Raw genomic sequence first — 48885 nt, 5'->3', positions numbered from 1 at the left:
GGTTTTTATGCAAGATATATTTTTATCAAAAGAGAAAAAGAAATATTATGAGTTATTGAGTCGTCAATTTCCAACCATACAGGATGTTAGCCGTGAGATTATTAATCTTGAGGCCATTACAAATTTGCCAAAAGGTACCGAACATTTTTTGTCAGATGTTCATGGTGAACATGAGGCTTTTGTTCATATCCTAAAGAATGGTTCAGGCGTGGTACGACGTAAAGTTGAAGAAATCTTTGGTGATGCATTAACTGAAGAAGAGAAAAAGAAATTTGCCAGTCTGATTTATTATCCTAAAGAAACTTTATTTCATATGAAGCAAAGTAAGAACAAAGTGGACGACGTTTGGTACCATCAAACATTGAAACAGTTGGTTAGTGTGTGCAGAGAGGCATCTTCTAAATACACAAGATCAAAAGTCAGAAAAGCCCTTCCCAAAGGCTTTGAATATATACTTGAAGAACTTTTGCATGAACAGGAGAATGTGGAAAACAAACAAGCTTATTATGACAGTATTTTAAGCACCATAATAGAAGTCGGCCAAGTAGAGCCATTTATTATTGCTATTAGTGAATTGATTCAAAGATTTGCCATTGACCATCTTCATATAATAGGAGATATTTATGACAGGGGCCCTGGTGCTCACATTATTCTAGATACATTGATGAAGTACCATTCAATCGATATGCAGTGGGGAAACCACGACATTGTGTGGATGGGTGCCTATGCAGGATCCTTACCCTGTATCGCCAATGTTATAAGGGTAAGTATGCGTTATGGCAATCATGAATTACTAGAAGAGAATTATGGTATCAACTTGTTGCCTTTGGCCAAGTTTGCCATGCAAACCTATAAATATGTTGAACCGTCGTTTATGCCTAAGGTAATTAGTGAGTTAAATCAAAAAGACGCTCTGTTAATTGGACAGATGCATAAAGCAATATCCATCATCATGTTCAAATTAGAAGGTCATTTTATAATGCGACATCCAGAGTATAATATTCAGAATCGATTGCTACTTAACTTCATTGATTATGATAATGACACCATCAATCTAGATGGAGAAACTTATAAACTTGACTGGTTTGGTTCTTCAACCATAGACCCTAAGCATCCTTATGAGTTGTCGAATGAAGAAATGGAAATTGTACTTAAGTTAAAAACATCCTTTATGACAAATGAAAAACTAAAATCACATATTGATTTTATGATGTTAAAAGGCAGTATCTACTTGAATTATAATAATAATTTGCTTTTTCATGGTTGTATTCCAACGGATGAAGATGGTAAATTTTCAAGAGTAACTTTAGATGGTGGTACCTACTCAGGAAAAGCCCTGTTGGATCATTATGAAAAAATGTTAAGAAGTAGTTATGCAAGAAGGTTTGAAGCGGTGGACGATTATGATATCGACATTTTTTACTACTTGTGGATGGGGCAGTACTCATCTCTATTTGGTAAAAGTGTGATGAAAACTTTTGAGAGATATTTTATTAAAGACAGCATAACGCATAAAGAGTATAAAAATCCCTATTATAAACATTATTTCAGTCCGGTGTATTGTGATAGAGTTTTTGATGAATTTAGGATGAATAAAAAAGTATCAAGAATTGTGAATGGCCATGTTCCGGTTCAAGTTGGAAAAGGCGAGTCGCCGGTTAAAGCAGATGGTAAACTTATTGTCATAGACGGTGGGTTATCAAAAGCCTATCAACCTGTTACTAATATAGCCGGTTATACCTTAATCTATAATTCTCACGGTCTTTTATTAGCAACCCATGAGCCCTTTGATTCCGCAAAAGAAGCTATTGACCATAATGTTGACCTAATATCTGAGATTAGCATTATACATAAAGCTGACCATAGGGTATTGGTTGGCGAAACAGATATAGGAAAAAAACTAAAAGAGGACATCAACAACCTTAAGATATTACTCAGAATGTATCAAAAGGGCATACTATAAAAACAACAAGTAACCAAACTGTCATTTCTAAGGGAAACTTCTTGACAGTTTGGTCACTTAATTCTTGACAGCTAGGTCAAATATGTTACAATATAGTCAATTGTAAAAGCGATGACGGTGTTTGGAACCTTTACTTTTGGTTCTTAGTAGATGATCGGTTTCCTTTAGAGAGTAGGTGTCTTAGGCTGTGAGCACCTATAGGTTCGGCCGATGATTGAATTTCCCACTTGAGCTGCATGACTGAAGCAAGTAAGCCATGCCGGTAACGCACGTTAAGCGTCCAAAGTGCCTGCTATTGCAGGAATTAGGGTGGTACCGCCGATAGAATCGGTCCCTTGTTAGGGATGGATTTTTTTTATTGTGAAAAATCATATACGGAAAAACGAAAGGAGTCCTAATGAAAGAACAGCTGGAAGCAATTAAAATCAAAGTTGTAAAAAGTCTAAGTAACGTAGCTGACTTAAAGGCACTTGAAGAGGTTCGCATTAACATTCTAGGGAAAAAAGGAGAATTGACATCTATACTTAAAGGAATGAAAGATGTTGAACCCAAAGATCGTCCTATGATTGGAGCCTTGGTGAATGAAGTGAGAGCGGATATTGAGGCGGCCATTGAAACCGCTAAAAACAGTCTAGTGTCAAAAGCTAGAGAGCAACAACTTAAGGAGGAAGTTATTGACGTTACCATGCCTTCAAACAAAAAGGTCCTAGGCCATCGTCACCCTATGCATATTGTCCTTGAAGATTTGAAAAACATCTTTATAGGTATGGGCTATCAGATAGCAAAGGGTCCGGAAGTTGAAGAAGACTATTATAATTTTAAAGCTTTAAATATACCAGAAGATCATCCTGCTAGAGATGAACAAGATACCTTCTATATAGATAAAAATTTTGTACTTAGAACATCAACATCACCGACACAGGTGCATGTTATGGAACATGAAAAACCACCTATTCGTGTCATTGCTCCGGGTAGAGTATACCGTTCAGATGAGGTAGATGCAACTCATTCCCCTATGTTTCATCAGGTAGAAGGTTTGGTTATTGACGAGCACATTACCATGGCAGATCTTAAGGGCGCCTTAGCGGAATTCGTCAAAGAATTATATGGAGAAGATGCAAAAGTACGGTTTAGACCTCATTATTTTCCTTTTACTGAACCCAGTGCTGAGGTGGATGTATCCTGTTTCAAATGTGGCGGTACAGGCTGTAACATATGTAAAGGATCGGGATGGATAGAAATCCTGGGTTGTGGTATGGTACATCCTAAAGTCCTTGAGATGTCCGGCATTGATTCAACTAAATATAGTGGGTTTGCTTTTGGTATGGGACTTGAGCGTATAACCATGTTAAGGTACGGTATTGAGGATCTGAGACTTTTTTATGAAAATGATATTCGATTTTTAAAGCAGTTTTAATGAGGTGGACAGGAAGGAGTAGCGGATTATGAATGTATCAATGAATTGGTTAAAAGAATATGTAACAATAGATTGTGATGTACAGACATTCGCGGACAAGATGACCATGTCCGGCTCGAATGTAGATCGTATAGAAAAAAAGGGAGAAGCCATAACGGATGTGGTTGTTGGTAAGGTGCTTGAAATCATAAAGCATCCGGATGCAGATAAGTTGGTTGTAACCCAAGTGGATGTGGGAGAAAAAACCATTCAGATTGTGACAGGTGCACAAAACATGAAGGTTGGTGATTTGGTGCCGGTTGCTCTTCCGGGAGCAAATCTAGCAGAAGGCTTGAAAATCAAGGAAGGCAAGCTTAGAGGTATAGCCTCCAACGGTATGATGTGCTCAGTAGAAGAACTGGGTTTGGACCCGGAACATTTTCCGGATGCACCGGAACACGGCATCTATGTTATTAAAGGCGACTATCCATTGGGTAGTGATGCAAAACCCATATTTGGACTGGGTGATGCCATTGTTGAGTTTGAGATTACTTCGAACCGTCCAGACTGTTTTAGTTTACTTGGCATAGCAAGAGAAGCAGCAGCAACCATAAATACAGATTTTCATTATCCCAAAATACAGTATAACGAAGTGGCAGGTGATATGAATCAGCATGCTTCTGTTGAAGTTATAGCCACCGACCTATGCCCTAGATTTGTTGCAAAAATCTTAGTAGATGTGGATATAAAGCCTTCTCCAAAATGGATGCAAGACAGGTTAAGGTCTGTAGGAATTCGACCCATCAACAATCTAGTGGACATAACCAACTTTGTCATGGTTGAGATGGGCCAACCGATGCATGCTTATGACCTAGAAGAGCTCACACATGGGAAAATTATTGTAAGGCGCGCAAATGACAAAGAAAAAATGATGACACTTGACGGTGAAGAAAGAGAATTAGATAACACCATGTTGGTCATAGCCGGTGAAGAAGAAGTAATTGGTGTGGCTGGCGTTATGGGTGGCGAAGGTTCTAAGGTTAAAGACCATACAGGTATGATTCTGCTTGAAGCAGCCAACTTTGATCCGGCCAGTATTAGAAAAACTTCGAAAAAAATCGGACTAAGAACGGATGCGTCCACGAAATTCGAAAAACACCTAGATCCGAATACGGCATTGATAGCTATGGAACGTGCTTGTCAATTGGCAGAAATGATAGGTGCCGGTCGTGTTATGGCAGGCATTATAGATGTTAATAAGAGTGAAAGAAAGCCAAACAAAGTGGCATATAACGTTGGAAACATAAATAGACTACTGGGTACGGATATTTCTGAAAAAGAAATGGTAGGCTATTTCAAACGTTTGGAGTTTGTGGTTGACGAAGATCAAAAAGAAATCTTAGCACCTACATTTAGAGCCGATATCGAATGTGAGGCGGACTTGGCTGAGGAAGTAGCAAGGCTTTATGGTTATGACCGTCTACCAACAACCCTCGCAACCGGAACACCAACAGTCGGCAAAAAAAGTTTCACTCAAAGAATGGAAGACCTAACAAGGCAAATCATGGAAGACTGCAGCCTTAATGAAGCCATGACTTATTCTTTTGAGTCGCCGAAAGTATATGAAAAGCTAAATCTTGGTCCGGATAGCCATCTTAGGTTGGCGGTGAAGATTGATAACCCTCTTGGAGAAGATTTTAGCATCATGCGTACTACAACGGTTAATGGTATGTTACAAGCTTTATCTAATAATTATGCCAAACGAAACGAAAAGGTTGGTTTATATGAAATCGGCACCATCTATGAACCAAAAGCCATACCTCTTAAAGAATTGCCAAAAGAGTCACAGAAGTTGACAATTGGTATGTATGGTGATTGTGATTTCTTCAAACTAAAAGGAATTCTGGAGACCTTATTTGAAGCCTTCAATTGTCTTAACCATGCAAAATGGGACCCCAATATTGAGGTTTCTTACCTTCACCCCGGACGTAAAGCCAAAGTCATAATGAAAAACAAAGAAATAGGTTATATTGGTGAGGTGCATCCGGATGTATTAGATGCTTATGATATTCATGAAAAAGCATATATTGCTGTCATTGATATGAAAGATCTAATAGATGAAGCATCACTAGATCATAAATACACGCCGGTACCTAGATATCCGGCGGTAAACAGGGATGTGGCCATGCTGGTAAAAGAAGAAATATTGGTTGGTGCCATTGAAGAAGTCATAAGAGCACGCTCAGGAAAAATGCTTGAAAAATTAGAATTATTTGATGTCTACAAAGGCAAGCAGATTGAAGCTGGCTATAAATCAGTGGCTTATGCCTTGTCCTTTAGAGCGGCTGATCGTACCCTACAAGAAAAGGAAATCAGCAAAACCATGGAAAAGATTTTGAAAGGTCTTGAGAATGAACTAGGTGCCACTTTAAGAAAATAGGCTTATATTGACTAGCTTTTTTAAGTAAACCCCTTTATAATAATGAGAGATATCATTATTATAAAGGGGTTTCTTATGATTAGAAAAAAGCATTTGGTTAAAGAGAAAATAAAAAAGCTTATGAGAAAAAGTCATATTATGGTTTTGATTTCTTTTTTGATGATTTTTATGAGTATTATAGATATGAGCGCAAATGAAAAAGAAACAGATTTTGACACATTAAGGGTCGGTCTGGTGACTCAGTTTAAAGACCAGGATAATATACAAGTATTTAATAAATCGATTGTCCCTGGATTCTATAAGAATGGCACTTGGATGCCGGAAGCCACGATTTTTTCAGTAGGTCAGATGTTTACTTATAGGCCTTCAACAGCGACCTATCTAATGTCAGATGAGGATTATAAGGATTACGAGAAGGCTAAAGCTATGGCAGATCAACTAAAGGCAGATGGATTCACCGTTTATCCCTCTTTATTGAATGTCAATACATGGAAAGTTTATGTTGAAACAGTGGACGTTCAAATGACATTGAATCAAATAAATACAGTATATGATACTAACTTCTTAGAGGCACCTTATAATAAAGAACGGATAATCATGACCTATGACCAGGTTGAAGGAATAGTTTTTGATAACAGTTTGGATAAGGTGGTTATTGGCACCAAGGACAAGATTGGTGATACATCTGTTCTTAATCTTGGTAAAGGGACTTACCGAGGCAAGATAGAGATTGGCCGTTATGGTAAAGATAAACTGTTGGCAGTCAATATCGTTGATATAGAAGACTACCTCTATAGTGTTGTCGTTTCGGAAATCTATGCATCATGGCCGCTAGAAAGCATTAAGGCTCAAGCAGTTGCAGCACGTACCTTTGCAATCTATTATGTTACAGTTGCAAAAAAATTCCCCAATGAACCTTATGATTTAGATGATACAGTGAACTCACAAGTGTATAAAGGCTATGGCGTTGAGGATAAAAGGGTATCGGTCGCAGTGGATGGCACAAGAGGAAAAATGATCTATTATGATGGATCTGTCATACCTGCATACTTTTTCTCGACAAGTGGTGGACGTACAGAAGCCAGTGAGCATGTATGGTCGGCATCTGTACCATATTTAAAAAGTATGCCGGATCTTTATGAAACAGAACCGGCAAGAGCACCTTGGATTAAGACCTACACACCTGCAGAAATCGAGAGTGCCTTGATGAAAAGAGATATAACAATAGGTACAGTCCTAGATCTTGAGGTGATGGGGTATACAGATGCCGGAAGGGTCCTTGAGTTAAAAGTGATAGGTAGTGGTGGCACATATATTCTGAAAAAAGAAACCATGCGCCAGTGGCTGGGCATGGATAGTCGTAAATTCACCTTAATAAAGCCTATGGGTCTACCTTTTCTAAAACACTCGGTTATTTCTGGGAAGGATTATATTGGTGTGGTGGACTACAATAATGCTTATGTTATGAATGGTAGTGGAAAATCCGAAAAAATCCTTGGACAGAAGCAACAAGTTATTGTTATGAGTGCATATAATATCATCAATCAACCCATGATTTCGGGGGAAACCGGCAAATTTATCCTAGCCGGAGTTGGTTATGGGCATGGTGTCGGTATGAGTCAGTCCGGGGCAAAAGGGATGGCACTGGCAGGTTACACTTATAAGGATATATTGGAATATTATTATAAAGGTGCCAAAGTGAAATAAAGGTGTTATGAAAAATAACGCTCTGACTTTGGTTCTAGGCTATAATCGTAGAGGTAACACATAGACTGTGGAAGGGTTTTCATGGAACCTACTATAATGCAAAAAAATCTGACTCAAATAGAAATTTAATCTGAGTCAGCCTTTTGTATTTCTTTTTTTTAGTTTTATTTTTAAGTTTACTTCGCACTTCGCATTCTATACTGCTTAGGTGTTATACCTGTGAATTTTCTAAAAATGGTTGTAAAATAATTCTGATTGTTGTAGCCGACTGAAATGGCAATATCTAAAATAGAGTAGTTGGTCGTTTCAAGTAAATACTGACTCTCTTTGACCCGAGTCTGATTAACATAGTCAGCAAAGGAAAGATTCATTTCTCTCTTGAATAAGGATGAAAAATAATTAGGTGAGAGATTGACATAATTAGCCACATCATTGAGTCTTATAGGTTCTGAAAGATGTAGGTGGACAAATTTTGAAGCATTTTTGATGACGCTCACATGGTTTATATTGGATAATTGTAAGACACTGTTGGTATATTTGATGATCATACGTTCGATGATATCGATGAGTTCTTCAAAATTATGAGAATGTTCTATTTTTTGAGCATAGTATTCAGCTAGAGACAAGGATTTTTCAGCTTCAACCCCACCAGTTATAATGGTTCTTGAAAGTAAAGTCGAAAAAGCAATAGCTTTGTTCTTTGAATTTCTAAGATGATTTGGTGAAGTTTGACTAAAGTATTGAGCCTTGATATGCTCATTATATAAATCAATGACTTTTTCAATGTCACCGATTTGAACTTTAGTTAGAAAAAGAACCTCAAGAGCATGATTGTGATCACTTTTTTCAATTTCAATAGTATGATTAAAAGTATCGGCCATCTCTTCTGTTAGTTCGGTAAGATGTGCCTCAGGGTATAAATCAACCACATGTGGGTTGGTAACAATAGCGGCCACCAACTGCTGAATGTAATAGTTTCGCGAAGAGCTGAGAATAGGTATTAGATTGAAAAGATCTTTGAGCTGTTCGCGTTTGGACATGGAAAAGTTCTGTTCGTGCATGACTTCGTTTATTAAGTGTTCGTTAACTTCCTTATTTAGGAATGGACCGAGTAATATTGAACCGTAATAGCTGGATGAATCTGCAACAACAGTAACAAGATAAGATAAGGCATAATCAGAGTCATAGGTGTAGACGCCGTTACCATGATTTTTAATGGTATCCTTTACAAATCCAACAAAAGGGTGAAAGATATCTTCCAGAAAATCATCCACATGGGCATTTGGACCATGAGAGAAAACCTTATTGTGGCTTTGATCTATAACCGTTAACGACAGTCCTGTACCGTAATACAATGTCTTTGCGAGAGATTCGATGAGTGGTAGATCTAATATTTTCTGTTTAATGAGATGGGACAATTGATACATTCATGATCAACTCCGTTTCTATGAAAATCTAAAATAAATGAAATGCTATCCTTGATTAAATTTTATTGCATGTAGTAGAGGTAAACAGTAATAATAATACCACGGTCACAAAGAACTCAACTTTGCCTAATGAGATTCTACAGGTGGGAAGTTGAGTAATAAGTATATATTGATATTTTACTACAAACTTAGATATAATGTAAGGGTATTCTTATTATTTCTATATTAAAAATTTATAAAACTTAGTTTTCTTAAATAAATCCTCTTAAAATCTAATTCAGTTGACGCCTTAAGTCTTTTTTTATATAATGAGAGGCAGTGTGAAAATGATGCATTAAAATTAAGGAGTATATGATGAAGTTAAGTGACTTTACTTTTAAATTACCACAAGAATTAATTGCACAAGAACCTTTAGAAGATCGATCAGGTTCAAAACTCATGGTACTGGACCGAAAACATCATTCTATAGAACATAAAAAATTTACGGACCTATTAGATGAACTTCATTCGGGAGATTGTTTGGTGCTTAATAATACAAGGGTCATGCCGGCTAGATTGATTGGAGAAAAACCTGACACCCATGGTAAAGTGGAATTTTTACTTTTAAGTAGACAAAAGCAGAATCAGTGGGAAGTTATGGTGAAGCCGGGGAAAAAGGCAAAAGTAGGTGATCTTATAGAGTTTGGAAACGGTATGATTAAAGCAGAAGTGCTGGAAATCATGGATGGTGGCAATAGATTGGTATCTATGACATACGAAGGTATTTTCGAGGAAGTCCTAGATCAACTTGGCCAAATGCCACTTCCCCCTTATATTACAAAACAGTTAGAGGATAAAGAAAGATATCAAACCGTCTATTCTAAGCATAGCGGTTCAGCAGCGGCACCTACTGCAGGGTTACATTTCACTTATGATTTGATGAAGAAAATTGAAGAAAAGGGTGTGGCAATAGCCTATATTACCTTGCATGTGGGGCTGGGGACGTTTAGACCGGTAAAAGTTGAGAATGTACTGGAACATGACATGCATTCGGAATATTATTTTATTGAAGAGGAAGAAGCAGAGAAAATTAATTCGGCTAAGAAAAAGGGTGGTAGAATCATTGCAGTAGGTACGACGAGTTCCAGAACCTTGGAATCGGTGGCCAATGAGGATGGAATTATTAGAAAAAGCAGTGGTTGGACAGATATATTTATTTACCCCGGTTATTCATTTAAAATTGTTGACGCATTAATAACGAACTTTCATTTGCCGGAGTCGACTCTAATCATGCTTGTTAGTGCTTTGGCGGGCCGAGACTTTATTCTTGAAGCATATGAAGCGGCCATAAAATCTTCTTATAGATTCTTTAGTTTTGGGGATGCGATGCTGATTAAGTAGGAAGGAAAAGCATATGAAAAATAAAATTGTAATAGAGATTATTGATTACTTAAAGCTCCTGTTTTTTGTTTTGGTGATTACCACGTTACTAAATACATTGGTCTTTACATTTTCTACGGTTAAGCAAAGCTCAATGGAAACCACTTTGATGGAAAACGATGTTCTAGTCATCGAAAAAATCAGCATGATTTTTGAAGCACCAAAGCAAGGGGATATCGTCGTATTTGTTGAAAATGAGTATGTCACAGACAACTTTTTTAAGAAGATTAACGTGCTTTATGAAGATATGATTGCAAAATTTACCGGCAATTCAAAGCGAATGCGTTTGGTTAAGCGTGTCGTTGGTATTCCGGGAGATAGTATTGACATTAAGGATGGGTATGTCTACGTTAATGGCGCCCTATTAGACGAAAGCTATACCGAGGACTTAACATTTCCAAGCATCATTCAGTATCCACTTACTCTATCCGAAGGCTATTATTTCCTATTGGGAGACAACAGAGATGTTAGCCGAGACAGTCGTCATTTTGGTTTAGTTTCAGCACGACAAATCGAAGGGAAAGCTTTGTTTAGAATCGCACCATTAAAGAAGATTGGTGGCATATAATTCTGAGACGGGTAGGTGATTTTTTGAGTAAAATAAAGACAAAGTGTTCAAAGCAAGATGAAAAAGAATTAGTCAGACACCACATAATAGGATGGGTACTATTTATCTTTTGTAGTCTATTTTTTTTGATGGCAGGTATTAGGGCACGTGATATATATACGACACTAGGTTCATTGTTGTTTTTTATGGCTTGTTTTTTCTTTTTGGTTCCGATATTAAAAAAACGTTGATATAAAGTTATAGAATTAATCATATTGTGGCCTATGTAAGGATATGAAATCATTGGGTGTCCTTTTTTCATGCTTTTTAAACAAGGCACTGAAATAGCTAGGGCTTTCTATTCCCACTTCTTTTGCAATTTGGGCAATGCTTTTGTGAGGCTGAGTTAGCATCATTTCTTTGGCTTTATTAATTCTAAGGTGGTTTAGATAGACAGATGGTCTAGTGTTAAAGACTTTTTTGAATAAAGTGCAAAGGTATTGAGGGCTTACATGAATCAGGTCTGCTAAAGTTTCAAGAACAATAGGTTGTGAGTAATGAACTTCAAGATATAGTAGAATAGGTTGTAACTTGTCATACTGATTTGACCTAGAAGTCTTATGTAAGGGTTTTACATTTTTTATCAGTTCAATAAGGAAACTATAAAGAAAGGATGACATATCTAGTGAGCTATATTGATTAGTTGAAGTAGCCAATCGATAGCCTTCTCTTAAATGCATTTTAAACTGATTAAGGTGTTCCAATTGATAAACACCACTTGAATGAAAACCAATGGCGTCTACGAGCTGTGCAATATCTTTGCCGTCAAAGCTTAACCACTCTGTGGTCCATTGCGCTGATTTAGGGTAATAAGTATGAGGAACATTCGGATACAAGAACATTCCATGTCCAACGGGCAGGCTATATAATCTTCCATGTAAAGAAAGCTCACCTTCACCATTAGTGGTATGTACCCATTGATAACGTCCAAAACCATCAGGTCTATGCATGTGTCCTTCTATATAGTCATACCCTAAACTGGATAAATAAATAGGTAATGAACTGGATGTCATGTCTTGTAAAGGGAAATATGTGGTTTGCATAGATACAGCCTCCATTCATAAACAATTACTTTAAGTATAGCTTATCATATGTTAAGAATAAAGCGATAACTTATATTTTAAACTTTGTTTAAATGTGGGTATTATAGGAATAAAACACGTATATGTCTTGTAATATGATTGTGTCTAGCGTAAAATAATGAGTAGTAGTTAATATTGAATCATTATGTGTGGTAAAGGCATCAAAAACGATACAGTTGAACGTTCATATACCATATATGTGAAATTAGTGAAACTTAGTTTTGATCTTGGAACCATGTCTTAGACTGGGAGGTATCGTATGTATTCAGTGGGGATTATAACAGCAAGTGACAAAGGCGCCAAAGGTGAACGTATAGATCTTAGTGGTAAGTTGATAGAAGAAATCATGACTGAAGCAGGTTATAAGGTATTAAAATACATTATGTTACCGGATGATGCAATCGGGTTATCCAATGAGATGGTTTTTATGGCGGATGAGTTAAAAATAAATTTAATCTTAACGACAGGTGGGACCGGATTCAGTCAACGGGATGTGACGCCGGAAGCTACGATGAATATTATTGAGAAAGAAGCACCGGGTATTGCAGAGGCTATTCGCCATAACAGCTTGAACATAACACCAAAAGCCATGCTTTCAAGAGGTGTTTCAGGTATTCGCGGCAATACACTCATTGTTAACCTACCGGGAAGCCCCAAAGCTGTCAAAGAATCCTTAACTTTTATCTTAGAACCCTTGCATCATGGTTTACAAATTCTAGTAGGAGACACATCCGAATGTGGTGAAAACCCAAAATAAAAAGAAAAGAGATGGCTATGGATTTTTTTAATGCGATATCTGTGAACGAAGCGGTTCGAATTATAAAAGAGTTAGCAAATAACTATGAAATGAAAACAGAAATGGTAGCACTTGTAGACGCCATTGATCGTATTGTTGCTATAGATTATAAGGCCATAGTTGATTTACCACAATTTAATCGCTCAACGGTTGATGGTTATGCAGTTAGGATAGAAGATATCATGACTGCGACTGAAGATGAACCAAGACTACTTAAGTTGGTTTGTGAAGTCATGATGGGTGAAGTTGTAACAGAGGTGTTAACAAAAGGTCAGACGGTTTATGTACCTACAGGTGGTATGATACCAGAAAAAGCCGAAGGCATGGTCATGGTCGAATATACCAGAAAGCTTGACAGTGAAACCGTACTTGTCAACAAATCTATACAACAAGGTGAAAATATAAGTTATACCGGTGATGATCTATCCAAAGATGAAACCTATATTAAAGCAGGTAAGAGAATAACTGCATATGACTTAGGGCTTTTTGCTTCAATGGGTGTTGAACAAATCGAAGTTTATACTAAGCCTGTGTTTTCTATTATTTCTACAGGCGATGAAATTATAGATCTTCATGAAAAACAGTCATTAGGGCAAATAAGAGAAGTTAACAGTTATGCTCTAGGTGGATTGATTAGGCAACTGGGTGGTGAAGTTAAAGAACGTTTGATAGTAAAAGATAATGTTGAACTGATCAGAAAAGCTCTTAAAGAATGTATGCAGATAAGTGACATAGTATTAATATCCGGTGGTAGTTCTGTAGGAAGCAAGGATTATACAAGACAGGTTATAGAATCTTTTGAACACAGTCGTATTTGGGTACATGGTATAGCCATAAAACCCGGTAGACCGACGATTTTTGGACAAATAGACGGTAAACTTATAGTTGGGCTTCCGGGTCATCCAGCATCAGCATTGGTCACATTTAGTCTGTTTGTTAAAAAATATTTATTGACCATTCAAAAGAACCATCAAGAGGTGGTTCGGATTCAGGCTGTACTTACCGATAATGTTTACGCCGCACCAAGTAGAGAAACATACCAAATGGTTCGATTAAGCAGAGAAAACGCCTTATGGAAGGCCCTACCGCTTAACGGAAAATCCGGCATGATGACTTTATTATCAAAAGCCAGTGGTTATATTAAAATACCTGTTGAAAAAGGAAGTTTTGAAAAAGGAACCCTTGTAGATGTTTATCTCTTAAAAGACTTAACTTTGTAAGATGAAAAGAATGGTAATTTAATCATGTTATGTTCAAATGAATGCAGGCAATGGAAAAGACTTTAGGCAGACTAAATGCTTTAACCCAAAATGCTCTATAAAATAGGCAATAGATGACAAAATTTAAGAGGTGCACAATTGGAAAAAAAACTGGATCATGTACATAAAAAGTTGCTGAATCATCAGGAAATTACCCATATATCCAAAAAAGAGTATAACCCTTGGAGGATTACCCTTGTTTATACAATAATTGGTGTGTTATGGATTCTTTTTTCAGACGGTATCCTTGGTATGTTGGTTCAAGACCATCAGGTTTATCAAGAGATGCAGCTTTATAAAGGATGGTTCTATGTAGCAATGACCAGCATATTGTTTTATTATTTTGCGTCCCTTAATAATAATAGAGTGTTTCAATTGAATCAAAAAATACAAGATAAAAATGAAGAGTTGTTGGCTACTTCAGAAGAACTTATAGCCATTGATGATGAGTTGGTAGAAAAAGTTAAAAGCTTGGATAAAATGAATCTAGAGCTTCAGAAACAAAAAAAATATTTCGACTTATTATATAACAATAGTAATGCGGCTATTATGATCTGGAGAACCACTGGAGAAGTTGTAGATCTAAACAAACATTATTATGAAGTATTAGGCTATGATGAGAGCTTTGTTGGAGAAAATTGGATTGAGTATACAAGAACAAGCATAGAGGACTTTGACCTATCAACATTTATAGACCGACTTTATAAAAAGAAGCAATTAATTAATTATGAGACACGAATGCGAGCAAAAGACGGAAGTGTAAGGGATATGATTTGGAACGATGTCTTAATGGAAACTAAAAACGAAGAGCCCCTAATTGTATCCTTTGGCATCGATGTGACAGATGAACATAAACAACAACAAAAATTGATTGAGATGGCCACAAAAGACCCTGTTACAGGGCTGGATAACCGTGTGGTTTTTGATACAAAAATTGAAGCGCTCATAGAAGAGCAAAAGCCATATACTGTGTATTATATAAATATTGATTATTTTAAAGACTTAAATGATATTCATGGCCATGATTACGGTGACCTATTCTTAGTCGCGTTATCCAAAACACTTAAATTTTTGGAGTTATCCCATGCTTACAGGTGGCAAGGCGATGGTTTTTTGATTATTCAAGAAACTGTAGATGAAGAAAAGATTCAAAAAATGCTGGAGTATATTTTGAATTTATCCAATCGTAAATGGGAACTTGTAGATGTAGAGTACCAGATGACATTAAGCGTTGGTGTTGTAACCAGCCTTATGAGTCAAAAAAATGTATCAGAAGTATTAAAGCAACTTGATATTGCCTTGTATAAGGCAAAAGCCAATGGTAGAGGTCGTTATGAATTCTACAGCCAAGAACTATTAGAAGAAGTATTTTTTCGTGCAGGCCTTGAAAAGAAAATCAACAATGCCTTGTTAGAAAATGCGTTTGAGTTATATTATCAACCTATATTCAATTTAAGAGAAAGAACTTTTAATGCCTGTGAGGTATTACTTAGGTGGCAGGATACCACTCATAAAGATATGAACATTGGTAGGCTCATTGAATTTGCAGAACAAACAGGGCAAATACTAAGAATTGATCGATGGGTCATTGAAAAGGCTTTTTTGCGTATATCTGCGGAACATGAGATTTTTAGTAATCTTAATGTTTCTATCAACATATCAACTCAAACTTTTAACTCATCAAAATTTATACCATATCTTGTAGAAATGGTCGATCTCTATAAGATTAATACGAAACGAATTTCTTTTGAAATAACAGAGCATTCAATTATAAAAAATATGACGAAGGCCAAAGAAGTCATGTCACAACTAAAAGCAATTGGTTTTTCTGTGTCCTTAGATGATTTTGGTACGAGGTACTCCTCTCTAAATTACTTGAGTATGTTTCCTTTTGATGTGTTAAAAATAGATAAATCATATATTGATGATATACTGGATAAAGACAAAGGCTATATTATTGTGAAGCAATTACTAAGTTTGACAGAAGCATTGGGTATTGTAACAGTGGCAGAAGGTATTGAACATGAAGCACAAAGCGTTTTACTCCATGACATGGGTTGTCAGTTTGGACAAGGGTATCATTTTGCAAAGCCCATGCCCTATTCAGAGTTGGAAAAACAAATAGCATTGAAAGAGTGATTTTGAAAGCAGCAAAGGATTTGACAAAACAAAATACCTGAGGTATAATGATACAAAAATAGAGACAATCTTATTAAATAATAAAGTTGTCTCTTTTTATGAAGATGATTATAAAGTTATAAGGAAGGTGAGCCATGGCAAAAAGAAACTCTACACCGATTTATATGCAAGTAGCTGTGGACGTTGCTGCTCGAATCAGTCGTGAAGATATAAAAAAACAGGCAAAAATCAGTGGAAGATCCACACTGGCAGGAGAATACAATGTATCGCCTGAAACCATTAGAAAGGCGATGCGACTTTTATCGGATATGGATATCGTTGAGGTAAAACATGGAAATGGCATATATGTAGCATCTGTTGACAGGGCCTTAGAGTTTATTGAGAGATATAGAATTCGTTCTTCGGTTAATGAATTAAAAGATGAATTAATAGAATTAATGCAAAAACGAGAAGTGATAGAAGACAAAATGAATGAAACAATGAATGCAATCATAGATTATACAAGTCGATTCAATCATAGTGAGCATATAACTGTTCATGAGTATAGCATTAATATGGCTTCAGAAGTCATTGGAAAAAGCATACAAGAACTTGATTTTTGGACAAATACAGGCGCTACGATTGTAGGCATAAAAAGAGATGGAAATATTTTATTATCACCGCCAAGCAATGAAAAGATTTATAAAGATGATAAGCTACTTTATGTTGGAGAAGCAGCCATCAGTGTTAGGCTTGGAGAATATATTAGACATTATAAGCAAAAATAAGGTGTATGAAAACAAGAATTAGAACTGGGGCTTGGTTGGACGATGGTCATGACCTAAACTGTTGATAAAACCAGTGGGTAATATGAGCGAGAGCGATGTAAAAGCACTCTAACTCTTTTGGGTTATGGTGCTTTTGTCAATATTATTCACTGAAAAAGTAAGGATAAATTGTGGCCCGCTTAGTTACCAATCATTTAAGAAAAGTGAAAAGAAAACAAAGGAGATAAGATTGTGAAAGAACAAGAAAAAATAGTTGTAATGGGTAGGAGTAAAGTTCAACATGGACAACACAATGATAGGATTTTTGTAGATGACTACAAACATGCCTTGGACCCCTATCTTATTAATAAATTGGATTTATTGATTGAAGACCATGAGTATGGTAAAATCATTGCAAAAACCCCAAAAGCAGCGAAAATCAAATTTATTAGACATGGTTTCGATCAAGAGGCAAAAATACCCGGATTTTATAATGGGAAAAAAGCATGTTTCTTTATGGCGAAATATACCGATCCGAATAGAAAAACTGTAAAGAACAAAGAAGAGCTTTTATCAATTGTTCGGGAGGCAAAAAAGAAAAAGGGTAATAAGAAAAAGCTAATGCCTTTGAAAGAGAACTATGAAATAAAATTATTGGACTTACGTGATGCAAAGAAGATTGCAGATATTTATGATCAGGTATTTAAGACCCATCCATACCCGGTTGCAGACCCTTCTTACATTGAAGAGAATATGGGGCACGAGACATTATATTTTGGTCTAATGGATAATGATGAACTTGTTGGTGTTAGCGCCTGTAGTGTTAATTTTCATGAAGAAAACGTGGAGGTGACAGACTTTGCAATCTTACCCAAGTATCGTGGATATAATTATAGTATGCATATGATGAAAAAAATGGAAACGGTTATGAAGGCAGCAGGTATTAAAACGGCATATACTATGACCCGTGCTGGCTCAGCAAGCATGAATAAGATTTTTGGGAAAAGTGGGTATAAGTATGGTGGAACACTATGGAATAATAATCAAATATCTGGAGGCATAGAGTCTATGAATATTTGGTATAAAAGCTTTGATGTATAGATCATAAAAAAAATCCAACGGTGGTTAAAGGTCAAAACTAAGTTTCACTAAATTCACATACAATATATAGATTACGTTGATGCATTCATAACTATATATTGTATGCAAAAGTTCAACTATATAGTTTTTACACCTTTACCAACGATTGAATAACTCAACTTTTGTGATAAACGAAAAGTTGGGTTATTAACCATGAGTTGTATAATAACAAGGAATGTGTGATAATAAAAAAGAAGATACTATAAAAATATGGAGGTTGTTTTATGACAACTTTGTATAAAGCTTGGCATAGAGAAATTATATCAGTACTTGTTTTAGTTTTAGTCATATCTATCATGGCTTATGATAGTCAAGCAAAGATGTTGGAAGCCCCTATTATACGTGACGATGTAGGTATACTTTTTGAAAGAATGGGTAGAGAATCCGGTTTATCTAATTTATCAGTGTCATCAATGGTTCAAGATAAATATGGGTTTTTATGGTTTGGAACCCAAAGTGGATTAAACCGCTTTGATGGTAGAGAGATTATGGTTTATAAAACCGTACCTTTTAGAGAGGACGGACTTGCACACAATCTGGTTCAGACCATTTACTATGACATGGAACTACATGAACTATGGGTTGGAACCTATCAGGGTGTATCACATTATATAATACATGAAAATCGTTTCGTGAATTATACAGTAAAAGACGATAATCTATCTAATCCTATAATAATTGCTATAGAGAAAGATTCAGAAGGTTATATATGGCTTGGAACCATGAACGGATTAAATCGATTGGATCCAAGAGATGGTTCAGTTAAGCAATATGATATTCCAAAAGAGACTGTAAGGGCTTTATTTATAGATTCGAGGGAACGCTTGTTGATTGGTACTTATGATGGTCTATTGATGATGGACCCTGATGGTGATCTAGTGATTCCCATTGAGACTGAACTACCATCACCAAATGTAATGGTCATCAAGGCTTTTGAAGAAAATGTATTAACATTAGGTCTTTGGGATGGTGGCGTTGTTAATTTGGATTTGGACTTTAATCTATTGAGTACATTTAGTTATTCAGACAACCGAGTATATAGCATGGAAAAAACAAATGATGGAACACTATGGGTCGGCACTTGGGGTGGTGGCCTATTTGCCACTGAAAAAAACAATAGGATCCATCATTTTATCGATGGGGAAAATGACCACGCATTGGTACATCCAATAGTATACTCCATGCTTCAAGATGATTCCGGTATATTGTGGATCGGTACGAACGGTGGTGGGATATCTAAGTTGAACCCAAGAAAAAGAGACTATGTGAAGTTCTCACATGACCCTCAAAATCCCGATTCTATGGATATTGGTAAGATTAACTTTATATTTCAAGATGCAGAAGACAACTATTGGTTTGCTATTTATAATAATGGTTTGAATAAGTATAACCCTAGGACAGAGACTATTACCAAGTATAAGTATAAGGAGAACCAAGTAGGATCCTTGATTGATAACCAAGTTATGGCCATGGAGTTGTTAGAAGACGGAAGGATTCTAGTAGGAACGGCTAAAGGACTGGTATTTTATAATCCAAGTACGGATACATTTATACCTTGGAATATCTTACCTAATAATCTTAGAATATATGACATTGAACAGGTCAGTGAACATGAGTTATGGATTGGAACCTATACCAATGGTTTGTTTTATTACAATATGAACACCAATGAAACCATACAATATAGCTCTATTAATGATGATTATAAAACCCTGTCAGATAATCTTGTATATACGATTCACCACGATCGTAAAGGTCGCCTATGGGTCGGCACTAATAATGGCCTTAATCTTCTTGAAAAAGCATCAAAGTCATTTGAAGTCTTTAAAAAAGGAGAAAGAGAAGAAAATCAGTTGGCAAATAATTCAATCTCAGATATATTTGAAGATTCCACTGGGCGTGTATGGTTTGGTATGCTAGATGGTGGTGTTGCTTACTATGATGAATTCAATCATAATTTTGTTAGTTTTACAGAAGAAGATGGACTTTCAAGTAACGCGGTTATTAGTATGTTAGAAGGTAATGACAACTTGTTGTGGATTGCTACTTATGATGGTATATCCATTCTGAATCCTATAACAGGAGAGATTCGAAAACTAACAACAGATGATGGCATTGGGGGTATGGAATTCTCCAAAGGACATTTGAAAAACAGAGATGGTAGCATGATGTTTGGTGGTGTGCACGGTATCACAGTGATTCCCAAAGAGTACACGGAGTTCAAAATGAACCCACCAAGGTTATATATTACGGAAGTTGAGTTGTTCCAAGAACCTATTGAAGAAAAGCGCCCATATTACAACGAAGTACGGTTGAAGTTTTCCCCTCAAGAAAATTTTTTGGGCTTCAAGTTTGTTGCTCTTGACTATGATTCACCGGATAAAATTATGTTTTCATATAAGTTGGTTGGCTTTGATCAGGATTGGATTTATGCTGGTACGAGAGATTATGCATCTTACTCCAATTTGCCTTCTGGTGACTATCAGCTAATGGTAGTGGCAGAAGGTATTCGTTATAATAAATCAGAGCCGGTAAGTGTCTATTTTACTATTGAAACACCTTGGTACAGTACACCAATAGCCTACTTTATTTACGTTATGTTGTTAATTTTATTGGGTTATGGGATTTTTAAGATTATTGAGGCAAGTGAACTAAAGCGAAGAAACTCTAAACTAGCAAAAATCAATGAAAAGCTTGAGATTGCAAATATTGAACTGGAAACGCTATCGATTAAAGATGCCTTAACAGATTTTTACAATAGAAGGTATCTGGATTTTAAATTAGATGAGTTCTTAAAGTTGGCAAAACGTTCAAAGACCAACCTGACATTAATTATGTTTGATATAGATAACTTTAAGGATATTAATGATCGATATGGACATATTGCAGGCGACTACTACTTGGTAGATGTTGCAGATACTGTTCATAGACTGTTAAGTCGAAGCACAGATAAAGCGGTTCGCTATGGGGGAGATGAGTTTATTATTATTTTATATGATAATAATCCTAAGAGTGCCTATACTTTATGTGAAGCCATTCAGCAAGAAATTAGTCAAATTCCAATCCAAGCTGATTCTGAGAAGGAACAACCTAGGACAACCATTAGTATTGGTTTAATAAGTTTGGTACCAAGTGAAGATCTTAATAAAGAGCAGCTGATTGCATTGGCGGACCAGGCTCTGTATAAGGCGAAAGAACTTGGAAAAAATCAAATATATGTCAGCGAAGGGGTATAGAAGATCCCATGAAAACCCTTCCACAACCTGTATAACGTTAAAAAATTTTATACGTGTAATCCTTGTTATTTTCAATTGCTTTGCGTATAATTAAGGGTGCTAAGGTAGGAACTTAAGGCATTAATATAACATCTTATGGAGGTCATCTATGAAGGCTACACCCAATAAATTCAAATACTCACTCAATAAGAAGCTGATGATGGTTTTTGTTGTTTTGTTGTCTTTGGCTACTTTTGGAATAGGGGTCTCAGGGTATTATATTGCAAGTAAGGCCCTTCAGGATAAAGGTGAAGTTACCATGAAAAATGCAGTGGTTATGGCTTTGAAGCTTATTGAGGCAGAATATGATAAAAGCTTGGCTGGAGCAACAACAGAGGAAGAAGCAAAGGAAAATGTTAAAGTTGCTCTACTGGGTCCGATGAATGAAGATGGAACCCGAACCTTACATGGTAGAATTGATCTTGGAGAAAATGGTTATATGATTATTTATGATCTAGAAGGTACGGAAATCATGCATCCGACTTTGGAAGGTTTAAATGTTATAGATGTTACAGATATGAAAAATCCAAACAATTATATCGTCAGAGATCAGATAGAAAAAGGACTAAATGGTGGTGGTTTTACTTATTACTCGTGGGTATTACCCCATTCAGATGTAATTGCAGATAAGATTGCCTATGCAGGCTATGATCCTAACTGGGGGTGGATTGTTTCGGCGACGGCCTATGAGATGGATTTTAATGCCTCAGCTCGCATCATACTCTTTGTTTTAGTCTTCATTTACTTAGGTCTTATGATTCTTATAACGGTTATAGCTGCAGGTATACTTAGGCGGGTGACACGGCCGGTTATACTGGTGTCAGAAGGCATGGGTGGGGTGAGCAAGGGAGTGTATCAGACCATACCGGAAGTCAATTCTCAAGACGAGATCGGCCAATTGACCAAGGGTTATAATCTTATGGTGGCGTCCATGGAGGTAACGAGAAAGAATCTTACTTTACAGACAGAGAGGCTAACCTATTTAGCTTATAATGACGAGTTGACTAAACTGCCAAATAGAAATAGATTTAAAAAACATGTTATAACGAGAATGAAACAATGCAATAAAGAGGCATATTTGGTTCAATTAGATATCAGAGCTTTTAAAGTGATTAATTCAACGATGGGTTATGACCAAGGCGATGAGCTTCTAAAGAAAATTGGGACATACTTCAGAAGCCTGGTGAAGGATATATTTTTTATTGCAAGAACAAGTGGCAATGAGTTTTCAATATGGTTAGAGGAAAAGTCGGCGGTCCAAGTAAGGGCCAGTATTGAAAAATTACAGGAAGGGATTCATAAATTTTTGATTACCAATGAGTTTTTGCATCCATTGGATTATCATGTTGCAATTGCTAATTATCCAGATCAGGGACTGGATTTTGAGATGCTCTATAACAAAGTATCCATGGCAATGAAACATGCTAAGGAGCAAAGAAATACAAAAATCTATCTTTTTGATAGCGACATGGAAAAAGCCATCATTGATGAACTTGAGATGCGAAAATATTTAAAAGTTGCCATTGAGGAGAAGAAGATAGCGATACACTATCAGGAAAAGTATGATTTTGTGAAAAACAAAGTGGTTGGAGTAGAGGCATTATCAAGATGGTTTTCGGATGAACTGGGCTATGTGCCGCCTAATGTTTTTATACCGGCTTTAAGTGAACTGAACTTGACATCCAAATTTGGTGACTATATTATTGATAAAGTCATGGGAGACTATGCTAAGCTAAAGGAAATATATGGTGACGGCGTAACCGTCTCAATTAACATCAGCCCCACCCATTTTCTAGAGGTTGGTTTTCTTACGACTATTATGCATGCTCTTGTGTATCATAATGTACCAGCAGAAAAAGTCATTTTAGAAGTCACGGAGGATATTTTTATAGCCGATTTCAAGAAGATTGCAACGATTATAACATCTTTGCATGTATTGGGACTTAAGGTTTCCATTGATGACTTTGGTACAGGGTACTCGTCCTTTAATTATTTAAAGAGTATTGACTTTGACGAGATGAAGATTGATAAGACCTTCATGGACCAAATAATTGAAGATGATAAAGCCTTTAAGCTTTTTCAGATTCTATGTGATATTGCTAAGATATATGACTATGATATTGTTGCAGAAGGTGTTGAGACCATGGAACAGTTGGAGATGATTCAAGGAACAAGTCTTAGTATTGTTCAAGGCTATTTGTTTTCTAAGCCTCAACCAATCGAAAAATTAAAAGGGCAAAGAGAACCGAAGAAGATAGAAACCAGTGAGGAAAAATAGGGTATACCTTATGGAAGCAGATTGGTATATAATTAGACATAGTTATCCTATAGAATCCTTATAATGATGTTATGAAAAAGGAGTGATTTTAATGAAATCTTTAACAGATTATTATACTTTACATAATGGTGTGACAATCCCTTGTGTTGGCTTTGGTACATGGCAGACACCTAACGATGAAGTGGGGATAACATCGGTAAAAACAGCATTGGATGTGGGTTATAGACATATTGATACTGCAGCCATATATGGCAATGAAGTCAGTGTGGGTAAAGCAATCAAGGCCAGTAACATTCCTAGAGAAGAAATATTTATCACCAGCAAATTATGGAATGACGACCATGGCTACGAAGCAACCCTTAGGGCTTTTGAAGAAAGTCTTAAGCGCTTGGATACCGATTATTTGGACCTCTATCTAATTCATTGGCCAAACCCACCTAAGTTTAGGGATAAGTGGGAAGAAGTGAACTCAGCAACATGGAAGGCAATGGAGGAACTTTATGAAGCCGGGAAGATCAAAGCGATTGGTGTCAGCAACTTTAGACCTCATCATTTAGAGGCAATTATGGCTCAGGCAAAAATAGTACCGATGGTAAATCAGATTCGATTGTGTCCTGGAGATTTGCAAGAGGAGACGGTTGAGTTTTGTAGAAAACATAATATATTACTGGAAGCCTACAGTCCTTTAGGTACCGGTAAAGTTTTTGATATTCCCCAAATGCAGTTCTTTGAACAAAAATATGGTAAGAGTATTGCTCAAATCTGCTTGAGATGGAGCTTGGAAAGAGGCTATTTGCCCCTACCAAAATCAGTAACGCCCTCAAGAATAGAAGCCAATGCGGATATATTTGATTTTCAGCTTGAAGAAAGAGATGTTGAAGACATAGCTAATTTGACAGGCGCATGTGGTTTTGGTGGTGATCCGGATTTGAAAACATTTTAATCAAATACACCTTATGTTGAGGATTGACTTATATGATAAATAAGGAAAATAAAATTCTATTTGCCGAAAAAGGCATAAAAAATACAAAACAAAGAAATATGACCTATAATATATTAATGAAAGAAAACTTACCGGTGACAGCTGAACTGATTTTTTTGAAGCTTAAAGAGTTAGATGAAAAAATCAGTTTATCAACGGTGTATCGGATTCTTGAGGTTTTTATATCCAAAGGTCTGGTTATTAAAAGAAATCTATCTGAAGATAATATGGCTGTATTTGAGATAAACAATATGGAACATAAGCACCATTTAATATGCTATTGTTGTAAAAAAATGCAAGTCATTAAAGGATGTCCTTTAGGCGCCTATGAAAAAATCCTACAAGAACAAACAGACTATGACATATCGGGTCATCGTCTAGAAATATACGGCTATTGTCCTGATTGTAAAGAAAAAAAGTAATAAAGATCGAAACAAAGAAGAGCCCTTACACTGATTTTTATCAAGGTAAGGGCTCTTTTAACACTTGTTTTAGCCGTAAATTGTAAACTTGGCTTTTTTATAGAACAAAGTAAAGTCATTTATGATAACGCTTGTAATAGAAGACTGCCAGTTGAGTTCGATCTCTTAGACTAAGCTTGTCAAGGATGATACTTATGTAGTTACGAACAGTACCTTCCCCAAGACAAACCAGATCGGCTATTTCTTTATTGGACAATCCCTCAGCAACATGAGTGATAATCAGTAACTCTTTATCACTTAATTCTAAATCAGATAAAGGATTTGAAGAAGCATCATTTAAGAGAGAAGGAATTTTTGTAATAATTTCATCTCCAAAAACCCTTTGGCCAGCGTAAACGGTTTTAAGAGAAGGTATAATGCTTTCAAAATTTTGTTTAAGCAAATAACCTTTTGCCCCTATTTTCAGAGCTTGAATGATATATTCATCATCTGAAAAGGTGGTTAAGAATAATACTTTAGCCTCAGGATAACGCTCTAATATGATACGCGCTGCATCGATACCATTCATTTCTTCCATCCGTATGTCTATTAACAGAATATCTGGTTGAAGCTGCTTAAACAAGTCGACTGCCTCAAGACCATTATAGCCAATGCCTTCAACACTTATAATCGGGTCAGCTTCTATGATGGTTTTCAAGGATGATGTTACCAAGCGGTCATCATCTACAACAATAACTCTCATATAAATCTCCTATCGTTATAAAATCCAGTAATTAGGTTTTTGGTAGTGAAACAAAAATTTCAAATCCATTTTGTGTTCTAATTTGTAAATGGCCTTTCAAAACCTCAACCCGTTGTGCCATATTTTTTAAACCGATCCCATCATTAGGATTATAATCGGCAACACTTCCATTATCACGGATGATTAATTGATACATGCTAGGGTGTTCACGAAGTAAAATACTAACTTCAGTAGCCTGGGCATGCTTCATAATATTAGATAAAGCTTCCTTAACGATGGATATAAAGGCATAGCTTTGTTTCTGGTTGGGAGCTTCTAGAATAGAGTTATTATATATTGCCTTGCAAAAGGTAAAGTCCTTAAGAATCTCAGTAAGTTGTGCATCCAAGTCGATTGCATGATCATATAGGTTATGAATACTATTTCTAATATTGTCCATACCAAGGCTTAAGGTTTTTTTGAGTCCATTTAACCGCATTAATTGTTCTTGATCTTTACAAATAGCCATGAGTGCACCAATTTGTAATAAAGATGAGGAAAGCTGATGGCCAACATGATCATGAATTTCTCTAGCGATTCGGTTCCTTTCATTTAAGGTGGCAATATGAATTTCATGATCTTGTTTATCAATTAAGTCTTGATTTTGCTGTTCTAGCTTAAGGGACAGCTCTTTTGTTGTGTCCAAAAGCCGAAAATACTTTGCCTTAAAACCAATTATATCTCTACTTTTTAAGCGGATAAATATGGCTAACATAATTACAACAAAGATTAGAAAAGCCTCAATCAAGCTATGGGTGAGAAAAAAATCAGAGAGCGGCAATAAGGGTAAGGCGTAAAGATAGCGCAAAGGTTCATCGATTAAGTCATATATAATTAAAGGCATGAAAAAAATGGAATCTTTATAAAATAGAGTAATGATCATATAGAGTATATATAAAAAATAGCGCGCAAACGGTGTATGTTCAAAGACCATAATGAAGCTGGAGATGGCAACAGCTATGAGTAAGGGAATGACATTTAATTCAGTGTTATACATAGACTGATAAATGACGAGGCAACATATGAAAAGAACAATTTTATCCATATAATCATAATGGTTTCTCATAGCTTCTCCTTTGTTAGATAGATCATATAGGATGACTCTAGCTTTATTATATCTATTAATGTGACATTTGTCATTAAAAGTTGTGAATCTGATCACTTACATGATAGATAGGAGAGGTCTATAATGAAGTTATTAAAGGATATTTAAACAGGATAATTGGAGGTCATTATGATTGTACATGTAGAGAATCTGGTGAAAAGATATGGGGAATTAACGGCAATTGATCATCTTTCTATGGATGTGAGGCAAGGGGAGATATTTGGGTTATTGGGTCCAAACGGTTCGGGAAAAACAACAGCAATTAATTGTATTCTTTCATTGCTCAAGTATGATAAAGGCATGATTGAGATTTTTGACAAACCGATGACACCCTATGCCTACGATATAAAAAAAGATATTGGAATTGTCATGCAAAATGTTGCCGTTTTTGAAGAACTTACTGTTTATGAGAACATCGATTACTTTTGTGGTTTATACATTAAGGATAAAACACAAAAAGAAGCCTATGTTAATGAAGCCATAGCCTTTGTAGGTCTTGGAGACTTTATCAAATTTTATCCCAAAAAGCTGAGTGGTGGTTTACTCAGACGGCTGAATATTGCATGTGGCATCGCCCATAAACCTAAATTAATAATATTGGATGAACCCACTGTTGCAGTTGATCCTCAAAGTCGCAATAAGATACTGGAAGGCATTGTTGAACTAAATCGACAAGGTGCAACAATAATATACACTTCTCATTATATGGAAGAAGTTGAACAGATTTGCTCAAGAATTATGATTTTAGATAAGGGAAGGATTATTGCAGAAGGTTCAAAAGAAGAGTTGAAAAGTATGATATCTCTTGGAGAGAAGATATCTGTTGAAGTCTTTAATCTGAAGGACATTCATGTAAAAGAAATTGAGGCATTACCAAACATTACCTCAGTGGTGTACCAGGATCATACGCTGGTTATAAAGTCGCATAAGGGTAAAGACAACTTAGAAAGTGTATTAAACTATGTTCGAAAAAATGGCATCAATTTTGGTACAATCTATTCAGAGAAGCCTACGCTTAATGATGTTTTTTTGGAAATAACAGGCAAAGAGCTGAGAGATTAGGAGGATACAATGTTTATTCATATATTTAAGTATAGGTTTAAGTCCCTTATTAGAAATAAGTCCATGATTTTTTGGACATTGGTTTTCCCTTTATTATTGGCAACCTTCTTTAGTCTAGCCTTTAGTGGGCTCAATGATCATGAAAGGTTCAACACCATCAATATTGGTATAATTAAGGATGACAACTATGAAAAAGATTTTGCTTTTCAGCAACTAATTCAAATGCTGTCAAAAGATGAGAAACCCATGTTTTCTGCATCTCTTATGAATGAAGAAGAAGCCAAAGAAAAGCTGGTATCAAATAGTATTGATGGTTTCATACAGGTTGGTAGTCCAATGGTTTTAACCGTTCATCAAAAAGGGTTTAATCAAAGTGTAATTAAGCTTTTTCTGGACCAATATAGTCAGACGTATTCAGCCGTAATAAATATAGCAAAAGAGGATTCGACAGTATTGAAAGATGTAATAACCAAACTTGAAGAAGGTGCTTTGTATACAAAGGAATTTCAACTTAGCCAAGCAAATCCGGACAACACACTGATGTATTTTTATGCGCTTATTGCCATGAGTTGTTTATACGGTTCTTTTTTTGGACTTAGAGAAGTCATTGATATTCAAGCGGATCAATCACCCCATGCTGCAAGGGTTAATCTATCTCCAGTACATAAGCTTAAGGCATTTATCTATAGTGGGGCTTCTTCGGTTTTAATTCATACGGCTGAGCTGATGGTTCTTCTAGCTTATCTGTACTTTGGACTGGGTATTGATTTTGGTCATCAATTTGGCCTGGTTATTTTAACAACTATTTTAGGAAGTGTGGTTGGTATTACAATGGGTGCCTTGATTGGTGTGGTTGTAAAGGGTGGTGAAGGTATAAAATCAGCGGTATGCATAGGAGTTAGTATGCTGGGCTCGTTTTTAAGCGGTATGATGTATGGTGAAATGAAATATATCATTGATCAGAATGCACCAATCATAGGCAGACTGAATCCAATTCATGTTCTTGCGGATGCTTTTTATGCACTGTACTATTATGATGATTATGAACGTTATAGTATGAATGCACTAAGTCTTGTTGCCTTCATTCTTATATTTTCAATTATAACCTATCGGATTATAAGGAGGGAAAAATATGCCAGTATTTAGACTGTGTCTTAAAATATTCAAAAAAAAGTTGCCGGTTATGATGATATATGTTGGTCTTTTTCTAGTCATATCTCTTCTGATTGCAAGCGCTACTAGAACTGAACGGGAAAAAGGCTTTGTTCAATCCAAAACAAATATTGCTGTTATTAATTACGATGCCTCACCATTAGTGACAGGGCTAATTGATGGTCTCAAAGAAATTGCAAATATTGTTCCACTGGAAGATGATTCAAGTGCTTTACAAGATGCTTTGTATTTTAGAAAAGTAACATATATCCTTAGGATACCTGAAGATTTCACGGATAAGTTTTTAAAGGGTGAAGAGGTTTGGATTGAAAAAACAAGTGTTCCAAATTCGGTGGATGCAGTGTATGTGGATCTGAAGGTTAATCAATATCTGAGAATTGCTCAACTATACAATTCCAAATCCAGTATAGACAGTAGTAAAATAGTCAGTCATATACATAAAGATATGGAAATGGAAACAAAAGTCAATTTGAATGGTGGTGAGGAACTTAAGCAAGATCAAAGCTATGCCATGTATTATTATAACTACCTAGCGTATTCACTCTTTTCAGTACTAATATTAGGAATATCAACGATAATTTTGGTTTTTAACAACCAAGATCTTAGACGGCGGAATGCTTGTTCTCCGATTCCGGCAGGTAGCTCCAACTTCCAGTTTATTTTAGCTAACGGTATATTTGCGGTTATATGCTGGGCTATTATGGTCGGTTTTTGTATTGTATTTGATTACAAAAATAGCAATACAACCAATACCTTGTTATTCCTTATTAATTCCTTTGTATTTACTTTATGTGCAGTAAGCATCAGTTTTTTAGTGGGCAACTTGGTAAAAAATCAAGAAAGTATATCGGCCCTTACAAACGTTATAGCTTTAGGTCCTAGTTTTATCAGTGGTGTTTTTGTGCCTCAAGAATTTCTGGGGGAGGAGGTTCTAAAGATTGCAAGCTTTACACCTACATACTGGTATGTAAAAGCCAACAACACCATTGCGAATCTAAACAGTTTTGATATGGCGAGTTTGAGAGAAACCATGGGCTACACAGGCATCGTCTTGGGGTTTGCTATTGCTTTTTTGTCCTTAGCACTGGTGGTTGGCAAAAAAAAACAATTAAGCCATGAGGCCTAATTGTTCTAGTGGTACTTCTAATTCACTCGATTACGCCCCTCAGTTTTCGATTGGTACAGGCGCTTGTCTGCTAATTCAACTAATTCTGTTGCAGAGCTTGCCTCATCCGAGCTAACAACACCAAAGCTGACCTTGATATGAAAGGACAAACCTTCTGTTACTATTGGAGTAGAGGCCAACATTTTTCGTAATGTTTCGGCCACATGCTGACCGGAGTTTAGTTCGGTATCGGATAAAATAATTGCAAATTCATCGCCTCCATATCGAAAACAGGTGTCTGTTATACGGGTTGATTTTTTAAGTGTTTCGCCAATCGTACGAATAACAATATCACCAACCAGATGTCCATAAGTATCGTTGATAACTTTGAAATGATCGATATCTAAGAGCAAAATCGTAAAGATATTCTTTGGATGCGCTTTTTTTTGCCGAGAGACTTGAGCCAAGGCCATATTTAATGATTCATAAAAATGACGGTGATTGAAAAGACCGGATAAGCCGTCTCGCATGGATAAGAACTCCAAACGTTGATTCGCTTCTTGCAGTTGCTTGTTGAGTAAGGTCAGTTGCTCTTGTGCGACTTTGAGGTCAGTGATATCTTTGGAAGTGCCCCATGTACCAATAATCTTATTTTGATCATCAAGTAGAGGGTACTTTGAAGCTAAGAACCATGTGACAGAGCCATCTTCCTGAACCCATTTTTCAACATGTCCAATCATAGATTTCCCGGTTTGGATAATGCGTTGCTCATCATCATAAGCGGCTTTGGCAAAATCGTAAGGAAAGTAGTCAAAATCATCCTTACCAACCATATCAGAAGGGTCGTGCTCATTTTGCTGAAGTGCATGGGCCTTACTATTTAGTATAAACTTAGAATCAAGATTTTTGAAGTAAATGGTATCTTCTGAATTATTAAGAATAGTCCTGATAACGAGACCCTCAGGTAAACTCAAGGGCTGTCGTTTGTTTTGTTTAAAAAAATTATTTTTAAGATGACCAAATGACATAATGACCTCCTTGATTTTCAGTTGTGTCATATATTTTTGATATATAAATCAACGTCTAAATTATAACATTTTATCATCATTAATGCCAATAACAATATCAGAAATCGAGTTTCTAAAAGAGGTGATGAACTTGACACATAAATCTATTTATCTAAATAGTTTCTTTATATCTTCTGTAGGTTAGTAGGACCACTATTTTAAAAACAGTCATAACCACATAACTTATGAAAAGAGTTGCTAAAGTGGCACCTAAAAAGCCTAATAAACCAGGAAGATAAGCCGTCAACTGTAGCTGAGTAAAAAAGACCAAAATCATAAGCCAAAAGTATTTTTTTCCAAACTTAAAGTTCATTGCAACACTTGAAAAGCCACTCATAGGATAATCTTCGTTCTCCATGAGAAGCAGAGTCCAAGAACCAAGGAAAGCTTGGAGTAAGCAAGTTAGGAAAAGAATACCATAACCACCGGTTAATACCCCAATGGTTAATAAATATAATATATAGGGTACCAATAATATAATAAATCCGATTGTATATAGGAAAAAGAGACCGAACTTGGTTATAAGCACCTTGAAAAAGAATTTTCGAATGCCTTTGAAAAATATTTGAACAGTAGGTTTCTCACCATTTACTGAGCCAATAACAATACTGTTGATACCAAGATCTAAGGCCATAAAGATTAAACTGAAAACCAAGATCAAAAGTATAGTTATGGCAGCAATACCCATTAAATAGGACCAATTGGTTTCCAAAGAGCTGAATGATATTATGGTACCCATAACAAAAATGATAACAACAAAAAACATAACAAAGCCAAGTATCAGCATAATTAGATTTGCGATTAAGGCTGGAAGAAACAGACCTTTGTAACGATGACTGAGTGTTAATGCTTCCTTCATATCATCCATCAAATCATTAAAGCGTTCCATGTTGCACCTCCTCATCTTGAATATCTTGAGCGGGTAGATCCATATAATCCAGATCATCTTGCTTCCATCCTTCATTATAGAGAACAATGGTCGTCAATCCAAAGAAAATGTTGAAAAGCATTTGTATCAGTCCGGTTATGATGGTGCCGATGGTAATTAGAGTGGTTATACCAATAACAAAAAATTTGAGGGTTTCGTAGTTGAAAAAGAAATCCGAGAAGGGGGCACCTTGTATAGGGAAATCGGAAGGCATATCTTGAAAAAAAGTATTTGCATTATTCGAAGTTTGGGAGAAGTTGGAACCACTACCGCTGCCACCAGAAGCAATGCTGGTCATGGCATTTCTGAAAACAACAAATGACATGGTGGGTATAAAATTAGATTTAGCAAATTGATAGCTTTTCTTAAAAGCATTGCCAAGTGTACTGTCGTCTGATACCAAGGAAGCTTTCCATACCAGCAGAAAAGTACTGACAAGGATGGGAATTAAGGTGAAGCCTATAGTTAATGTTAGGATACCGGTAATAAGATAAGGTATAAGTGCTAAAATCCAAAATATGAAAATGAGAATGTTACCACCTAAAAACTTTAAAAAGTAAGATCCAGCACCTGTTAAAAAATCGCCATCTGTAAGCACGTCTTTGTATGCTCTGTAGAACATATGATAAAGTCCGGATTCTACATAAGTTGAGCCTAGAATCATAACTAAGAGCGTGACGAGCGTTAATATTAAAGGTATACCTTGGAACTCAGACCAAAAAAGACTTATGAATCGATTAAAGTCCATACTTGTAAGATGAATCATCTTGTCACCAATACTGAGCAAAGTGAAGGCACTGGAGATAATCAGAAGCCCTCGTACAACAAGAAAAATGATTTGTGGCTTGTAAAGTTGTTTGTTACTTAGATTCAATTGAAAAGCAATCTTGAAATAGTCAAAAAGCTTAAGAATTTTATTGAAATTATTACCTTTCATTTAATACTCCCTTCTAATATCTTTACCATTTAATAAACAATTCAATGTTCCTTATGTAGATTGGGCTAGTTTCCTAGTCAAGAGCTTAGGCATAATCATGGAAAATTGAATATACAACAAAAGTAGTATAGCATACCAAGAAGAAAAAATGATGAAAAAACTTACGTTTTAATCCAATTCTAAGAAAGCAAAGATTAAAAAAATGAAGTTTTTAAAAATCCCTACATCCGAGTTATAACAAGAGTTTAGAAACTTGAGCTATGGGCACGGGAGGACATCTCCCTTTACAAATAATTTGGATTATGCTACAATAAATGTTGTGCGAACAGACAACTTATATTCATAATGAGGTTGTTAGTTCGGTAAATGTATATGTTGAATATAATACATAAAAATAGGAGGATTATTATGAATCGAGAAATATGGAAAAAAATAACCATGGTACTTATGAGTGCTGTGTTGGTTATAAGCTTAGGTGCTTGTGCCAGTGAACCGGAAAAAATTGTTATAGGAGAAGGCGACTGGGATAGCAATGCATTCCATGATCAAGTAGTCAAAGTTATTATTGAAGAGGGCTATGGTGTTGAAACAGAAGTCATTATTGCTGATACAGCGGTTATGATTTCGGGACTTAAAAACAAAACCATTGATTTGGCTTTGGAATTATGGGCGGACAATGTGCCAACATATCCGGAAGACATTGAAAATGGTGATTATGTAAAATTAGCCACAAACTTTGATGATAACGTACAAGGTTTATATGTACCAGCGTATTTGGTTGAAGGCGATGATGCTTTACTACCGGATTTGAAATCTGTACAAGATTTACCTGACTACGTTGAATACTTTACGGATCCTGAGAATCCAGATATGGGTATCATCTATGGTGGACCAGAAGGTTGGTCAGCAACCGCGTTCCTTCATAATAAGATGGAAGCCTATGGTTTAGATGAACACTATAACTTTAAGACAATTGACTCAGGTGCAACATTAAATGCAACACTTGCTTCTGCTTATGCAAAAGGTGAACCATGGTTAGGTTATAACTGGGAACCAACATGGGTTATGGGCTTGTTTGATTTGGTATTGTTAGAAGATACCCCATATTCTGCAGAAGATTTTGCAGACGGAATCGGATCATTCCCATCTGTGGACGTACAAGTTGTATCTACACCTGAATTTGTGGAGGCGTATCCAGAAATCACAGCGTTTCTAAAACAATATACAACCTCGTCACAATTAACAAGTGAAGCCCTTGCATATATGCAAGAAAACGAAGTTGAAGCAGATGTAGCTGCAAGATGGTTCCTTCAAGAAAAGCAAGACATATGGGCAGGTTGGGTTACTGATGACGCTTATGAAAAAGTTATGGCTGCCATTCAATAAACTGTAACATATAATGTAACCGTAATATAGAAATCAAAAGATGGTGACATCTTTTGATTTCTTATTCTAAAAGAAAGTCCTACATTAGCTTAAGCGTCAAGGATCTTTCCTGCTGAAATTGCAAGCAAATACGACATAGTCGCTTAGTTTTTGTCCTGATAAATAATTTTTATCTGCAAACATGGTTAAAGTGTCAAAATTAGATAGTTGAACTATTATAGACAATGTATCTTATGAGTGTATCAAGGTAACCTATAAGTTGTGTGTAATATGGAGAAGCTTAGTTTTGACAGTCTAATCATACATGCCGGTAAAAATTTTTATCGTAAAATAATATTGAACACTTCATGTGGCTTAGCCATTTTTATAAAAAGGAGTTGATTGAAACATGTTTAGTTTTCCAGAAGGATTACGTTTTCAAATCAGCGGTCCTATTGATGATTTTGTCAATTGGTTGCTGGTAAATTTAGGTGGTTTCTTTGATGCCATCACTCGGTTTATACTAACAATATTTAATGCAATTGAAGTAACATTGAACATCATACCGTGGTGGTTGATGGTTATTGCCTTGTTTTATGCAGGTTATAAATTATATAGTCTTAAGATGGGCATTGCGCTTTCAGCTATGTTGTTATCCATCGGATTTTTCGGCTTATGGGATATGATGCTGTACACCTTAGCAATTGTCATTATTTCAGTATTGGTATCTCTAGTTTTAGGATTACCTCTGGGTATATTCATGGCAAAATCCGATCGAACCAAACGGATTGTAATGCCGATACTTGATGCCATGCAAACCATGCCAAGCTTTGTATACCTATTACCGGCGGTTATGCTTTTCGGTTTTGGTAAAGTGCCGGCTGTATTTGCAACAACGACATATGCACTGCCGCCTCTTATCCGATTGACTTATCTTGGTATTTCTAATGTGGATAAAGAAGTCATTGAAGCAGGATTGTCCTTTGGTTCTACACCAAAACAAATGTTAATGAAGATCGAACTACCACAAGCACTTTCAACCATTATGACCGGTGTGAATCAAACCACGATGATGGCCATGGCCATGGTTGTTATATCATCCATGATTGGTGCAGAAGGTATTGGTGAGCAAGTACTAATATCGATTCGTAGACTTGAAGTTGGACAAGGTTTTCAAGCAGGCTTAGGTATTGTTTTTCTAGCGATTATACTAGATCGCGTCTTGCAAGGTTTTGCCAACAGACTTAAGGAAACGGAGTGATGAATTATGGAAAATAAGAAAATTGAAATCAAGGATTTGACCTTGGTATTTGGAGATAAAAAAGAAGAAGCCCTTAAGATGCTAGAACAGGGTATTACCATACAAGAAATAAGAGAGAAGACAGGTACGGCTGTTGGTGTTAATGATATCAATATTGATATTAATGAAGGCGAGATGTTTGTTATCGTTGGTCTGTCAGGCAGTGGAAAGTCCTCTTTGATACGTTGTATGAATATGCTGAACATACCAACAAAAGGCCAATTACTGATTGATGGTGAGGACATAACCAAATACAGTAAAGAACAACTGATGGATTTGAGGCGTAACAAAGTGGCTATGGTATTTCAACATTTTGGCTTACTAAGTCATAGAACAGTTCTGAAAAATGTAGAATATGGTCTTGAAGTTCAAGGTGTTTCAGAAGAAGAAATAACCAAAAAAGCCATGGAAGCCATAGAACTTGTCGGACTTAAAGGTTGGGAGAATTATTTTCCAAGACAGTTAAGTGGCGGTATGAAGCAAAGAGTTGGTATTGCCAGAGCGTTGACGAATGAACCGGAGATTTTACTCATGGACGAACCTTTTGGCGCATTGGATCCATTAATACGTAGAGAAATGCAATCTGAGCTCTTAAGTATGGAAGATTATATGGAAAAGACCATCGTGTTTATAACCCATGATATGAACGAAGCTTTCAAACTTGGAGATAGAATCGCCTTATTAAAGGATGGTGAATTGGTACAAATCGGACAACCAAAAGATTTCTTTGAAAATCCAGCCAATGACTATGTGAAAAGCTTTATTGAAGACGTGGATAAATCGAGAGTACTAAGAGTAAGAACAGTTATGCGTCAACCGTTTACACTCGCAAGAAAAGGTGAGTCAAGAGAAGCGGTCATTAAAAAACTGGAGAGCTTTGATAGAGAGTTTTGTTTTGTTGTTGATGAAGACCGAAAACTGTTAGGGTATGTTGCCTATAAGGACTTGATTAAGTTGGATAAAAGCAATATTAATGAAGCCATTGTAACAGATGTAGAAAGCCTACATAGAAACGCTTATTTACATGAAGTATGGGGAAAGTTGGATAAGAGTAATTATGATGTTGCAATAACAGATAAAGCGGGTCGCTTAAGAGGTGTCATCAGTTATGAAGATGCCGTTAGTGCCCTAGCATAGACTCACAAACAAGAAAGGCCAAGATGTTGTGCAGACAACATCTTGGCCTTTCTTAGAATAAAGGAGCCACTAAGCATCAGCTTCATCAGGAGGTCGAATACTGGTGTTGATAATTGTAGCAACAAGTATCCCCAGGGTTGTTTCTACAACCCTCAATAAAATATATGTATTAATGGATTCGACACCAATATTAATCATGATCGTAAGATAAACAATACAAGCAATGGCGGCTGAACCACCTTTTTTGACCAAGGTAGTCAGATGGATGACCACGATGATACCTAAGGTTAGAATGAGGGTGTTATTTGGTAAGAACCAAACAATTAAAGCACCAACACAAGCACCAATTAAAGTACCTAGGAATCGGTTGAGTCCAACACGTTTTGTGCTCTCTATAGAATTTTGAGTTGTGATAACAGCCGCAATACAAGCAAAAAAAGGAAGTTCTGTATTCCAAATGCGCCATATGATAATACAAAGGAAAACAGATAAAGCTGTTTTGAATGTTCGCATGCCAGGCATATATTCTCGAATGATGTGCATAAGCAATCTCTCCTGTCTTGACCAGTGATAGCTCAAGTATACATGATTGAAAAGGATTTTTCTATAGCATATGATTGACAGGAGGTGAAAGATTAACTTAAATTAAATTTACTCTTTTCATAAAACCCTCTTATATGCTATATTAAGAGATGTATATATAAAAACCATGAGGTGAAGAAAAATGCTAGAAGAATATAAGATTGACAAGATTCGAGAAACCAATCCTTGGAAATACGTTGTTTTAGGCATTATTATCATGATGTGTTTAGGTACAGTATATTCGTGGAGTATTTTTAGGAGTCCTATTGAGACTTTGTTTGGCGTTAGTACCGTTCAAAGTGGCATGCCTTACATGTTCTCTTTAGCTTTTTATGCTTTTTCAATGTTGGTTTCAGGTAAATACATTGATCGGTTTTCACCTAAGAGCATGATGTCTGTTGGCGGTTTGTTAGTTGGTATTGGTTGGTTTGCGTCCGGTTTTGCTACAAATATTTATATGTTAACACTTACTTACGGTATAATCATTGGAATTGGTGTTGGTATTATATACGGTGTGCCCATATCTGTAGTCGCAAAATGGTTTCCAAGTAAAAAAGGTCTCGTAGTTGGGTTGGTATTAACAGGCTTTGGGTTATCGCCCTTCATTACCGCACCAGCTGCAAAAGCTTTGATTGAAGGCTTTGGTGTTTTAAATGCTTTTAAGTTATTGGGCTTAATCTTTGCTATAATTATACCCATGTTGTCATGGTTTATAAAACCGCCGGAAAAACCTTTGATTATGGTTAAACTGAGTCACGAAGATGAAAGTACGACAACTCAAGATATGATTAAACTAAAAAGTTTTAAAAGCCTTTATATATGCTTTGTCTTAGGTACAATGATTGGCTTAACCATTATAGGTATGACCAATAGCATTGGCGTTGATCTTATTGGCTTATCAGCGATAACGGCACCTTTATTCGTATCTGTTTTTGCAGTGTTTAATGGCGTTGGAAGACCACTTTTTGGATGGTTAACAGATAAGCTTTCTTATAAAAAAGTAATGTTATTATCTTTTTCCCTGATTTTATCAAGTGCGGTCTTAATGCTTTTTGCCAATGATGGCAGTGTACTTATTTATGCTATATCTTTTTCTATTTTCTGGATGAATTTAGGTGGCTGGCTTGCCATTGCACCAACATCGACGCTTTTATTGTATGGTAGTACAAATTATAGTCAAAATTATGGTGTTGTATTTACAGCCTATGGTATTGGCGCTATAGCTGGTGTTTATGTTTCAGGTCTACTTTTTGACTATTTTAATCACCACAATGCGATATTCTATTTTATTATAAGTTTATGTGTTATTGGAATTGTTTTATCTCAAAGCATGCCTAAAGAATAATAAGAAAAAGACTGACCCTCTCAGTCTTTTTTTATTATTGACAAAATACCATATTAGACTTATAATAAAGCTAGAATTAGCACTCATCAATAGAGAGTGCTAACAATGTCATCAAATCCATTGGGTTAAAGAAAGGAGGCGTCAACATGAACATGGATAAATTTACACAAAAATCTTCTGAAAGCCTTGAGTGGGCACAAAAAATGGCCATTAAGCTTAATAATCAATATATTGAAGGCGAGCATCTTCACTACGGACTTATTGCAGTAGAGGATGGATTAGTATTGAAGGTTCTTGCACATATGAATGTAAACATTAAGGCTTATGCTCGTGACCTAGAGCAAATTATTGAACAAATCCCTAAGGTATCCGGTGAAGGTATTCAGATTTATGGGTCCAGACGAATGAACCAACTCCTTCTTGTAGCGGAAGATGAAGCAAAAGCTTTTATGGATGATTATATTAGTGTTGAACACATTTATATTGCCTTACTTAAGGAGAAGAGCACCCCATCATCAAAACTGTTTGAGAAATATAGCATTGACTTAGAAGGCTTTTTAAAGTCTCTTAAAGTACTTCGGTTGGATCAGAGAGTTACCAATCAGAACCCGGAATCGAGTTATAATGTACTGGAAAAATATGGACGTGATTTAGTCGTATTGGCCAGAGCAGGAAAATTGGATCCGGTTATTGGTAGAGACAGTGAAGTTCGAAGATTGATTAGAATTTTATCCAGAAGGACAAAGAATAATCCTGTTTTAATTGGAGAACCAGGCGTGGGAAAGACAGCGGTTGTTGAAGGGTTGGCTCAAAGAATTCTTAATAACGATGTTCCGGAAGACTTGAAAAATAAAAAAGTTTATGCCTTAGACATGGGTGCATTGATTGCCGGAGCTAAATATCGTGGTGAATTTGAAGAAAGACTCAAAGGGGTACTAAATGAAATCAGTAAATCTAATGGGGGAATCATCCTTTTTATTGATGAGATTCACAACATCGTGGGTGCAGGTAAAACAGAAGGGGCTATGGATGCAGGCAATCTTCTGAAGCCGATGCTGGCAAGAGGTGAGCTACGATGTATTGGTGCAACGACACTGGACGAATACCGTAAGTACATTGAAAAAGATGCTGCACTTGAGAGAAGATTTCAACCGATTGTTATCAACCAACCTACAGTTGAAGATACGATTTCTATTTTACGAGGTTTGAAGGAACGGTTCGAGATTCACCATGGTGTACATATAACAGATCAAGCATTGGTTGCTTGTGCCACTCTATCCCATAGATATATAACGGATCGTTTTCTTCCAGATAAAGCAATTGACCTTATGGATGAAGCAGCTTCAATGATTAGAACTGAAATTGATACGATGCCTGGTGAGTTAGATGAGATATTAAGAAAGCAGATGCAGTTAGAAATAGAAAAACAGGCGCTTATTAAAGAAAAGGATAAAGGCACAAGAGAGAGACTAACGATTTTAGAAAATGAAATTGCAGTACTAAAGGAAAAATCCCAAGCTATGAAAGCACAGTGGGAGCTTGAAAAGTCTGAGCTGATCAAAGAAAAAGAAATCAAGCAAGCCATCGAAGATATTAGGCGAGATATTGAAGAAGCAGAGCGTGTGTATGACTTAAGCAAACTGGCTGAACTAAAGTATGGCCGCTTACCGGAATTAGAAAAAAGACTAGTTCAGGAACAAAATAAAGATGCTGTAACAACTTCGAAAATGTTAAAAGAAGCGGTGACGGAAGATGAAATCAGTGAGATTGTTTCAAAATGGACAGGCATACCTTTAAGCAAATTAAATGAGTCTGAAAAAGAAAAATTATTATACTTGGAAAGCAAGCTTCACGAAAGGGTCATTGGTCAAGAAGAAGCTGTTAGCGCCGTTAGTGATGCAATACTTCGAGCAAGAGCGGGTCTTAAAGATCCGAACAAACCAATTGGTTCATTTGTATTTTTGGGTCCAACAGGTGTAGGTAAGACAGAACTTGCTAAAGCGTTGGCGGAGGCGTTGTTTGACAGTGAATCCAATATGGTTAGGATTGATATGAGTGAATATATGGAGCGCCACGCAGTAGCTAGGTTGATCGGTGCGCCGCCAGGTTATGTTGGTTATGAAGAAGGTGGTCAACTGACGGAAACGGTGAGAAGGAATCCATACTCCGTCATACTGTTTGATGAAATTGAAAAAGCCCATTCTGAAGTTTTTAATGTGTTGCTTCAATTACTAGATGATGGTAGATTAACAGATAGCCAAGGTCGGACTGTTGATTTTAAAAACACAGTTATTATTATGACATCCAATATCGGTAGCCAAGTTCTTTTGGAGGGTATCGATCATAAAGGTGACATTAATGAGACGGCAAGACAAGAGGTATTGGCATTGATGCATCAATATTTTAAGCCGGAGCTATTAAACCGTTTAGATGAAATTGTTCTTTTTACGCCATTACATTACGATCAGATAGCGGGCATAATTAATTTGATATTAAAGGATTTACAAAAAAGACTGGATGAGCGACACATTAAGATCAGCATGAGTGAACGGGCTATACAGCAAACAACCCATGAAGCATATAGCCCTCAGTTTGGTGCTAGACCGGTAAAACGTTTTATACAAAAACAAATAGAAACAAAACTAGGTAAAAAATTATTAGATGGGTCCATTCTGGACGGAACAGACATACGTATTGACTATGTAGATGGTGATTACATTTTTTTGACAGGTTAGGCTTGTATTTGTTTAATACGCATTCAAGTTATTTTCTATATTTGGATTGCATTTCTCTAAGGGTATTATCGATTTCAAGAGCGAGTCGATCAACTTGCACCAGATAGTCTTCAGCGGATTTTTTATCACCGAGGTTATAAGCTTCAAGTGCCTTTTGTGCTAACTCATGCATTTTGTACCTAGGTTTATCAAGGATACGTATATGGTTTTTAAGTGCAGGTTCTTTTGAACCAAAATTGGTAATCCATCGACCTAAACGACTATTATCAGCATTTGAAACGAGAGAGATATCAACCTGCGCATTACCAAGAATCATGTTATAAACACACCATCTCCAATTCAAACTGTCCGTAATAACAAGGTCTAAGGAATCGTACATATCGATGTTTGTGGCTTTTTGGATAATGTTTTTTCTAAGATCATCGATTTCAAGAGATACGGTGAAGAAGCCTTGTCCAGTTCGAATACTATCTTCGTGAAGTGATTTGGTTTTTTCATTTATGACCTGAATAGATGAGGATACTTCTTCAGAAGAAGCAGTTTGTTGTTCAATATTCATGTTAATTTGTTCCATGTTTGACTCGATTTTTTTGGAGGAATCTTCCACCTCTTCAATGGCATTCAGTACTTGTGTTAAGGTTTCCTTACCTTTTAAAAAGGATTTACTGGCTTTTTCGATGGCACTGGTTGAACCTTGAATTTGTGTCCTAAGACTATTGACGCTTTCTTGAATAAAGCTGACAGACTCTTTAGTATGATCAGCTAACTTTTTGATTTCGTTTGCAACCACTGCAAATCCTTTACCACTATTTCCGGCTCTTGCTGCTTCAATAGAAGCATTAAGAGCAAGCAAGTTTGTTTGAGCGGCTACAGACATGATAATATTTACCATTTCATCAATTTTTTCTGTTTGTTCGTTCACGCGAATGATTTGTTCTTTGGCAACTTCAGTTTCTTTAAAACTATCTTCTATAGCTAACATACTGATATCCATTAATTCTTTACTATGGACAGATTTAGAATTGGAATCATGAGCAGATACAAGAGCGTTTCGAACAAAGGAAGCAATATCCTCAATGTTCGCAGCCATTTCTTCACTGGTTGCGGCTATGGTTTCCACCATATTAGCCTGTTCGTCCGCCTCATGAATCATTGAGCGAACAAAGTCCATCTTCATTAAAGTTTGAAGGAGTTGATTTACTTGCCTGATGAAAGTATTATGACTTGGACAATTAGAGCAAGCGACCATATTTAATCGATCTAGTAAGTTATGATCTATATCCTTATACGAATGAGATATTTTTTTTTGTTGACCGGATTTGATGGCTTCTAGTTCTTCTACCAATACATAAATATCTTGTTGTTCTTGTTTTGTGACATTGTTTTTAGGCTTTGATTTGAACACAATTATTCCCCCTATAAAATGAATTAACTATATTCTAACATTTATTATACTAACATGCTATCTTATTAATAAATAATAACCCAATCTTTGTTATTTGGGTTTCATATCATACATTCTATGGTCAGCAATATAAAATAGCGTTTTTAAACTATCACCATCTTTTGGAAATTCCCCAAGACCATAGCTAAATGAACAGTATATTTTTTTATCAAGAGGTGCTAGGTCAATTAACTCATCGGTAACCTTTTGGTGAATATTTTTTAGCTTGACCATGGTTTGATTATAGTCACTGTTGAAAAAAACAATAATAAACTCATCGCCTCCGTACCGCGCCAACAAATCTGTTTCTCGTATTAAATGACTTAATCGCTTCGCAAAGGTCGTTAAAACATGGTCTCCAACGGAATGGCCGTACTGATCATTAATATGTTTGAAATTATTTAGATCAATAACAACTAAAGTGACTTTTTCACCATTACGCTTACTTCTGGCAAGATTATTTTCGAAAAGTTCTTCGAAGTAAGGTCGGTTGAGTACTTTAGTTAAGCCATCATATTTTGATAAGTGAAGAAGTTTTTCGTAGAGCTGGTGGTTGGTGATAGCGATGGTGGCTTGATTTGCAAAATAAGCCATAAGTGTAACATCTTGTTCATCAAACATATTATTTTCTTCACTATCAATATTAATGGAACCGTAGAATTGTCCGTCAATGAGAATAGGCGCACTCAGAGAGCTTTTAAGACTTAGAGCATCAATATCTTTCATTGAGTTATAAGTGTCTTCATTAATAAAATCCTTTGAATATTTTAGTAAATCTTCAATGATAACTGGACCACTAAAATGACCACCGGTGGCTTGCCACTGGTAGGATTCTTTAGGGTCAAGGGTGATGTTGTATAGATCATCATCGAAACCGACAATGGCTTGAAATTCTAAGCTACCCTCACAATTCATAACCAGAATAGAACCGAATTTGGCTTTTGGAATAACCTCGATGGCTTTATTTAGAATAATAGACATTAGTTCTTTTAGTCCACTAACTTGAATCATGGTATTGCTTAGCTCCAACATAATTCTTTGAGAACGGAGCATACGAACCTGGTCATTTGAGCTTGTACTAAGCTCCTGTAGTTTTTGCTTGGCTAATAAGTCTTCTCGCTTATTGAAGTGGGCAAATCTAAACAGAATAATAAGGATTAAAAAGAAAGCCATAATCCAATCATAGGGTGAGGGCAGTAAACTTGGTGGAACCGTCACAATGATTGCTATAGTTATTAATTTTAGCCATTCCATTTTTTTGAAATCTATATTTTCTTTCATATGATTAGACCTTATCTAAGAGCTTATGATTTAGCACCTATAATCATTATAAAGCATAGTGAGAATAAGTAAATATGAAAATAATATTTAATGTCTTCATTTCATAAGAATGGACATTATTTTATAGGTTATTGGTTATTTTTTAAGGTACAATGTTATGAAAGAGCATTGCTTCAATAGCAGTACTTAAAACAGGAAAGCTGAAAAATGACGATGAGAAATTGTTTTTTAGGAGGATTATGTATGGAAAATATTATTAAAGTGTGGCATGAAATTTATGGTGATTTGTATGAGAATGCGGATCAAATGCTCGAACCGTTTCTTAAATCAATAGAAGCAATAAAAAAAGAGCATTTTTATCAAGATCATACATCAAATAAGACTTGGTACAAAGATGCAGTGGTCTACTCTACCTATGGTGATTTATTTAATACAGATTTGAATGGCCTAAAGGAAAAACTAGATTATATTCAAGACTTAGGCGCAAATTGTCTATGGTTGTTACCAATCTTGGAGTCACCTATGAAAGACGCCGGTTTTGATATATCGGACTATGAAGGTATACGAGCGTCATTACTTGGTCTGCCAAATGATGCTACTTCAGAAGAGAAGAACACTGTTTTTAAAGACTTTATTGATGAAGCGCATCAAAAGGGCATTAAAGTTATTTTTGACATTGCGATGAATCACTGTTCAATAGAACATGAATGGTTTAAAGAAGCCAGAAAATCAGTAAATTCCCCTATGAGAGACTATTTCATTTGGTCAACAGACACATCATTATACAAAGAGGCTAGGATAATTTTCAAGGGTATGTGTGAGAGCAATTGGGAATTAGATCCTGTTACAGGTGAGTATTATTTCCATCGTTTTTTTGAAATACAACCGGATCTTAATTATAGAAATCCTCAAGTACTGTTAAAAATGACGAATGCCTTAGTCAACTGGCAAATCAAAGGTGTAGATGGTTTTAGAGCGGATGCTGTACCATATATATGGAAGGAAGAAGGGACCATATGCGAAAATCTTCCAAAAACACATAAAGTGGTTCAGTTCTTTAGAGCTGTTTTAGATTACCTGAAACCAGGAACACTCTTACTTGCAGAAGCATGTCAACCACCACAAGATGTTGTTGATTATTTTGGGGATGATAATGAGTGTAACGGTGCCTACCATTTCCCAGTTATGCCAAGAGTTTACAAGGCCATAGCTGAGGAGAAAAAAGACGCCATAGAAATGGCCCTTCATCCCAGCTTTACACCGGATATTCCAAAGGACAGTCAATGGTTTATGTTTTTAAGATGCCACGATGAATTGACCCTTGAAATGGTGAGCCCGGAAGAACGTAAGTTCATTTTTGATTATTATGCAAAAGACCCTAGTTGGGATTTCAGACAAGGAGAAGGCATTTCAGCCAGATTAGCAGATCTGATGGACCAAAATCTTGACCGAATTCTACTTGCTAATTCCATTATGTTTACATTGCTTGGCACACCCATTGTTTTTTATGGTGATGAATTTGCAAAAGGAAACGATACAGCTTATTATGATAAAATGTACAAAGAAACCGGCTATAAAGACACGAGATACCTTGGACGTGGCACCATAGATTGGCCCGATGTGGAAGCGAAACTAGCAGATTCAGAGACTTTAGCATATAAAACCTATCAAGGTGTTAAGACAATGATTGAAACCAGAAACCGCTTTAAAGCCTTTGGACGTGGGGATAGAACTTTTATTGATGTTCAAGATGAAAAAGGTGGGGTTAATAAAGGGATTTTAGCTTATAGAAGAACCTATGAAGATGAGTCCATTTTGGTATTACAAAACCTATCACAAAAAGAGCAGGTCTTTTCTATAAAAGAACTGAATGGAATGAAACAAGATTTATTAGGTAATAAGATGGTTTGGCAGGGAGAAAAGTTAGTTATGCCTCCTTATGGTTATCATTGGTGCTAAGAACATCAACACTAGGCGAGGATTAGAGTTAATCAGCCAGGAGTGGCTCGTATTTTTCTGCAATATCTAAAAAATGCTTAAAAATATGCTCTAAATCATAACCGAAGTCCGTCAATATATAACCGGACCTTACGTGGTCACTTTCTTTGATGATGGCTTTTTTTTCAGAAAGCAATGACAGTTTTCGATTAAGTTCAGTATGGCTTAAGCCCTCTACCTGATTGAGTATGTCAGAGTAATTGGAGTACCCCATGGATATGGTCATGAGTATTTCAGGCACCCATCTTAGTTTCATGATGTCATGTATTATTTCAAAACCTTGATTTGTTGTTGTCATTATAATTCCTTTCTATTTAAGAACATATTTGTTTCTTTTTGTTTCTTATTATATAGGATATACTATGACTATAGCAAGTTAATCATGAATTGAAGGAGGAAAAAAATGAAACATATTGAGAAAATGAATGTGTACCTAGCGAATTTATCTGTTTGGAATGTTAAGCTTCATAATTTACACTGGAATGTAACTGGAATGCAATTTATGCCTTTACATCAATTTACGGAAGCAATGTATGATAAGACATTTGCAGCCTACGATGATGTAGCAGAACATATTAAGATTAAAGGTTTTAAGCCATTGGTCAAAGTTAAGGATTATCTTGAAGTTGCAACAATAGAAGAATTAGATTATAAGGATTTTACGGCAAATGAAGTACTAGATTATGTTGGAAGTGATATTGAGCTGATGCGTGATTTTGCAGTTGAAATTCGTAACCTAGCCGATGAAGAAAGCGATTTTACAGCGGTTGGCATATTTGAAGATTATATAGCTGATTTTGAGAAGAACCTTTGGTTCCTTAGACAAATTAAAGGCTAATCATAAACAAAAAAAAGCAAATGACATGAATGTCATTTGCTTTTTTCTTGTTTAATTTTATGGATAATCATGATTGTGGGTTATTTTTATATTGACTGGGTGTATACCCCGTATGTTGTTTAAATACATAAGAGAAATAAGCAGGATCATCAAAACCAACAAGCACCGCTATTGCATAGGTTTTTAGGTTATCGTTTTTTAGCAATTCTTTGGCTTTTTCTATGCGAATATTTCTTAAGGTTTCTGTAATCGTTTGACCTGTCTTATCTTTATATAAGCGACTTAAATAGGAGCTATTAATATGAACGTGTTCTGAAATATCTTTCAACTTGATTGGATGTTGATAATGACTTTCTATATAAGCGTTTACTTGTGTAATGATATAATAGTTATTACCTTCACATAAATACTGTGTAATGGTTGTGATCATATGAGAAAGAACTTGAATGAGATCATCTATACATGAAGCATTTAGTATCTGCTTATAAGGCTCTTGATCAACAAAAACATCATTGAGTTTCAAATTATGCTTATGTATGGCGTTTATACAAATGGTATAGATGGCAATACCCATAGATTTAATATAGTCAATGGGCTCTTTATGATCACTCATGGTTGTAAACATGGATTTTATGAGCTGGATTGCTTCATCACATTTATCTTTTTTTATACAGTACATAATATGTTCGAGATTTATTTCTACATAACTAGGATTTTCTTTTGGCTCATCAAACTCAGAATAAATCGTTAAATGATTTTTACCATAAAAAGAGTTATCCAAGCATCTTTGAGCTTCCATAAAAGCTATAGGTGCTGCTTCTAGATTAGTGTGAAGATTACTAATGCCAATGAATATTTTCTCTTTAATATACTCATCTACAAAACTATTAATATCATGACATTTATTTGCCAACAGCTTTACTGGGTCATAATCTATGTGTTTATCAAATGCGACAAGCGAACCATAAGTTGAATCATTTAATAAAAATGTATATTGATCCAAATCATTTAAAGATAAGCTTATGAATTGAATGATTTGAGGGTGGTTGATTGTCTTTTGCCCAGACATTTTATAAAGCAGTAAGCAAAATTGATCTACATATATATCATGTGATTTTAGGGTTTCTTCAAGCGTAGAAGAATCCATCTTTACACCTTCAACAAAATCCTTAATTACATTCAATTTTTCCTTCTTTTTAACATCACTTAGTTTTAGTTCTAAGGATTGAATATGATGTTCTTTCATTCGTTGCTCATCAATTTTCTTTATGGTCTGATGTATTGTATTTATTATATTTTCGATGGTTGAAGGCTTTATGATGAAATCAGAGACATTGTACTTAATGGCTGATTTCGCATATTCAAAATCAGAATAACCGGTATAAAGAATTATTTTAGAATGAGGATGATGTTCATACATATATTTAGAGACGTCAATACCATTTGCTCCTGGCATCTTGATGTCCGATATTACAATATCAACAGATGAGGTTTTTAGATACTCTATCGCGTCTAGACCATTATCAAAATCACCGACAATTCTACAATTAAGATCTTGCCAATTAATATATCCAATGAGTCCTTTTCTAATGACTGCTTCATCATCAATAATTACAACTTGATA

General features: G+C 35.9%; 37 protein-coding genes. 25 read left to right on the top strand and 12 right to left on the bottom strand.

Annotated features, from left to right (window positions below; genetic code table 11):
• Positions 1 to 7 precede the first annotated feature (7 nt).
• From P0N36_RS06760 to P0N36_RS06745, 4 genes are all read left to right on the top strand, one after another.
• A complete protein-coding gene (locus P0N36_RS06760) occupies positions 8 to 1963 on the top strand; it encodes a fructose-1,6-bisphosphatase (RefSeq protein WP_275842087.1) in 1956 nt (651 codons plus the stop codon).
• Positions 1964 to 2360: 397 nt separating this feature from the next.
• Positions 2361 to 3380, top strand: coding sequence for a phenylalanine--tRNA ligase subunit alpha (gene pheS / locus P0N36_RS06755; protein WP_275842085.1), 1020 nt, complete (start codon positions 2361 to 2363; stop codon positions 3378 to 3380).
• Positions 3381 to 3408: 28 nt separating this feature from the next.
• Positions 3409 to 5799, top strand: a complete 2391-nt coding sequence (pheT, locus tag P0N36_RS06750; protein ID WP_275842084.1) for a phenylalanine--tRNA ligase subunit beta — start codon at positions 3409 to 3411, stop codon at positions 5797 to 5799.
• Between the two features lie 75 nt (positions 5800 to 5874).
• A complete protein-coding gene (locus tag P0N36_RS06745; protein WP_275842083.1) occupies positions 5875 to 7506 on the top strand; it encodes a SpoIID/LytB domain-containing protein in 1632 nt (543 codons plus the stop codon).
• A gap of 176 nt (positions 7507 to 7682) precedes the next feature.
• Here P0N36_RS06745 and P0N36_RS06740 read toward each other — a convergent pair whose 3' ends face one another.
• Positions 7683 to 8933: a helix-turn-helix transcriptional regulator gene (locus tag P0N36_RS06740; protein WP_275842082.1), complete on the bottom strand. Its 1251-nt coding sequence runs from the start codon at positions 8931 to 8933 to the stop codon at positions 7683 to 7685.
• 354 nt (positions 8934 to 9287) lie between these two features.
• Here P0N36_RS06740 and queA point away from each other — a divergent pair, with 354 nt between their 5' ends.
• Together queA and lepB are read left to right on the top strand one after the other, a co-directional pair.
• On the top strand, positions 9288 to 10313 hold the full coding sequence (gene queA, locus P0N36_RS06735; RefSeq protein WP_275842086.1) for a tRNA preQ1(34) S-adenosylmethionine ribosyltransferase-isomerase QueA: 1026 nt from the start codon (positions 9288 to 9290) through the stop codon (positions 10311 to 10313).
• A gap of 13 nt (positions 10314 to 10326) precedes the next feature.
• Complete coding sequence (gene lepB, locus P0N36_RS06730; RefSeq protein WP_275842081.1) at positions 10327 to 10920, top strand: signal peptidase I; 594 nt, start codon at positions 10327 to 10329, stop codon at positions 10918 to 10920.
• A gap of 245 nt (positions 10921 to 11165) precedes the next feature.
• Here the strand turns inward: lepB and P0N36_RS06725 are convergent, their stop codons facing one another.
• The gene (locus tag P0N36_RS06725) at positions 11166 to 12002 is read right to left on the bottom strand and encodes a helix-turn-helix transcriptional regulator (protein WP_275842080.1); all 837 of its coding nucleotides are present in this window, start codon (positions 12000 to 12002) and stop codon (positions 11166 to 11168) included.
• Between the two features lie 298 nt (positions 12003 to 12300).
• Between P0N36_RS06725 and P0N36_RS06720 the strand changes: the two genes are divergently transcribed.
• From P0N36_RS06720 to P0N36_RS06680, 9 genes are all read left to right on the top strand, one after another.
• Entirely contained in the window at positions 12301 to 12798 is a 498-nt protein-coding gene (locus P0N36_RS06720) for a MogA/MoaB family molybdenum cofactor biosynthesis protein (protein ID WP_275842079.1), read from the top strand.
• A gap of 17 nt (positions 12799 to 12815) precedes the next feature.
• Entirely contained in the window at positions 12816 to 14057 is a 1242-nt protein-coding gene (locus P0N36_RS06715; protein WP_275842078.1) for a molybdopterin molybdotransferase MoeA, read from the top strand.
• 138 nt (positions 14058 to 14195) lie between these two features.
• Positions 14196 to 16235 (top strand): sensor domain-containing protein, encoded by a 2040-nt coding sequence (locus tag P0N36_RS06710; RefSeq protein ID WP_275842077.1) that lies wholly within the window; start codon positions 14196 to 14198, stop codon positions 16233 to 16235.
• 134 nt (positions 16236 to 16369) lie between these two features.
• Complete coding sequence (locus P0N36_RS06705; RefSeq protein WP_275842076.1) at positions 16370 to 17002, top strand: TrkA C-terminal domain-containing protein; 633 nt, start codon at positions 16370 to 16372, stop codon at positions 17000 to 17002.
• Positions 17003 to 17233: 231 nt separating this feature from the next.
• Positions 17234 to 18082, top strand: coding sequence for a putative beta-lysine N-acetyltransferase (gene ablB / locus P0N36_RS06700; protein ID WP_275842075.1), 849 nt, complete (start codon positions 17234 to 17236; stop codon positions 18080 to 18082).
• Positions 18083 to 18345: 263 nt separating this feature from the next.
• Positions 18346 to 21357: a ligand-binding sensor domain-containing protein gene (locus tag P0N36_RS06695; protein WP_275842074.1), complete on the top strand. Its 3012-nt coding sequence runs from the start codon at positions 18346 to 18348 to the stop codon at positions 21355 to 21357.
• Positions 21358 to 21505: 148 nt separating this feature from the next.
• On the top strand, positions 21506 to 23674 hold the full coding sequence (locus P0N36_RS06690) for an EAL domain-containing protein (RefSeq protein WP_275842073.1): 2169 nt from the start codon (positions 21506 to 21508) through the stop codon (positions 23672 to 23674).
• Between the two features lie 91 nt (positions 23675 to 23765).
• The gene (locus tag P0N36_RS06685) at positions 23766 to 24617 is read left to right on the top strand and encodes an aldo/keto reductase (protein WP_275842072.1); all 852 of its coding nucleotides are present in this window, start codon (positions 23766 to 23768) and stop codon (positions 24615 to 24617) included.
• A 32-nt stretch (positions 24618 to 24649) separates the two neighbouring features.
• Positions 24650 to 25078 carry a Fur family transcriptional regulator gene (locus P0N36_RS06680; RefSeq protein WP_275842071.1) on the top strand — a complete coding sequence of 143 codons (429 nt, stop codon included), beginning with the start codon at positions 24650 to 24652 and terminating at the stop codon, positions 25076 to 25078.
• A 115-nt stretch (positions 25079 to 25193) separates the two neighbouring features.
• On the opposite strand, the gene P0N36_RS06675 is transcribed toward P0N36_RS06680, so the two are convergent.
• Positions 25194 to 25820, bottom strand: coding sequence for a response regulator (locus tag P0N36_RS06675; protein ID WP_275842070.1), 627 nt, complete (start codon positions 25818 to 25820; stop codon positions 25194 to 25196).
• A 31-nt stretch (positions 25821 to 25851) separates the two neighbouring features.
• On the bottom strand, positions 25852 to 26925 hold the full coding sequence (locus tag P0N36_RS06670; protein ID WP_275842069.1) for a sensor histidine kinase: 1074 nt from the start codon (positions 26923 to 26925) through the stop codon (positions 25852 to 25854).
• A 168-nt stretch (positions 26926 to 27093) separates the two neighbouring features.
• Between P0N36_RS06670 and P0N36_RS06665 the strand changes: the two genes are divergently transcribed.
• From P0N36_RS06665 to P0N36_RS06655, 3 genes are read left to right on the top strand one after another with little or no spacing between them, the layout of a single operon-like run.
• Positions 27094 to 28026: an ABC transporter ATP-binding protein gene (locus tag P0N36_RS06665; protein WP_275842068.1), complete on the top strand. Its 933-nt coding sequence runs from the start codon at positions 27094 to 27096 to the stop codon at positions 28024 to 28026.
• 9 nt (positions 28027 to 28035) lie between these two features.
• Positions 28036 to 29172 carry an ABC transporter permease gene (locus P0N36_RS06660; RefSeq protein WP_275842067.1) on the top strand — a complete coding sequence of 379 codons (1137 nt, stop codon included), beginning with the start codon at positions 28036 to 28038 and terminating at the stop codon, positions 29170 to 29172.
• Positions 29159 to 30325 carry an ABC transporter permease gene (locus P0N36_RS06655; RefSeq protein ID WP_275842066.1) on the top strand — a complete coding sequence of 389 codons (1167 nt, stop codon included), beginning with the start codon at positions 29159 to 29161 and terminating at the stop codon, positions 30323 to 30325. Before P0N36_RS06660 ends, P0N36_RS06655 begins: the two co-directional genes overlap by 14 nt.
• A 17-nt stretch (positions 30326 to 30342) precedes the next feature.
• Here P0N36_RS06655 and P0N36_RS06650 read toward each other — a convergent pair whose 3' ends face one another.
• From P0N36_RS06650 to P0N36_RS06640, 3 genes are all read right to left on the bottom strand, one after another.
• Entirely contained in the window at positions 30343 to 31332 is a 990-nt protein-coding gene (locus tag P0N36_RS06650; RefSeq protein WP_275842065.1) for a sensor domain-containing diguanylate cyclase, read from the bottom strand.
• A 151-nt stretch (positions 31333 to 31483) separates the two neighbouring features.
• Entirely contained in the window at positions 31484 to 32260 is a 777-nt protein-coding gene (locus P0N36_RS06645; RefSeq protein WP_275842064.1) for a hypothetical protein, read from the bottom strand.
• On the bottom strand, positions 32247 to 33236 hold the full coding sequence (locus tag P0N36_RS06640; protein ID WP_275842063.1) for a hypothetical protein: 990 nt from the start codon (positions 33234 to 33236) through the stop codon (positions 32247 to 32249). Before P0N36_RS06640 ends, P0N36_RS06645 begins: the two co-directional genes overlap by 14 nt.
• 408 nt (positions 33237 to 33644) lie before the next feature.
• Here P0N36_RS06640 and P0N36_RS06635 point away from each other — a divergent pair, with 408 nt between their 5' ends.
• The 3 genes from P0N36_RS06635 to P0N36_RS06625 all read left to right on the top strand — a co-directional run bounded on the left by P0N36_RS06635 (position 33645) and on the right by P0N36_RS06625 (position 37038).
• A complete protein-coding gene (locus tag P0N36_RS06635) occupies positions 33645 to 34622 on the top strand; it encodes an ABC transporter substrate-binding protein (RefSeq protein WP_275842062.1) in 978 nt (325 codons plus the stop codon).
• 388 nt (positions 34623 to 35010) lie between these two features.
• Positions 35011 to 35862, top strand: coding sequence for an ABC transporter permease (locus P0N36_RS06630; RefSeq protein WP_275842061.1), 852 nt, complete (start codon positions 35011 to 35013; stop codon positions 35860 to 35862).
• Between the two features lie 6 nt (positions 35863 to 35868).
• Entirely contained in the window at positions 35869 to 37038 is a 1170-nt protein-coding gene (locus tag P0N36_RS06625; RefSeq protein ID WP_275842060.1) for a quaternary amine ABC transporter ATP-binding protein, read from the top strand.
• 69 nt (positions 37039 to 37107) lie between these two features.
• Here the strand turns inward: P0N36_RS06625 and P0N36_RS06620 are convergent, their stop codons facing one another.
• Positions 37108 to 37581: an FUSC family protein gene (locus P0N36_RS06620; protein ID WP_275842059.1), complete on the bottom strand. Its 474-nt coding sequence runs from the start codon at positions 37579 to 37581 to the stop codon at positions 37108 to 37110.
• Between the two features lie 181 nt (positions 37582 to 37762).
• Here P0N36_RS06620 and P0N36_RS06615 point away from each other — a divergent pair, with 181 nt between their 5' ends.
• Together P0N36_RS06615 and clpB are read left to right on the top strand one after the other, a co-directional pair.
• Positions 37763 to 38965: an L-lactate MFS transporter gene (locus P0N36_RS06615; RefSeq protein WP_275842058.1), complete on the top strand. Its 1203-nt coding sequence runs from the start codon at positions 37763 to 37765 to the stop codon at positions 38963 to 38965.
• A 146-nt stretch (positions 38966 to 39111) separates the two neighbouring features.
• Positions 39112 to 41700: an ATP-dependent chaperone ClpB gene (gene clpB / locus P0N36_RS06610; RefSeq protein WP_275842057.1), complete on the top strand. Its 2589-nt coding sequence runs from the start codon at positions 39112 to 39114 to the stop codon at positions 41698 to 41700.
• Between the two features lie 28 nt (positions 41701 to 41728).
• Here the strand turns inward: clpB and P0N36_RS06605 are convergent, their stop codons facing one another.
• Both P0N36_RS06605 and P0N36_RS06600 read right to left on the bottom strand, forming a co-directional pair.
• Positions 41729 to 43105: a methyl-accepting chemotaxis protein gene (locus P0N36_RS06605; RefSeq protein ID WP_275842056.1), complete on the bottom strand. Its 1377-nt coding sequence runs from the start codon at positions 43103 to 43105 to the stop codon at positions 41729 to 41731.
• A gap of 90 nt (positions 43106 to 43195) precedes the next feature.
• Positions 43196 to 44425 (bottom strand): sensor domain-containing diguanylate cyclase, encoded by a 1230-nt coding sequence (locus tag P0N36_RS06600; RefSeq protein ID WP_275842055.1) that lies wholly within the window; start codon positions 44423 to 44425, stop codon positions 43196 to 43198.
• A gap of 243 nt (positions 44426 to 44668) precedes the next feature.
• On the opposite strand from P0N36_RS06600, the gene P0N36_RS06595 reads away from it, so the two are divergent.
• Positions 44669 to 46384: an alpha-amylase family glycosyl hydrolase gene (locus tag P0N36_RS06595; RefSeq protein ID WP_275842054.1), complete on the top strand. Its 1716-nt coding sequence runs from the start codon at positions 44669 to 44671 to the stop codon at positions 46382 to 46384.
• Positions 46385 to 46412: 28 nt separating this feature from the next.
• On the opposite strand, the gene P0N36_RS06590 is transcribed toward P0N36_RS06595, so the two are convergent.
• A complete protein-coding gene (locus tag P0N36_RS06590) occupies positions 46413 to 46721 on the bottom strand; it encodes a winged helix-turn-helix transcriptional regulator (RefSeq protein ID WP_275842053.1) in 309 nt (102 codons plus the stop codon).
• A 105-nt stretch (positions 46722 to 46826) separates the two neighbouring features.
• Here P0N36_RS06590 and P0N36_RS06585 point away from each other — a divergent pair, with 105 nt between their 5' ends.
• On the top strand, positions 46827 to 47261 hold the full coding sequence (locus tag P0N36_RS06585; RefSeq protein ID WP_275842052.1) for a Dps family protein: 435 nt from the start codon (positions 46827 to 46829) through the stop codon (positions 47259 to 47261).
• Between the two features lie 67 nt (positions 47262 to 47328).
• Here P0N36_RS06585 and P0N36_RS06580 read toward each other — a convergent pair.
• Positions 47329 to 48885: response regulator transcription factor (locus tag P0N36_RS06580; RefSeq protein ID WP_275842051.1), on the bottom strand; the 1557-nt coding region annotated here is incomplete at its 5' end.

The sequence above is a fragment of the Petrocella sp. FN5 genome (genome assembly GCF_029210395.1).
Lineage (GTDB): Bacteria > Bacillota > Clostridia > Lachnospirales > Vallitaleaceae > Petrocella.
This window is presented reverse-complemented; position numbering and strand designations above follow the sequence as displayed.

Coding starts and splice junctions, on each gene's coding strand:
- queA (WP_275842086.1), top strand. CDS start 9,288: ATGAAGTTAAGTGACTTTACTTTTAAATTACCACAAGAATTAATTGCA.
- P0N36_RS06640 (WP_275842063.1), bottom strand. CDS start 33,236: ATGAAAGGTAATAATTTCAATAAAATTCTTAAGCTTTTTGACTATTTC.
- P0N36_RS06620 (WP_275842059.1), bottom strand. CDS start 37,581: ATGCACATCATTCGAGAATATATGCCTGGCATGCGAACATTCAAAACA.
- P0N36_RS06630 (WP_275842061.1), top strand. CDS start 35,011: ATGTTTAGTTTTCCAGAAGGATTACGTTTTCAAATCAGCGGTCCTATT.
- P0N36_RS06695 (WP_275842074.1), top strand. CDS start 18,346: ATGACAACTTTGTATAAAGCTTGGCATAGAGAAATTATATCAGTACTT.
- P0N36_RS06650 (WP_275842065.1), bottom strand. CDS start 31,332: ATGTCATTTGGTCATCTTAAAAATAATTTTTTTAAACAAAACAAACGA.
- P0N36_RS06585 (WP_275842052.1), top strand. CDS start 46,827: ATGAAACATATTGAGAAAATGAATGTGTACCTAGCGAATTTATCTGTT.
- P0N36_RS06715 (WP_275842078.1), top strand. CDS start 12,816: ATGGATTTTTTTAATGCGATATCTGTGAACGAAGCGGTTCGAATTATA.
- P0N36_RS06660 (WP_275842067.1), top strand. CDS start 28,036: ATGTTTATTCATATATTTAAGTATAGGTTTAAGTCCCTTATTAGAAAT.
- P0N36_RS06670 (WP_275842069.1), bottom strand. CDS start 26,925: ATGAGAAACCATTATGATTATATGGATAAAATTGTTCTTTTCATATGT.
- P0N36_RS06675 (WP_275842070.1), bottom strand. CDS start 25,820: ATGAGAGTTATTGTTGTAGATGATGACCGCTTGGTAACATCATCCTTG.
- P0N36_RS06615 (WP_275842058.1), top strand. CDS start 37,763: ATGCTAGAAGAATATAAGATTGACAAGATTCGAGAAACCAATCCTTGG.
- P0N36_RS06600 (WP_275842055.1), bottom strand. CDS start 44,425: ATGAAAGAAAATATAGATTTCAAAAAAATGGAATGGCTAAAATTAATA.
- P0N36_RS06720 (WP_275842079.1), top strand. CDS start 12,301: ATGTATTCAGTGGGGATTATAACAGCAAGTGACAAAGGCGCCAAAGGT.
- clpB (WP_275842057.1), top strand. CDS start 39,112: ATGAACATGGATAAATTTACACAAAAATCTTCTGAAAGCCTTGAGTGG.
- pheS (WP_275842085.1), top strand. CDS start 2,361: ATGAAAGAACAGCTGGAAGCAATTAAAATCAAAGTTGTAAAAAGTCTA.
- P0N36_RS06635 (WP_275842062.1), top strand. CDS start 33,645: ATGAATCGAGAAATATGGAAAAAAATAACCATGGTACTTATGAGTGCT.
- P0N36_RS06760 (WP_275842087.1), top strand. CDS start 8: ATGCAAGATATATTTTTATCAAAAGAGAAAAAGAAATATTATGAGTTA.
- P0N36_RS06745 (WP_275842083.1), top strand. CDS start 5,875: ATGATTAGAAAAAAGCATTTGGTTAAAGAGAAAATAAAAAAGCTTATG.
- P0N36_RS06705 (WP_275842076.1), top strand. CDS start 16,370: ATGGCAAAAAGAAACTCTACACCGATTTATATGCAAGTAGCTGTGGAC.
- P0N36_RS06665 (WP_275842068.1), top strand. CDS start 27,094: ATGATTGTACATGTAGAGAATCTGGTGAAAAGATATGGGGAATTAACG.
- P0N36_RS06690 (WP_275842073.1), top strand. CDS start 21,506: ATGAAGGCTACACCCAATAAATTCAAATACTCACTCAATAAGAAGCTG.
- P0N36_RS06625 (WP_275842060.1), top strand. CDS start 35,869: ATGGAAAATAAGAAAATTGAAATCAAGGATTTGACCTTGGTATTTGGA.
- P0N36_RS06595 (WP_275842054.1), top strand. CDS start 44,669: ATGGAAAATATTATTAAAGTGTGGCATGAAATTTATGGTGATTTGTAT.
- P0N36_RS06655 (WP_275842066.1), top strand. CDS start 29,159: ATGCCAGTATTTAGACTGTGTCTTAAAATATTCAAAAAAAAGTTGCCG.
- lepB (WP_275842081.1), top strand. CDS start 10,327: ATGAAAAATAAAATTGTAATAGAGATTATTGATTACTTAAAGCTCCTG.
- P0N36_RS06590 (WP_275842053.1), bottom strand. CDS start 46,721: ATGACAACAACAAATCAAGGTTTTGAAATAATACATGACATCATGAAA.
- P0N36_RS06645 (WP_275842064.1), bottom strand. CDS start 32,260: ATGGAACGCTTTAATGATTTGATGGATGATATGAAGGAAGCATTAACA.
- pheT (WP_275842084.1), top strand. CDS start 3,409: ATGAATGTATCAATGAATTGGTTAAAAGAATATGTAACAATAGATTGT.
- P0N36_RS06685 (WP_275842072.1), top strand. CDS start 23,766: ATGAAATCTTTAACAGATTATTATACTTTACATAATGGTGTGACAATC.
- P0N36_RS06740 (WP_275842082.1), bottom strand. CDS start 8,933: ATGTATCAATTGTCCCATCTCATTAAACAGAAAATATTAGATCTACCA.
- P0N36_RS06680 (WP_275842071.1), top strand. CDS start 24,650: ATGATAAATAAGGAAAATAAAATTCTATTTGCCGAAAAAGGCATAAAA.
- P0N36_RS06725 (WP_275842080.1), bottom strand. CDS start 12,002: ATGCAAACCACATATTTCCCTTTACAAGACATGACATCCAGTTCATTA.